Here is a 57671-nt window from a genome sequence, read left to right on the forward strand (position 1 = left end):
AGACGTCGTGGCACCCCGCCGACGAACGCATCACCGGCACCGTGCAGGGCACCGAGGCCACCCCGTACCTCAGCGAGATCGTCGTGCGAGCCGGCCGGGGCGACTACAGCCGACCGCTGCGCAGCACCTGCAGCTGCCCCATCGGCGGCGACTGCAAGCACATCGCGGCCGTGCTGCTGCAGAGCAACACCGCGGCCCTGCTGCAGCGACGCGGGGCGTCGAGCGGCGGGCTGCAGTCGGGTGCGCTGCCGTCGGGTGCGCTGCAGCCCGGCGGCCTGGCGGGGTCCGCCCTGGGCGAGATCACCTCGGCGTCGAGCGCAGGGTCGCCGACGCGTGCTGTCGACCCGGGCGACTGGCGATCGGTCGTGGGCTCCCTCGGTCGGTCGACCCGCGCCTCCTCGGCTCGGACGACCGGCATGGGGCTGCTGTTCGAGGTGCGCGACCGGGCTCCCGCCCCACGACCGGGCGGCCGACGCCCGCCGGGTGGCACGGGTCGATCGATGCCGCCCCGCCTCGGCGTGCGACCGGTCATGCTCAGTGCGACGGGCAACTGGGTCAGAGGCTCCCTGACCTGGACGTCGCTGCCGTACCAGCTCAACCGTCTCGCCGTCGACCCCGATCAGCACGCCTGGTTCGGTCAGTTCGCGGCCCTGCACCGATCGGTCGTCGCGACCTACGTGCCCGGCGCCGCCGACTGGCTGCACCTCGACGACTTCGCCAGCCCGCTGCTCTGGCCGCTGCTCGCCGAGGCCTCGCGGCTGGGGGTGGCCTTCGTCACCGGCAAGCGCGCGACCGATGTGACGATCGGCGAGCAGGCGCAGGTGACCGTCGACGCGACCCGCGCCGCCGACGGGTCCGTGCTGCTAACGGCTGGCGTCTCGATCGACGGCTCGACCGGTCGCGCGCCGATCGCAGGGGTCGTCGGCGACCACGGGGTGTGGACGGCCGAGACGTCGCGGGCACTGTCGGTGGTGCTGGCTCCGACGGCCACGCCGCTCGGCGCCGACGAGCGTCGGCTGCTGACCCTCACCCCCGAGATCCTCGTGCCGGCCGCCGAGACCGCCGAGTTCCTCGCCGACTTCTACCCCGCCCTCCGCCGCAGCGTCGACGTGGTCAGCTCCGACTCGTCCGTCGAGCTGCCCGAGATCGCACCGCCGAGCCTCCTGCTCACGGTCGGCTTCGAGAGGTCGCACACGCTGCGGCTCTCGTGGGGCTGGTCGATCGACGGCCGACGGCTGCCCCTCGACGCCCACGGTCCGGTGCCGGACCTCGACGAGCTCGCCGCGCCTCCTCGAGACACGGTTCTCACCGGGGTCGCGGCCGCCGAGTTCGCCGCCGAGGTGCTGCCGGCGCTCGAAGCCCGAGCCGACGTCGTCGTCGACCTCGTCGGCACGCGACCCGACTACCGCGAGCTCACCGACGAGCCGCATCTGACCGTGACGACGATCGAGACCGACAAGCGCGACTGGTTCGACCTCGGGGTGCTGGTCACCGTCGAGGGGCGCACGCTGCCCCTCGTGCCGCTCCTCACGGCGCTCGCCAAGCGGCAGCGCAAGATGCTGCTCGTCGACGGCTCGTACCTCTCGCTCGGCTCGCCCGTCTTCGACGAGCTGAAGCGTCTGCTCGACGAGGCGGCCTCGCTCGACGAGTGGGAGACCGGGCCGCGCATCAACCGGTACCAGGCGGGTCTCTGGGCCGAGATCGACGACCTCGCCGACGAGACGGTGCAGGCCGACCGGTGGCGCTCGGCCGTGGGCGGGCTCCTGGCGCTCGCCCAGCGGGGCGATGGCGATGGCGGTAACGACGGCGACGGGTCGGGGCTCGTCACGACTCCCCCGGCGGTGCCCGCGTCGATCGACGCGACCCTGCGCCCGTACCAGCGCGAGGGTTTCGAGTGGCTGGCGTTCCTCTACGAGCACGGGCTCGGCGGGGTGCTGGCCGACGACATGGGTCTCGGCAAGACCCTGCAGACCCTCACCCTGATGGCGCACGTGCGCGAGACGGAGGACCCTGCCGAGCGGCGGCCGTTCCTCGTCGTGGCGCCGACCTCGGTCGTGGCGAACTGGGTGCTCGAAGCGGCCCGGTTCGCCCCGGGTCTCGTCGTGCACGGGGTGACCGAGACGGAGCGGAAGAGCCGGGGCGCGCTCGCGACCGCCCTCGACGGAGGCGCGGGGCCGGTGCCCGACGTCGTCGTCACCTCGTACGCGCTGTTCCGACTCGACGCCGCGGCCTACCAGGCGCACGCCTGGGCGGCGCTCGTGCTCGACGAGGCCCAGTTCGTCAAGAACCGGGCGTCGCAGGCGCACCGCGTCGCCGTCGAGCTCGACACCCGGGTCGCGATCGCCATCACGGGCACCCCTCTCGAGAACAGCCTGATGGATCTCTGGTCGCTGTTCCGCATCGTCGCCCCGGGTCTGCTCTCGACGGCGAGCGCGTTCACCGAGAGCTACGTCAAGCCGATCGAGGCCGGCGGGCGACCCGAGCACCTCGACCGGCTGCGTCGGCGGATCCGCCCGCTCCTCCTCCGCCGCACGAAAGAGCTGGTGGCGGCCGACCTGCCGGCGAAGCAGGAGCAGGTGCTCCGCGTCGATCTGGCGCCCGCGCATCGCGAGCTCTACGACACCTTCCTGCAGCGCGAGCGCCTGAAGCTGCTCGACCTCATCGACGACCTCGACCGCAACCGCTTCATCGTGTTCCGATCGCTGACGCTGCTGCGCATGCTCTCACTCGACGCGGCGCTGCTCGACGAGGCCTACGCCGACATCCCGTCGGCGAAGCTCGACCAGCTGATCGACGAGCTCGACGACGTCGTGGCGGGCGGGCACCGCGCGCTCGTGTTCAGTCAGTTCACGTCGTTCCTCGGGCGGGTCGCCGCGCGGCTCGACGAGCGGGGCATCGCCCACGAGTACCTCGACGGGTCGACGCGGCGGCGGGCCGAGGTGATCCGGCGCTTCAAGACGGGCGACGCCCCCGCGTTCCTGATCAGCCTGAAGGCCGGCGGGTTCGGGCTGACCCTGACGGAGGCCGACTACGTGTTCATGCTCGACCCGTGGTGGAATCCCGCGGCCGAATCGCAGGCCGTCGACCGGACGCACCGCATCGGCCAGACGAAGAACGTCATGGTGTACCGGATGATCGCGAACGGCACCATCGAAGAGAAGGTGCTGGCGCTGCAGACGAAGAAGGCCCAGTTGTTCGACGCCGTCATGGACGACGACGCGGTCTTCAGCTCGGCGCTCACCGCCGACGACATCCGCGGTCTGCTCGACGTCTGAGCCGGCGCCGGGTCTGAAGGCCCGGCACCGGCCCTGAACCCGGGGGCGTTACGCGTCGAGCGGGATCGTCGTCGAGAACGAGCGCGTCGTCGGCGGCTCGACGAGCACCTCGGGCAGGCGGTTGGCACCCTCGGGCGTCGCGCGCCACGCGACGTACGCCTCGTGATCGGCGGCCGTCGCCCAGGTCTCGACGACGATTGCGCGCGTCGGGTCGTCGTCGTCCACGACGACCACGAGATCCTGGCAGCCCGGCCAGGCACGGGTCGCGACGAGCGTCTCCCGGACGATGTCGCGGGCGAGGTCGAGCTTGTCGGCGTCGAAGTGCACCTCGAGATGGACGGTCGTGGTCATGCGGTTCCTCCTGCGGTCGGAGGGTCGACGCTACGCGCGTCTCCCCCGTCTGCTCGCACCGCGCCTCCTCGGACGCGACGCGCCTCCCCGCTCGCGCCTCCGCAATCCACCCACGCGGCGCCTCCTCGGCTGCACCGAGCCTCCTCGGCTGCACCGCGCCTCCTCGGCTCCGGGGTCGACAGGCGGTGCGGAGCGGGGGCAGGATGTCGTGGACATCCGTGCTCCACCGACGCACCCGGAGGTCGCCATGACCACGTCGAGCAACACGAAGCCGCCGACCACCGACACCGGTGAGACGCCCACCGAGCTGAAACGGGCCATCGGCCCCAAGCTGCTGCTGCTGTTCATCGTGGGCGACATCCTCGGCACGGGCGTCTACGCGCTCACCGGGCAGGTCGCCGCGGAGGTGGGAGGCGCGGCCTGGCTGCCGTTCCTGATCGCGTTCGCCGTCGCCCTGGTGACCGCGTTCTCGTACCTCGAGCTCGTGACGAAGTACCCGCAGACGGCCGGGGCCGCCCTCTACGTGCACAAGGCGTTCGGCATCCACTTCGTCACGTTCATCGTGTGCTTCGTCGTGATGTGCTCGGGCATCACGAGCGCCTCGACCGCCGCGCGCGCTTTCGCGGCCAACCTCGCGGCGGGCATCGGCGTCGAGCTGTCGAACGGCGTCGTCATGGCGATCGCGATGGGGTTCATGCTGCTGGTGATGGCGATCAACTTCCGAGGCGTGAGCGAGAGCGTCAAGGCGAACGTCGTGCTCACGCTCGTCGAGCTGTCCGGTCTGCTGATGGTGATCATGATCGGCTTCTGGTTCATCGCAGGCGGCAACGCTGATTGGGGGCGGGTCGTGCTGTTCGAGACGCCGGGCGACAAGTCGCTGCTGCTGAGCATCAGCACGGCGACGTCGCTCGCGTTCTTCGCCATGGTCGGCTTCGAGGACAGCGTCAACATGGCCGAGGAGACCAAGGACCCGAGCCGGATCTTCCCGAGGGTCATGCTCACCGGGCTCGGCATCGCCGCCGTCATCTACGTGCTGGTCGCCATCTGCGCCGTCGCGGTCGTGCCGATCGGTGAGCTGGCCGACAACGAGACGCCGCTCGTCACCGTCGTCAACACGGCCGCCCCCGACTTCCCCATCGGTCAGCTGCTGCCCTTCATCTCGATGTTCGCCGTCGCCAACAGCGCCCTGATCAACATGATGATGGCCAGCCGCCTGCTCTACGGCATGAGCCGCCAGGGCGTGTTGCCCGGGTTCCTGTCGAAGGTGCACGCGAAGCGCCAGACCCCCTGGGCCGCGATCGTCTTCACCACGGCGCTCGCGCTCGGGCTGATCGGCTACGTGTCGCTGTCGCCCGAGTCGCCCATCGTGGCGGTGCTCGGCGGCACGACGTCGCTGCTGCTGCTGGCAGTGTTCGCGGTCGTCAACGTCACGGTGCTCGTGCTGCGCCGCGACCGCGTCACGCAGAAGCACTTCCGGGCGGGCACCGTGCTGCCGGTGGTGGGCGTCGTCGCGTGCCTGTGGCTCGTGCTGCCGGTGTCGTCGGGGCGCGGAGCCGAGCAGTACGAGATCGCCGGAGGGCTGCTCGCGATCGGGATCGTGCTCTGGGCCGTGACCTTCGTGTCGCGGCGCGGCAAGCCGGTGCCGAGCGAGGCGATCGCCGAGGCCGATCGCGCCGAGCCGCCCGCGTAGCCGGCCACGCGCATCCGTGTGACCCGAAGCGAGCCGCGGCAGCCCGCTACGGCACCCTTCGGGTCGCCTCGATGGCCGCAGACGAGGCGGGCGGGCGCGCGGGCGGGCGGGCGGGCGGGTCGGCTGGACACACGCGTACGCGACCTTCGGCGGGTTCCCGTCATCGGGGGCGGGTCAGCGCTGACCCGCCGCGAAGGACGGGAACCCGCCGAACCCGCCGTGAAACCGCGATCAGACGAGTCGCTTCTCGCCCGCCCGCAGCACGCGCAGCCACCGGAACCCGTAGCCCTCGAGCTCGATGCGGTGGTGGGCGTCGCCGGCCAGAGCCTCGGGGACGGACCGCTCGGCGAGCAGATCGACGAGGCGAGGCGCGGCGGCACCCGCGGCGTGGCCCGCGGCGGCACCAGCCGCCTCACCCACTGCGCCCGCCTCGCCCGCATCCGGGCCGAGCAGCCCGCTCAGGTCGAGATCGACCGAGCGGCCGTCAGGTGCGAAGTTGTGCACGGCGACGAGCGTCCCCGTGCTGCTGACGACCGCGTGGGCGAGCACGCAGTCGTGCCCCGAGTCGAGGAGGGTCAGTTCGCCCCAGCCGATCTCGGGCGACGCGCGATAGTGCCGCACGAGGCTCTGCACGAATCGCAGCATCGAGTCGGGCTCGTGCCGCTGGCGCGACACGTTCACGTGCTCGGGCGCCCAGCCCTCGACGGCCAGCGGCGCGACGAGGTCGTCGGCCTCGGCGCGCGAGAAGCCCCCGCCCGCCTCGTCGGTCCACTGCATCGGCGTGCGGACGGCCCCGCGACCGCTGACGGCCGGGTTCTCGCCCATGCCGATCTCCTCGCCGTAGAACAGCACAGGGGCACCGGGCGTCGAGAACATCAGGCTGTAGACCATGCGGATGCGCCGCGGGTCGCCGTCGAGCATCGGCGGCAGACGACGCACGATGCCGCGACCGTGGATCCGCTGCGACTCGAGCGGCGCGAAGGCCTCGAACACCTCGTCGCGCTCGTCGTCGCTCAGCTGGTCGAGGGTCAGCTCGTCGTGGTTGCGCACGAAGTTGCCCCACTGGTTGCCCCGCGCCAGCGTCGGACGGGTCGACAGCGCGGCGGCCAGCGGACGGGCGTCCTGCCGCGCCAGCGAGAGGTACAGCGCCTGGTTGGCGACGAAGTCGAACTGCATCGTCAGCTCGTCGCCGTCGTCCTCGCCGAAGAACGCGACCATCTCGTCGTACGGCAGGTTCACCTCGCCGAGCATCATGCCGCTGCCGCTCCGTCGGGCGACGTACCCGCGGAGCGCCTGCAGGAACCCGTGCTCGGCCCCGTCGTCGGTGTCGATCAGGTGCGGCACCGCGTCGACGCGGAACCCGTCGATCCCGAGCTGCAGCCAGAATCCGATCACCTTGGCGATCTCGTCGCGGACCTCCTGGCGGTCGGTCGCGAGGTCGGGCTGGTGCGAGTAGAACGAGTGCCGGTAGTACTGGCCGGCTTCGTCGTCGAACGACCAGACGCCGTCCTCGACGTCGGGGAACATGTTCGCCGGCTGGTCGGCGGGCACCTCGTCGCGCCAGGTGTAGAAGTCGCGGTACCGGCTGTCGCGGTCGCTGCGCGCCGCGCGGAACCACGGGTGCTGATCGCTCGTGTGGTTGACCACGAGGTCGACGATGACGCGCATCCCGCGGTCCTTCGCCGTCCGCACGACCTCGACGAAGTCGCCGAGGTGCCCGTAGCGCGGGTCGACGCCGAAGTAGTCGGAGATGTCGTACCCGTTGTCGCGCTGCGGCGACGGGTAGAACGGCGCCAGCCAGAGGCAGGTGACGCCCAGCTCGGCGAGGTGGTCGAGGCGGTGCGCCAGCCCCTCGAGGTCGCCGACGCCGTCGTCGTTCCAGTCGAGGTACGTCTCGACGTCGAGGTTGTAGAAGACGGCGGTCTTCCACCACAGGTCGCTCGTGTCGGTGACCCTCATCGGGTCGCGGTGTCGCGCGCGGCGCGACGGGGGCAGGCGCAGGAGGCGCGGGTCGGGCGGGTCATGTCGGCTCCGTCTCGGGTGGGTCGCTTCCGCCGACCGTACCGACGCCGCGCCTCCTCGGTCCTGTCGATCCCCTGAGCGCGCGCATCGCGGCCACCGCGCCGCGCGCTGCGCCCCGAGCCCCTCGCGCTGCGCCCCGCGCACCGCGCCCACCGCCCGTCGAAGTGACCCGATGGGCGCCGCCACAGGCCGCTACCGCACCATCCGGGTCACCTCGACGGTCACGGGATGAGGCGAGCCGCCCGGTACCGCTCGAACAGGTCGACGAACGCCTGCTCGGTGCGGCGGTAGCGCGAGAAGCCGGCGTCGCGCGCCTTGCCCATGTCGGCGACGACCTCGAGGTCGCGGCCGAGGTCGGCGTCGGTGTGCCACCACGAGGCGACGCGCGCCAGCTCGGGTTCGACGAGGTCGTGTTCGGCGACGAGCTCGCGCCAGTCCTGCTCGAGCCCGACCATCTGCTCCTCCAGCGGTCGCGGCGCGCCCTCGAACCCCTCGACGAGGGCGGGGTCGATGCCGAGGTGCGCGGCGAGGCGGGGCCACATCCAGCGCCAGCGGAAGACGTCGCCGTTCACGATGTTGAACGCCTCGTCGCCGCCCGCGGGGTCGGTCGCGGCCCAGATCATCTGCTCGGCGAGCACGCCCGCGTCGGTCATGTCGACGAGCGAGTTCCACTGCGTCTCGCTGCCCGGGAACGCGAACGGCAGGCCGAGGCGCTTCGTCAGCGCCGCCTGCACGGCGATGGTCAGCCCCATGTTCATGGCGTTGCCGACGGCGAACCCGATCACGGTGTGCGAGCGGTGCACCGACCAGGTGAAGCCCTGACGCTCGGCGGCGGCGAACAGCTCGTCCTCCTGCGCGTAGTAGAAGTTCGGGTAGTCGAGGCGCGGCTCGTCCTCGTGGAACGGCGTGTCGGGCATGACGCCCTTGCCGTACGCCTCGAACGGGCCGAGGTAGTGCTTCAGACCGGTCACGAGCGAGACGTGCTGCACGGGGGCGTGCTCGAGGGCGGCGAGCAGATCGCGGACCATGCCGCCGTTCACCTCGATGTTCTCGGCCTCCGTGTCGCGCTTCTGCCAGGCGGCGAAGAACACGTGCGTGGGCTGCACGTCGGCCAGGGCGGTCGCGAGGCTCTCGGCGCTCAGCAGATCGGCGGCGATGCCGGTGACCCCCGGAGCCGAGGAGGCGCGGCGCGACAGGGCGAGCACGTCCCATCCGTCGCGGGTCAGCTGCTCGACGAGCGCGGTGCCCGTGATGCCACTCGCGCCCACCACGAGTGCGGTGCCGGGGCGGGCGCCCGGTGCGGTGGCGTCGTGCCGGGGCTCGACGGACTCGACGGACTCGAGGGTGATGCTCTCGGGGGCGCCCGTCTCGGGGTCGCGGATGTCGCTCGTCGCGGGGTCGGCATGCGGGCGGTCGGTCTGCGGGGTGCGGTCGTCGCTCATCCGGGAGAGAAGCCGAGCGCGCCTCCTTCTATTCCCGGGCGTCCCCTCGTCCGTTCGCGCGGCGGACGACCGCGACCGCTCCCGGTGTCCACCGCGTACGGTCGAGCGATGGATCAGATCAGCGGCGACGACTCGACCGACCGGCCCCCTTCGACCCCCGAGCAGGAGGCCGCCGCCCTCGCTCTCGCGATCGTGTCGCAGGCCTCGGCCATCACGCAGGGCGACGAGGAGGCGCTGGACGCGAGCGAGGACAACCTCCGCGAGGTCGTCACCGGCCTCTCGGACGCTCCCCTCACCCCGCGCCAGGAGGACGTCGTCGCGACTCTCGGCGCCGCCGGCGGCAGTCTCGCCGCCGGGCTCTCGGAGGCGCTCGCGCACACGAAGGGCGTCGACACCGGCGTCGTGCTCGGCTCGGCCGCCGAGGCCGTGCTCGCGCAGACGCAGCCCGACGTGGAGAACGCGCCCGACGTGGAGAACGCGCCCGACGCGGAGAGCGCATCCGACGCTGAGACGGCACCCGACGACGGAGCGGGCGCCGGCGACGCGACCGCACCGGGCGCCGGTGACCGGTCCCCCGGCTCCGACGCGATCGCGGACCGCGACAACGCCGCGTTCGACGACGCCTTCGACGACCTGGTCGCCGGCACGGGTCGCGACGACGCCGGGCAGAGGGGTCAGGGCGCTCGGCGAGGCGACCGGCACGCCGACGGCCGCCGTCCTGACGACGACCACCGCGCCTCCTAGACTCGACGCAGCCCGCCGAGCAGGCCCCGCCGCGACCGCGCCAGCCGTGTCGAGCGGGGCCCGACCCGAGGGCCATCTCCCGTGACCCCGCACCACCCCGACGTGACCGATCGGAGCTCGACCGTGAGCGATCCCCAGCGACCCGGCCGACGCGATCGCCCTGCCCGCCCGCCCCGCCCGCCGGCGAAGCCCGCGCGGGTCAGGGCCCGCAACGTCAACCCGCAGGAGATGCGCGACGTCCGCGCCCGCCTCCGCGGCACGATCTACGAGGGCACGACGCCCGAGCACGGCATCGGCGGCGACCTCTACTCGCCGCGTCAGATCGTCGACTTCTGCCTCGACCTCGGCGACGTGATGCTCGCGTCAGGGGCCGACGTCCGCAGCACCGAGGTCGCGATCGTCGCGGTCAGCACGAAGTGGAACCTCGCCCCGCTCGAGCTCGACATCACCGGCACGGCGATCACCGTCCAGTACGCGCCCGTCGAGGGCCCGCCGCTGATCAAGACCCGGGTCGTCTACGCCGAGGGCTCGAACCTGCACCGGCTGTCGCTCGTCTACCAGATCGTCGACGACCTGCTGCACGACGACCGCGACATGACCACGGCCGTGGCCGGTCTCGTCGACGTGCTGCGCTCTCCCCCGCGCTGGCCGTCGTGGATCACCGATCTGGCGATGGGCATGCTCGGCGTCTCGGTCACGCTGCAGGCCGGCGGCACCTGGCAGGCGGCCGTCGGGGCGTTCGTCCTGATGATCGGGGTGATGGCGACCGGGCGGGGGCTCGCGGCCCGCGGCATCCCCCAGTTCTTCGTCGTCGGTCTGCAGGCGGGCGCCACGGCGGCCCTCGGCACCGTGGGGATCTCGCTCGATCTCCTGTCGGCCGGAGGCGCGGCGGCGATGGTCGCGGCGGTGGTCGTCCTGACGCTCCCGCACCCCACCATCGTCACCTGGGCGCAGGACGCCATCTCGGGGTTCCGGGCGATGGCCCTCGGCCGGGCCCTGGTGATCGGCCTGATCGTGGCGGGCATCGTCTGCGGCATCCCCGCCGGCATCGCCGTCACGGCCGGGTTCGTCGACTTCGAGGTCGATCCGACGAACATCACGCTGCAGGCGCTGCCCCTGTGGCTGTCGCTGTGCTCCAGCTTCGCGGCGGCGTCGGCGAACGCCGTGGCCCAGGGGTCGAGCGCGCGGATGATCCCGATCACGATCGGCGTCGCGCTCGTCGGCAACCTCTCGCTCTTCACCCTGCGACTGCTCGGAGTGCCCCTGATGGGTGCGACGTTCCTCGCGGCGATCCTGCTCGGCGCGCTGTCGACGGTGGCCGCGGCGCGACTCCGCACGGCCGCGACGGTCATCGCGGTGCCGGCGTTCTGCGGGTCCCTGCTGCCGTCGCTGGCGGTCGCGTCGGCGCTGCTCAACTTCATGTCGGGCACGGAGGGGGCCGAGGTCGACTTCGTCTTCTCCATGCTGACGACGCTCGCGATCGGCGCCGGACTCGTGCTCGGCAACCTGCTCGCCACCCCCGGCGCGCGTCGCTGGCTGCGCCGCCGCAAGAAGGTCTACGTGCAGTCGCTGCACAGCGACACGACGCCGATCAACATCGTCGTCGCGCACGACGCCGAGGCGCCCCGGGCCGATTGAGCAGGAGGCGCGGGCGGGCCGCGAAGGAGGCGCGGGTCGTCCGATCGGGGCTCCTCGCCATGTCAGCACGGCACAGGCCCCGAGACCGGCTACCGTTGCACTATGAGTGACACCACCGAACAAGCCCCGAGCGACGCCACGGAGCAAGCCGAAACACCCTCGACGTTCGCCGATCTGGGCTTGAGCGATCAGGTCCTCAAGGCCATCAAGGACATCGGGTACGAGACCCCCTCGGCCATCCAGTCCGCCACGATCCCCACCCTCCTCGCCGGTCGCGACGTCGTCGGCCTGGCGCAGACGGGCACCGGCAAGACGGCCGCCTTCGCGCTGCCGATCCTGTCGCGCCTCGACGTGAGCGCGAAGAAGCCGCAGGCGCTGGTCCTGTCGCCCACCCGCGAGCTCGCCCTCCAGGTCTGCGAGGCGTTCGAGCAGTTCGCCTCCGGCATGCGCGGCGTCCACGTGCTGCCCGTCTACGGAGGTCAGGCCTACGGCGTGCAGCTGAGCGCTCTGCGCCGCGGCGTCCACGTGGTCGTCGGCACGCCCGGTCGCATCATGGACCACCTCGCGAAGGGCACCCTCGACCTCTCCGAGCTCAAGTACCTCGTGCTCGACGAGGCCGACGAGATGCTCAAGATGGGCTTCGCCGAAGACGTCGAGACGATCCTCGCCGACACCCCCGACGACAAGCAGGTCGCGCTCTTCTCGGCCACCATGCCGCCGCAGATCCGTCGCATCTCGAAGCAGTACCTGAACGACGCCGAAGAGATCACCGTCAAGGCGAAGACCACGACGTCGGTCAACACGACGCAGCGCTACCTGATGGTGTCGTACCCGCAGAAGGTCGACGCCCTGACGCGCATCCTCGAGGTCGAGAACTTCGAGGGCATGATCATCTTCGTCCGCACCAAGAGCGAGACCGAGACCCTCGCCGAGAAGCTCCGTGCGCGCGGCTACTCGGCGGCGGCGATCAGCGGCGACGTGGCCCAGGCCCAGCGCGAGCGCACCGTCAACCAGCTGAAGAGCGGCAAGCTCGACATCCTGGTCGCGACCGACGTCGCGGCCCGTGGTCTCGACGTCGACCGCATCAGCCACGTCGTCAACTACGACATCCCGATCGACACCGAGTCGTACGTGCACCGCATCGGCCGCACCGGCCGTGCCGGTCGCAGCGGCGCGGCGATCAGCTTCGTCACCCCGCGTGAGCGCCGCCTGCTCGGCGCCATCGAGAAGGCGACGCGTCAGCCCCTCACGCAGATGCAGCTGCCGTCGGTCGACGACGTCAACAGCACGCGCCTCACGCGCTTCGACGACGCGATCACCGAGGCGCTGTCGCAGGAGGCCCGCATCTCGGCCTTCCGCGACATCATCGCGCACTACGTCGAGCACCACGACGTGCCCGAGGCCGATGTGGCCGCGGCCCTCGCGGTCGTGGCGCAGGGAGAGACGCCGCTGCTGCTCGACCCGAAAGACGAGCGTCCGCAGCGCGACGAGCGTCCGCTGCGCGAGCGCGACGACCGGGCTCCGCGGGCCGGTCAGGGCGACGACCGAGGCGAGCGTCGCGACCGCGGCCCCCGCACGTCGAAGCCGATGACCTCGTACCGCATCGAGGTCGGTCGTCGTCACCGTGTCGAGCCCCGTCAGATCGTCGGTGCGCTCGCCAACGAGGGCGGTCTCAGCCGAGACGACTTCGGCGCGATCGCGATCCGCCCCGACTTCTCGATCGTCGAGCTGGCCTCCGACGTCAGCAGCGACATGCTCGACCGACTCAGCGACACACGCATCAGCGGCAAGCTGATCGAGATCAAGCAGGACCGCCGTGGCGGCGGCGCCGCCGGTGGCGGTGCTCGTCGTGACGACCGTGGCGACCGCTCCTCCGGCTCGTACGGCGGGGATCGCCCGCCCCGCAAGCCCCGCTACTAGCGACACCCTCCGAAGGCGGGCCCGTTCGGGTCCGCCTTCGGCTTTTCCCCCGCCGAGGAGCCCCGCATGAATCCCGCCACCGGCACCGACGCCCTCTTCGGCGTCGTGCAGACCGCGCTGACGATCGGCTGCCTCATCCCGCTGCTGCTGGGCCTCGTGGCGTTGGTTCTGTTCTTGCGGACGCGAGCCACGAACTCGGCGGCGTCGGACGGCGGCGGCGACAGTGCGGCTGCGCGGCAGCGGGCGCACGATCTGGCCCGCGTGGCGCTGCTCGGTTCGGCCTTCGGAACGGCGCTGCTGCTCGTCGGGCAGCTCGTGGTCGGTCTCGGAACGTCGATCGGGTTGGTGAACGCGTTCGCCGGGCCACTGGTGCCCCTGAACATCGGGGCGCTGACGCTGACGGTGGTGTCCGCCGTGGCCCTCGCCGCGTCGCCCGCGCCCGGGCGCTAGCGCCCACCCGCCGGCGCCCCGGCTCCCGCTACCACTCCGCTCCCGCTCCCGCTTCCGCTTCCGCTCCGACGGTGGGCAGAAAACGCCCCACGCTCACCAGGGAAGGGCATCAACCGACCACCCTCGCGCGCCCCGCTTCAACGGTGGGCAGAAGACGCCCCTTACCCAGCGCCGAAGGGCACTAACCGCCCACCATCGCGGGCCCGCCGCCGGCACCGGCTTCGGCCCCGGCTCCGGCTCCGGCTTCAACGGTGGGCAGAAGACGCCCCCTACCCAGCGCCGAAGGGCACTTAGCGCCCACCCTTGCGAGCCCCGCTTCGACGGTGCGCAGAAGACGCCCCTCACTCACCGCCGAAGGGCAATAACCGCCCACCCTGGCGGGCCCCGCTCGAGTTCGGGTGCCCGGCGCCGCGGTCAGTCGACGAGTGCGCGCAGCTCGTCGGCCGTGATCGTCAGCATCGACCCGGCGGGGTTCACGACGATGCCCGCATGCCCCTGGTCGAGTGCGACGCGTGCCACGGCATCGAAGCGGGTCGCGTTCGAATCCGCGCTCGGGGCCCAGGCGCCCACCTCGGCCGGTGACGTCAGCAGCACCGAGAAGGTCTGACCCTCGTGCGATGTGACGGTCGCGACACCCATCGACGTGATCTCGCCGCTCTCGTCGCGATGCGCGACGGACGCGATGTACAGCGCCGGAGCCGCCCGGACGAGTTCGAGCATGGCCGGCCAGGCGATCCGTTTCTCGGCCATGGCCTGCTTGACGGCCCTGTTCTCGGCCGGGTTCTCGGTGAGCCCGCGCACGAGCTCGTCGGTGTAGCCGATCCACTGCGTCTCGGGCGATCCGGGGTCGAGCACGAGTCCGTCGTACTTCGACACGGCCATCGCGACGACGTCGGGTGCCGCCTCGACGAGCGACACGGGGTCGCTGGTCTTGCGGTAGAAGCCGAGCCTGTCGCCGCTGGTGAAGGCGAGGAGCACCTTCTTGCCGGCGTTGTCGACCTGGTGGGCGATCGAGATCGTGTCGCCCTTCTGCGGTCCGACCTTCGGGTCGGCCATCGTCGACGATCCGATGTCGAGCAGCAGGTCGCCCGCCGCGAGCTCCTTGACGACGGAGTACATCGTCTGGACGTTCTTGGCCTTGCTCCAGCCGGTCAGCGCCTCCTGCAGCGCGGTGTGCACGACGGGCGCGGCGGCACGCAGCGGGGGCACCGAGGTGCCGGCCGAGGCACCGGTCGGGACGGCCGACGGGTCCGCCCCGGTCGAGTTGGTCGGCGCAGCGCGCGTGATCCTCACGACGGGCGGCGCCTGCGCCGGGGCCACCTGCGGTGCGGAGTCGTCTGCGGTGTCGACCTTCACCCCGTCGGCGGGGTCGGACGTGGTCCGATCGGTCGTGGTGTCGTCGGCGGGTGTGTTTTTCTTGCGCGAGAAGAGCCCCATACGTCGAGCCTAGGGCGAAGCCGAGGAGGCGCGGCGCAGCACCCGGGCGCCAGGACGCACCGCACGGCTGGGGAGGGACGGCGCCGGTGGCCTCGGATCGCACCAGCTCAAGACGGTGACGATCCGATGTCGGGACGTGCTGTCCCGGGCCCGGGCCCAGGCTCGGGTGCAGACGCAGACCCAGGCGCGACGAGGTCGATGAACCGCGACAGCAGCCCCAACCCGGCGATCGACGTCGGCATCGACGCGGCCAGGGCCGGCGAGTGCACGAGGTACGCCGCCCACTGCGCGCGCGAGATGCCGACGTTGAGCCGGTTCGGCATGAGCAGGAAGTCGATTCCGCGCGGGATCTCGGCCGCCGACGACGCCGCCAGCGAGAGGATCGCCACGACGGCTTCACGCCCTTGGAAGAGGTCGACCGTGCCGACGGTGGTCTCGGCGAGCCCGGCCCGGTCGAGAGCGTCGCGTATCAGCGCCCCCTGCGCGTTGTACGGGGCGACGACGATGACGTCCGCAGCCTTCAGCAGTCGTGTCGAGTCGCCGTCCGTCCAGGTGCGCCCCACCATGTCGGTGGCGATCGCGACGACGCGCTCGGCCTCCTCGGCGGACGAGGTCGTGTTGCCCTGATGGGCGACCGGCTCGACGTGCAGACCGGGCGCGATGCCCTCGAGCCGCCGCTCGGGCGCCCTCGACTCGAGGGCGCCGTCGTACGACAGCCGTGAGACCGGGGCCGTGAGCGCCGGGTGCATGCGGTAGGTGCGCGACAGGAAGTATCCGAGCTCGGCCGGGAGCACGTCGTGTCCGTCGGCGAGCCAGCCGAGCGCGGACTGGTCGACGGGTTCGGGGTGCGAGCCCTGGCTGACCTGCGGCAGCTGCTGCGGGTCGCCGAGCAGCAGCAGACGCTGGGCCGCCAGCGACGACGCGATCGTGGGGGCCAGCGAGAACTGCCCGGCCTCGTCGACGACCAGGAGGTCGAGCGAGCCTCGCGCGATGTGATCGGCGTTGGCGAAGGTCCAGGCGGTGCCGCCGACGACGCCCCCGGTCTCACCCGGCCCGGACAGGAACGCGGCGAGACCCGCGCCGTTCGCGACGGGCGTCCACGCCGAGGCCTCGAGGGCCTCCGGGCTGGTGCCCTTCTTCGGCACCTTGACGACCCGCTCGGGGTCGACGCCCTTGCCGACGACGGCCGCCAGGAAGTTCTCGACCACGGCGTGCGACTGCCCCACGACGCCGACCCGCCAGCCGTGCTCGCGGACGAGGCGGGCGACGACGGTCGAGCCCACGTAGGTCTTTCCGGTGCCCGGAGGGCCCTGCACGGCCAGATACGACCGGTCGAGGTCGAGCAGGGTCCCCATCACGGCCCCGACCGTGTCGTCGCCCGCGACGGGTCGGACGCCGCCGCGGGGCGGCACGCGGCGCAGCAGATCGAGCGCGGCGTCGGGCACGAACCCCGGGAGGTCGTCGAGCACCCGGCGCCCCCACTCCGAGATGGCCTCCGGTTGCGGGGCCGCCCGAGGAGGTGCGGCGGGGGTCAGCGCCACCGGGAACGACCCGTGGGGCTCGGCACCCGTGGGGACGGTCTCGGTGACGAGCAGCACGACGTCGTCGGCGCCCGGGTCGGCGTCGACGACCGTCGCCCGGGCGGCCCAGCCTCGGGAGCCCGGGCCCGCCCGATTCGCCGAGGGAGGCAGAGGCGCGTCGTAGACGGCCATGGGCGTGGACCCCAGAGGCGACCGACTGCCCGGGGCGAGCGACCCGACGAGGCGGAGGTCTCTCGAGAGGGTCCGCTTGCGCGGCGGCTTCCCCCAGTCGCGGACGACCTCGGCGTGCTCGACGACGAACACGTCGCGGGTGTCTGCCCACTCGTCGAGCGGTTCGCGCAGACGATCGAAGTGCTCTTGCCAGAAGGTCTTGGCCTCGCGGCGGTGGTAGTCGATGGCCGCGGCCGCCAGGGCGAGGGCGGTCTGATCGGGCGTGCGGTCGAGGGGATCGACGTCGGCCAGCTGCGCCGTGAGCTCGACGAAGACGGGGTCCGGCTCGGCCCGGACTCGCTCGTCGTCGACGAGCGCCACGGTGTCGTCGCTGACGGTGTCGGCGGGGAGCATCGTCAGCAGCCAGTCGCGCAGACGGAGCGTCGATCGGCAGTCGTACTCGTTGTAGTCGGCGACCTGGTCGAGGCGCGTCTGACCGGTGGGGTCTCCGGCACGGAGGGCGGCCGCCGCCTCGACGTACGCGCCGATGCTGTCGACGGCCGAGACCACCCCGTCGCCGTCGCGGTGCTCGGCGCCCATGTAGAGCGGCTCGAGCTTCTTGATCGAGTAGCTGCGCGACCCCACGAGCAGCGCCTTCCGGACAATCGGGTACAGGTCGACCAGCACCCCCGCCCTCAGCAGATCGTCGACGTCGTCTTCTCCGACGCCGTGCCGGGCGGCGAGCGACAGCAGGTGACTGCGCTCGTACGACGCGTAGTGGTAGATGTGCATGCCCGGGTGGGCCGCCCGCCGCTCGCGGACGAACGCGAGGAAGTCGATCAGAGCACGGCGCTCTTGTCGGAGGTCGTGCGCCCAGAACGCCGTGAAGCGCGACCGGTCGTCGACCAGCCCGAACAGGTAGTCGAGCCCCCACACCGACGAGTCGCCCTCGGTGTAGAGCGGGTCGCCCTCGAAGTCGAAGAAGATGTCGCCGGGGTCAGGTGCGGGGATGGCCGCCAGCGCACCCGGGTCGATCAGGCGGACCTCGGGGAGGGGCGCCCCGGCGCTGTCGATCTGGAGCCGGGCCTGACCGCGGAGGCGCGCGAGGGCGGCACCGCCCACGCCGGCGACGGGCCCGGTGCTCGCAGCCAGGTCGTCGATGCTCGCGATGCCCGCCGCGAGCAACGCCGACCGCTGACCGAGACTGAGCCCGGCGACGAGCACGAGGTCTCGGTGCTCGTCGACCTGCACCGAACACTGTCCGCAGCGGCCGCAGGCGACGACCCCGGGGGCGCCCCAGGCCAGCGGGGCGTCGGCGTGCAGCCGCCGGTCGACGACCGACCTCAGCCGGTCGCGCTGCGCGCGGTACACCGGTGCGATGTCGGCGAGAGCGTGACTGGAGGTCGTGCCGTCGCCGAGCACGAGGTGCACCTGCGGCCCGACGGGCAGACCGAGCGCGGCGATCTGCTCGGCGTAGGCGGCCAGCTGCAGGAGGGCGGGGATCTTGGCGTGTCGGGCGAGCTTGGTGTCGTAGACCTCGTACGCGCCGTCGTCGGTGCGGAGCAGGAAGTCGGAGAAGCCGATGAACGAGCCGTCGAAGAACGTCGCCTGATAGAGCACCGGCACGCCGTCGCGCATGGCCTGCTCGGCGGCCGCCGCTGCTGCCGGGTACCCCGCGCGCTCGGGGCGCTCGAACTCGACGACCCGGTGCGTCTCGCGCAGCCGTTCGAGGAACCGGATCTCGTGGTCGTCGCCCAGACGGGCAGTGCGGTCGAGCATGGCGTCGGCCACCTCGGGCACCGCCGGGATGCGCCCGAGCCTGGCGTCGAGGCGTCGGAGGAACGCCCACTCGCACGCGGCCCACGTGCTGAGGTCGGACGGGCTCGTGACCACGGTGTCGTCGTCGAGGTAGATGGCGTCGCCTTTCGATTCACGGTCCGCACGGTCGTCGGCCCGTGCTGCACACGCTAACGCCGACCCCCGACATCGATCGTCGACCCGCGCCTCCCCGGCCCGCGCCTCCTCGACTCCCCGGCCCCGCGCCTCCTCGGCCCGGGCGCACGCCTCCGAAGGGGGACCGGCGCGCGCTACCCCTCGCTCGAGAGCACCCAGCCGAGCCAACCGGCGAGCGTCGCCGCGGCCGACACGCTCGACGACCGCTCGACGTCGGGGTTGTAGTTGGTGTTCGTGTTGACGTCGTACGGCACGACGCGGCCGTCGGCGGTCTCGATGAACTCGATCCCCGCGACCTCGATGCCGTGCTGGTCCAGGAAGGCCTCGAGCCGCTGCACGAGAGGGTGCGACGCGGTCACCGACGATCGGACGGCGAAGGGTGCGAACGTGGCGGGGTCGGCGCCGTCGGGCACGACGCACGCGTCGGCGGGGCACAGCTCGAAGCTGCCCGCCGAGGTGTCGACCCGCACGGCGTAGACGAAGCGCCCGCCGACGAACTCGACGCGGGTGTTGAAGGGCTCCTCGGCCTCCAGGAACTCCTGCAGCAGCGTGATCCCGTCGACCGGCACCTCGAAGTCGGGGCCGTCGACGTAGGCGTCGAACGACTCGAGGTCGTCGAAGCGACGCACCCCGAGACCCTTGCCGCCCTGGTTGTGCTTGGTGATGAACGGCAGCTTCTGCTCGCGCGCCCGGGCCTTGAGGTCGGCGGTGCCGAACACGGCGGTGGTGGCCGGAACGTCGAAACCGGCCTGCCCGAGCGCCAGGTACTGCGCGACCTTGCTCACCTCGAGCTCGACGACGCCGCTGCCGTTGATCGTGCGGCGTCCGTGGCGCTCGGCCCAGCGGAGCGTCGCCCGGGCCACCTCCTTGGCCGTCGCCCGGCCCCGCGTGTGGGCGGACCCGCTGAGGCGCGACCAGAACACCCCGGCAGGAGGCTCGGCGGACAGATCGAACGAGCTCCCGTCGAGCAGGTGCTCGCGATGCGGCACCCCCGCCGCGTCGAGGGCGGCGACGAGCGGAGGGAGCCACTCGGCGTTGTCGTGCAGGATGTGGACGACGGGCGTCGGGTCGGCGACGTCTGCGGAAGCGGTCATCCCCCGAGACTGCACCACGCGCCTCCGGCGATCCTGCAGATGTCGGCGCGTGACGATGGGCACACGCACCCGTCCGGCGAGCCGCCCGAAGCGAGCTGCTCGCCAGGAGCGGTTCGACACGGACGACCCGACGCGGGGCTACTCCGCCCAGGCCGCGCGCACCACCTCGCAGAGGCGCTGATCGTCGGTCTCGAGCGCGGAGCAGTCGGCCACGGCCTCCTCGCCGACCGTCTCGACGGCGAGGTCGACCGGCTCCCGGACGTCGCGACGGAACGCCACGACGGTGCCGCGCGGCGCCGCCTGCACCGCGGCGACCACGTCGTCGAGCGACCCCTCGGTCACGGCGTCGCCCAGCACGACGTCCACCCTCGCCTCCGTGCTCGCGACGGACACGCCCTCGATCCCGGGTGAGGCCGTCACCGCGTCCGCGACGGAGACGAGCACCTCGAGGGTCGCGGGGTCGCTCGAGAACGCGAGGCCGCGGGGGTCCGACCGGTCAGGCGAGACGCGGACGACATCCAGACGCGACAGGTCCGCCGACCCGCCGATGGCCCGCAGGGCGGGCACGACCTGATCGGGCCGCACCGTCCGCACCTCGACGGACCGGGCGCTGATGGCCGAGTAGGTCACCGCGTCGGAGTCGACGGCGTCCACGACCGACTCTGCGTCGGAAAGGTCGCCGTCCACCTCGCGCGACTCGTCGGGCGACGAGACGGTGGCGATGGTCGTGCCCGAGACGCCGGACGTCGCCGCGAGGGCGCTCGCGATCCGCTCGGCACGGCCGGAGGCCTCGGCCACCTCGTCCGGTGGCTGCTGCCCTGTGACGGTCGGCTGCTTCAGGTCGACCCTGATGCCCTCCGGCAGGACGAGGACCCGCCCCGCACCGAGGTCGTCGTCCCCCACCGCGGCGAGCAGATCCGCCTGCTCGGCGGCGTCGAGGACGACGTCGGACGTCGCGGGGTCGTCGAGCGCCGAGGGGAACCCGCTGACGTTCTCGGTGATGAACCGGCGCGAGTCCTGGCTCCAGGCGGACACGTCGACCTCGGCCAGCTGCGGTTCCGCATCCTGGAGAGAGCGCGCCCGCTGCCACGCCGTGAGGACGTCCGACGACGCCGAGGGGATCACCGTGATCCCGAACCCCCGCCGCGGCGCTTCCGAGTCGCTCGTCGTCGCACCGAACTCGTGCGTGCCGAGGGACGCCTCGGCGAAGACCGAGTCGTCGGCGACCCGGCGGGCGAGGTCGAGCTGGGCCGCCGTGTCGGCCTCGTCGGCCAGCACCTCGAAGGTGACGGCGCCCCGGCGCACGTCGACGTACTGCCACTCGTCGCCGACCTCGCGGGCCACGAACGGCCTGATCCGCTCGGCCACGGCGGCGAGGTCGTCGTCGCCGAGATCGCTCTCGACCACGACCGTGGCCTGGGCCGTGGCACTGCCCAGGGGGTAGTCGATGCCGCCGGTCTCGATCTCGACGATGCCGTCGACGCCCGCCATCGACGACTCGAAGCGCTGGCCCAGTTCGGCGGAGTCGGCGCACCCGGCCCCGGCGAGGACGACCGCCGCGACGACGGACCCCGCGACGCATCGTCTCAGACCGCTCCGCATCCGCTCAGTCTGGCCCCGGACCACCGTCGGCGCTTCCGTCGCAGGGCGGAACGCGCCAGTTGGTATCCTCGTCCGACGACTGCCGGAGGTCCGCTTGGTGAACGAATCGTCAGGGCCCGACGACGCCCTGAGCCGTGACGACGTGCGCGTCGCGCACGAGGACGACCCCACGTGGGCCCTGCTCCGCAGCTACAACAGCCGCTGGATGCTCCCGCTCTTCTCCCGTCACCTCGAGCACGCCGAGGGGCCCGTCTCGGCCGATTGGTTCCACCAGCAGGTCGCGCAGGCCCTCGAGCTGAACGCGCTCGACCAGACCGCACCCGACCAGACCGCGCCCGTCCGGGCCGGAGCCGAGGAGGCGCGGGTCGACGACCCCGGGCCGGCGACCGTCCCCGAGACCCGCACCACCCCGGCCGACTACTGCCGGACCTGGGTCGACAGCCGGTGGCTGATCCGCACCCGCGCCTCCTCGGCGGACGATGGCGGGGCACGCCACGGCGACGCCCGCGACGGCGGCCCGAGCAGCACGACGACCGGCACCTCCCCCGCGGCCGACGGTTGGGGCGCGCTCGGCGCCGCGCACCCGAGCGGCGCGGCGGTGGGGTCGGCCCCGACGCGCGCCTCGAGCCCGCCCCCGCGCGGCGAGGCTCGCGCGCAGTACCGGCTCTCGCCCCACGCGCTCAAGGCGCTGCGGATCGTGCGCGAGCTGGTCGAGCAGGACAACGCGGTGAGCGAGGCGAGACTCGGCAGCATCGCCCACGCCGTCGGTCAGCTCGCCGGTCTCGCCGACCCGAGCCGCGAGGCGCAGACCGCTCGGATCGACGAGCAGATCGCCGAGCTGCAGCGTCGCCGCGATCGCATCGAGCAGCACGGCACCGAGCCGGTCAGCCCCGACGTCCTCAAGCGGCAGGTGCGCGAGGTGGTGCGGCTGACGGCGTCGCTGCCCGAGGACTTCCGGCAGCTGAGCAGCATGGTCGAGCAGCGGCACCGCGAGGTCGCGCGCCGGGCGACGGTCGAGCACGTCGGCAAGGGCGCGCTCGTCGAGCAGTACCTCCGTGAGAACGATCTGCTCGAGCAGACCCCCGAGGGCCGGGCCTACCGCGGTTTCGCGCAGATGCTGTCGTCGCGGGAGATCGACGTGATGCGCGCCGACATCGAGCTCATCCTCGATCACCCCGCCGCGGCCGAGCATCTGACCGATCGGCAGCGGACGCAGCTCGAGTCGCTGATCTCGTCGCTGCTCGCGGAAGAGCAGTCGGTGCAAGAGACCTACGGGCGCTGGACGTCGTCGCTCCGCCGGTTCCTCAGCCGCTCGTCGACCGAGCGTCACCAGCGCCTCCTCACCCTCGCCGAACGTGCGCTGCACGCCGGCGGCGTCTGGGCCGAGCGACGACCGGGCCCGGCCGTGCTGCCCGTCGACGTGCTCGGACTCGGCGCGCTCGACGTCGTCGACATCAGTCAGGCGCAGCTGCACAGCGACCGGGGCCGCCCGACCGTCGACGTGCAGGTGACCGAGGGCGACGCCACGCTGCCCGCCGCCGACCGCGCCGCGCTCCGCATCAGCTCGGGCACGAGCACCGCGGCCGTCGCGGCCACCCTCGACCGCCTGCTCGACGAGCACGACACCGTCACGAGCGCCGAGCTGTACGAGGCCACCGACCCCGAGTTCCGCCGGCTCGGCCTCGTGCTGAGCATGCTCGACCTCGCCATCGACCGCGGCGTGGTCGACGAGACCACCGAGACCGTCACCCTGACCGCCGACGAACCGGCCGGCCCAGGGGGCGGCAGCGCCGGAGACACGAGCCCAGGAGGCGCGGGTCGAGGAGGCGCGGGTCGTCGCGTCGTCCTCCCCCGGCTCGTCTTCCGCCGACAGCCCGCACCGGGCGACGACGCCCCCGCCCCCGGCGACGACGCCTCCGCCCCGACCCCGCAGCCCGAGAGAGACACCGTATGACCCCCGACCCGATCGACGACGTCAGCACCGAGGCAGTCGGCACCGTTCTCGACAGCACCGTCCTCGACAGCATCGATCCGGACGGCGCCGACCCGGACGGCACGACGGATGCGGCCGGCGCTGCTACCGACCCGTCGAGCGGGCTCCGCGACGAGCTGCCGCTGGCCGGTCGCAAGGCGCTGGTCACGCTGCTGACCCACCGCTTCATGTCGCGGGCCCGGCAGGGCGAGGCGTGGGCCGCGCTGCTCGCGTACGAGCCCGAGATCCGGGCCCGGCTCGACGAGATGTTCCTCGTGCTGGTCGTCGACCACGAGTACGAGGTCGCGTTCAAGCGGCAGAGCGGCCAGGACGACGTGCCCATCCTGCTGCGACGCGAGAAGCCGCTGTCGCGCGACGCGTCGCTGCTGATGGTCTTCCTGCGGCGCGAGCACGCGTTCAGCGACGCGCACGACGAATCGGTCGTGGTGTCGCGCGATCAGGTCGCGGAGTTCCTCGGCCGGTACCACGACGACACCGCGCACGACGAGATCCGCTCGATGCGCCGCGTCGACGCGGCCCTCGCCGCCATGGTGTCGCGCGACCTCCTCGAACCGGAGCCCGACGACCCCGCCCTCTTCGTCGTCGCCCCCGCGATCGTGCCGCTGATCACGGCCGAGCAGCTGGCTCACCTCGAGCGCGTGTTCCTCGAGGCGGCGGGGGCCGATGCGCCCGCCGACGCGAGCGCGCTCGACGCCGTGGAGGAGGCGGGAGCCGACGACGACGGACCGGTCGACGACGACTCGGAGCCAGACGGCGACGGCGACGACGACTCCGACCTCGACGCGGACGCCGAGGCCGACCCCGATCAGGCCGCCGAGCCCCGACCCGACCCGACCGCCGTCGCCCTCGATCTCCCCCTCGACCCGGAAGCAGACCAGGCATGATCCCCGCCGACGCGACCACCGCCTCCTCGGCTCCCGACGCCGCCGACGCTCCCGGCACCGCCGGCATCGCCGCCGCGACGGGCACGGCGGACGACGCCGACGCACCCGACCTCGGCATGTTCCACTCGGGTCAGTACCGCATCGAGCAGGTGCAGCTGCTGAACTGGGGCAGCTACTCGGGGCTGCACCGCATGCCGGTGGGGCGCGGCGGCATCGCGATCCTCGGGCCGACCGGGCGCGGCAAGTCGACGGTGCTCGACGCGATGGCCGCGGTGATCATGCCGAACCCGCAGGAGTTCAACCGGGCCGCGCGCGACGACAGCCGCCAGCGCTCCGAGCGCACCGTCTACAGCTACGCGCGCGGCAAGACCGACGAGGTCCGCGACGCGGCGTCCGATCGCACGACGACGCGGTTCCTCCGTCCGCTGGGCGAGGCGTTCGCGAGCGGCGCCGCCATCACGTACGCGACCGAGCTCGGGCAGACCGTCACGGCGGTGCGTCTCGCCTGGATCGGCACCGACACCTCCAGCCAGGACGACGTGACGCAGGCCAGCGTCTACCTGCTCGTCCGCGGGCCCTTCGATCTGAGCCGGCTGACCGAGGTCAAGCGCGATGCGAGCAGCTCGAGTCCGCTGACGAAGGGCTCCCTCGCGCGCCTCCTCGACCCCGTCCGCGATCTCGTCACGTACTCGCAGCCCGAGTTCCGCGTGCAGCTGTGCGGCGAGCTCGGGATCGGCGGCAGCGACGAGTCGCAGCTGAAGGCGCTGACGCTGCTGCGCCGTGCGCAGGCGTCGAAGGGCGTCTTCTCGATCGACGAGCTGTTCAAGTCGTTCGTGCTCACGCAGCCCAAGGCGCTCTCGCGCTGGGAGACCACGCTCGGCACGTACCGCGAGGCCTCGGCGCTCTACGACGTGTTCGAGACGACGCGCAAGAAGCTCGGAGTGCTCGAGCCGGTGCCCGCGCTGGCGGACCGCTACGAGATCGCCGGCCACGACGCGACCGAGAAGCGCCGCCTGATCGACGAGAGCCACGGCCCGAGCCGACTGCGCGTCTGGCTGGCCGAGAAGGTCGGCAGCTGGGTCAGCGGTGAGGTCGACCGGGTCACGACCGAGAAGCGCGCCCTGTCCGAGGCGAGGAGGCGCGCGGCCGACGACGACACCGCCGCGTTCCGTGCCCGTGAGCAGGCTCTGGCCCGCATCGGCGATCTCGGCGGCGACCCCTCCCAGTCGCTCCGACAGCTCGTGGCGACCGCCGAGCGCGACCTCGCCGTCGTCCAGCGCGAGCGGCGGCGCTTCGCGACGGCCCTCGACGGCACGGGCGAGTCCGTGCCCACCTCCGAGAAGCAGCTCGTCGCGCTGCGGCAGCGCGCCGAGCGACTCGCCGACGAGGACGCTGCCGCCCGCGCCGCCGCCGACGATGTGCGCGGCGAGCTCGCCGCCCGCATCGGCGAGACCAAGCGCGCACTGTCGGCCCGCGAGGCGCAGCGCCGCTCGTTCGAGCTGCGCGGCAGCAACGTGCCCGACGATGCGGCCGAACGCCGACTGCGCATCGCCGAGGGCACCGGGATCCCCGTCGCGGGTCTGCCCTACGCCGGCGAGCTGTTCGAGGTCGCCGCCGCGCACACCGACTGGACGGTCGCGATCGAGCGGGTCGTCGGCGACCTGGCCACGCACCTCCTGGTCGACCGCGCGCAGTTCGACGCCGTGCGCCGCTTCGTCAACGACCACGACATGCGGGGCCGCATCACGCTGGTGCCCGCGGCGACCGGCGTCGAGCCCGAGCACGACGCCGTGCCGCGCACCGTGCCCGCGATGCTGCAGTTCGACGAGGGCAGCCCGTTCTTCGGCTGGCTGTTCGACGAGATCGTCGCCGAGCGCAGCGTGCTCTGCGTCGAGGGGCCCGACGACCTCGACGGCGCACTGCCCGCCGGGGCGCGGGGCGCCGTGACGCGTGCCGGTCTCCGCACGGGCTCGCGAGGCCGCGTCGTGAAGGACGACCGCCGTTCGCGCTCGTGGATCGGCCTCGACAACGGCTCCCGCGTCGCCGAGCTCGCCGACGAGATCGCGTCGCTCGAACGCGACCTCACCGTCGCGCGCGCCGCGTGGGACACCGCCGAGGCCGAGTCGTCGGCGCGACGCCGGGTGCTCGACGCCGTCGCGCGGTCGACCGAGTTCTCGTGGGCGGACATCGACACCGCGCCGGCGCAGGCGCGACTCGACGACCTGCAGGGTCAGCTCGACCGGCTCGCCGACGAGCGGCCCGAGCTCGCCACGCTGCAGGCCGACGCGCGCCGTCACGACGACGAGCGCTCGGCGGCGACGCGTCGTCTGGCCGAGCTCGACCACGAGCTCGCGCGACTCGAGGCGGAGCACTCGACCCTCGTCGACATCGAGGACGCCTTCAGCGACGCCCTGACCGGGGCCGACCCGCTGACCGACCACGAGCGCGCCCTGCTCGCACCGCTGCCGTTCGCCGCGCCGCGCGAGGTGGCCGACGTCGAGCGGTCGCACCGCGAGGCGCTGTCGCTGCTGCGCGGGCAGATCGACGGCCACGACCGCGAACGCACTCAGGCCGAGAACACCCTCGTGCTGATCTTCGAGCGGTACCTCGAGCTCGACCGCACGGCCGGGATCGACGCCTCGATCGACAGCCTGGACGCGGTCAGGGCGATCCACCGCACGCTCGTCGACGACGCCCTGCCGAACGCCAAGGAGGACTGGCTCGCCAAGGCCGGCGCCGACATGGGCGACAGCCTGCGCGCGCTGCTCGTGCAGATCGAGGAGGACGGCCACGTCATCCGTCGCGGCGTGCGGCCCATCTCGCAGGCGCTCCGGGCGATCGAGTTCCGTCAGGGGTCGACGCTCGACATCGAGCCGAAGCCCGTGTCGAACAGCGACCTCGTCGAGTTCAAGCGGACGCTGCGCACGCACATCGGCGATCGGGCGGGTGCTCCCCGCGACGCGGCCGAGATCGAGCGGCGGTTCGTCACCCTCCGACGCGACCTCGCGCACCTCGAGGAGCGCTCGAAGATCGGCGACGCCTGGCGCCGCCGCGTGCTCGACGCGCGCGAGCACTACCAGTTCCGCGCCATCGAGACCCGGGTCGACGGTACGCAGATCGTGCACGAGGGCGTGGCCGGCAAGTCGGGCGGCGAGGGGCAGGAGCTGATCGCGTTCGTGCTCGGCGCGGCCCTCCGCTTCCGGCTCGGCGACGGCACCGACCGGGTGCCGACCTACGCGCCGATCGTGCTCGACGAGGGGTTCGTCAAGGCCGACGACGAGTACACCGGGCGGTCGCTCGCGGCGCTGACGTCGCTCGGGTTCCAGCTCGTCGTGGGTGCGCCCCGCGACAAGGTGAACGCGTTCGAGCAGCACGTCGAGAGCGTGGCGTACATCTCGAGCGACCCCGCGCATCCCGAGCTGTCGCGCATCTACCCGCTGACGATCCGCCAGGCGATGGAGGTCGAACGCCACGGCCTCGACCCCGCCGCGCTCGCCTGACCTCGGCGCCGCCGTCCGGCGGCGCCGAGCCGTGCCTGCACCCCTCCCGTGCAGCGGCTGGGAACTCGCCCGGAGGCCGTCCCGGCACCCGGCTTCGGCCTACCGTCCACGTCAGCCGGGACTCTCCGGCGAGAGACCGAAGGGGACAACATGTCCGTTGGAGACAAGGCAAAAGATTTCGTCCAGAAGGCAGCCGGTCACGTCGAGGAGGCCGTCGGCAAGAAGACCGACGACGCCGAGCTCACCGCGCAGGGCCAGAAGGACAAGGCGATGAGCGAAGACCGTCTGCAGACCGAGAAGGCCAAGGACGGCGACCTCAAGTAGGCAGCCCCACCGCATCACGCACCGCGAGGTGGACGAGACGCCGCGATCACGCCGGCTCTCTTCCGCCTCGCGGTTCGTCGTTCAGGCGCAGCGGGCGCCGGTCTCGTGCTCGACGAACACCCACATCCACTCCAGCGCGAGCTCCGAGGTCAGCCCCGGCGCCTTCTGAGCGAGCTGCGTCGCCACACCGTCGCTGTAGGCCGCGAGCTTGAGCGCCAGCTCCGACGCGTCGCCGACCGCGAGCGACGGGAACACCCCGCCGGCCCCACGACGCAGCGTGCGCGTCAGGCAGGCCTCCCACACGCGGATCCGCTCGACGTATTCCTCGGCCACCGCGGGCTTGCGGGCGACCGCCGTCCAGTAGTCCGACCACAGACGCCAGTGCTCGTCGCTCGCGTCGGTCGCGGCGAACAGGGGCTCGATCAGCATCCGCACCCCGGCGACGGGGTCGGGCTCGGCGTCGACCGCCTCGATGATCGACGAGTAGAACCGCGCCGTCTCGAGCACGACGACCTCGTTGAGGATCTGCGCGACGCTCTCGAAGTGATAGGTGACGGTGCCGACAGACACCCCCGCCTCCCCCGCGATGTCGCGCAGCCGGGTCGCACCGAGCCCCTCGCGGAGGATCACACCGCGCGCCGCTTCGACGATTTGCGCCCGTCGCTCGGCGGGCTTGCGACGCGCCCCGCCGCCGACGGCGCCCGCTGCCGCGACACCCTCCGCCGACATCACGCGGACGTCCGCGGCACGACGTCCTCGAACCGCCGGTCGGCGACGAGCACCGCTTCCGTCGACGGCCCGCCGTCGCGCGCCCACGCCCGCACCGTGTTGACGATCACGAAGTCGTCGTGGGTGGCCGAGACGTGCGACGTCGTCTCGAGCCAGGCCCGCCAGTCGGGCTTCTCGAGTCCGATCGCCCAGCGCGACTCCGCCGAGGCCGACATCGGGTCGCCGTCGACGATGCGATAGGTCTCGCGGCTGTCTTCGGTGAAGACGAGCCCGTCGGGGTACTCGCGTCCGCCGCCGTAGCCGGGGTCGACGTCGAGCACCCACTCGCCGGTGCCGACGTCGTGCGTCACGCTGCGCTGCGGCAGATCCGACGCGGGCGGCAGGGCCCGCACGGCGAGCGGCGTCGCGCGGGTCGGCTCGTCGAAGCGCACCCCGTCGTCGCCCGCCCGCGTCCACACCGGCAGCGTCACGGCGCTGCGCTGGGGGTCGATGGTGAGCGTGGCCTCGTCGGAGTGCGGCCAGATCCACGGCCAGTAGGCCGACGACACGGCGATCCGGAGGCGGTGGCCGGCCGGGAAGGAGTGCCCGGTCGAGACCAGCGGGACGCGCACGGTCTGCTCGACCCGCACCTCCATCGGGTCGTCGCGGTGCCGGCCGTTCCGCTTGTTAAGGTTGAGGACTCCGCGGGTGACGAGCGTCGAGCTGCCGTCGGGCGCGACGTCGCAGAGGCGCACGATGACGTTCGCGTCGGGCCGGTCGCTCATGATCGCGAGGTCGACGACGACGCTGCCGAGCACGTCCAGCGGCGCACCGGCCCCGCCGGCCCCGTCCGCAGACGCCCCCACGTCGAGGTCGAAGCACACCGACCGGCCGTCCTCCGCGCGCTGGTCGGGCGGCAGGTCGGTGGCGTTGCCGAACGGGAAGAACCGCCCGGCGTCGAGCCCGGTGCTCTGCGGCGAGCGCACGACGACGGGTCCGTGCTCGCCGCCGGTCAGGAGCTCGAGCGGCTCGACGCGGGCCCGGGTGGCGATGGACGGCCAGCCTTCGGCGCCGACCCAGCGTCCGGTCCGCTCGGCGTAGTACGTCGCGGGCGGCTCGGAGTCGTTGATCCAGGCGCGCAGGGCCGGCTCGTCGTCGACGCCGTTCGGCTCGTCGAGCAACCAGCGGTCCCACCAGCGCAGGGTCTCCTGCAAGAATCCGATGCCCGGGCCGGGGGCGAGCCCGCGGTCGGGGTACTGGTGCGACCAGGGCCCGATGATGCCCTTGACCGGTGCGTCGAGCTCGGAGACGAGGCGCAGCACGGCGTCGCGGTACGGGTCGGCCCAGCCGCCGACGGCGAGGACGGCCGCCGTGATCGACGAGTAGTCCTCGCAGACGCTGCCGTGCCGCCAGTAGTCGTCGCGCTCCTGGTGCGAGAGCCAGACCGGGGTCATGGGGCGGTTGTGCTCGAGGCGCTCGCGCCAGCGGGCGACCCAGTCGGCTCCGACGACCTCGGGGCGCGGCGGGCGGGAGTTGAACGCGAACATGGTGCCGCCCCATGCGGCCATGTCGATGCCGAGCACGGCGCCGCCCATGTAGTGCACGTCGTTGTCGTAGCGGTCGTCGGTCGAGCAGACGGTGACGATCGCCTTGAGCGCGGCCGGGGCGCGGCCGGCGAGCTGCAGGGCGTTGAACCCGCCCCACGAGATGCCGAATGCGCCGACCGCCCCCGTCGACCAGGGCTGCGCGGCGAGCCACTCGATCAGGGCGATGCCGTCGGCGAGCTCCTGCTCGGAGTACTCGTCGTCGAACAGCCCGTCGCTCGAGCCCGTGCCGCGGATGTCGACGCGCACCGACGCGTACCCACGGGCGGCGTACCAGGGGTGCCGTTCGCTGTCGCGCGGAGCCGTCCAGTCGTCGAGCCGGTACGGCAGGTACTCGAGCAGCACGGGCACCGGGTGCTCGACGCGCGGGGCCCAGATGCGCGCGTGCAGTCGCGTCCCGTCGGGCAGCGGCACCCACTCGTCGCGCACGTCGATCTCGTGCAGGAGGCGCGGGTCGCCGAGGAGGCGCTGGTCGCCGCTCACAGACCGGTCCCGTCGGACGGCCGCCCGCCCTCGCGGGTCTGCTCGCGGCGGCTCGCGCTGCGCTCGAGGTGAGCCTCCGTCGCGAGGCCGGCCTGCGCCTCCTCGTCCAGGGCCCTGTCGTACGAGCTGCGCTCGTGCGAGGCGCGCTCGTGCGAGGCCCGCTCGTGCGAGGTCTCGTCGCGCAGGCGGTCGTCGTTCGGGTGGGTGATGCTCACTGTGCCTCCCAGTTCTTGACGTGGTGCCCGCCGCCGTGGTCGGTCCAGCCGTCGGCGTCGCGCCAGAGGGCGCGGCCGTCGCCGACCCCGGGCAGCTCGGTGGTGCCGGGGTCGAGGGTGGCGTCGAGCAGGGTGCGGGTGTAGGGGTGGTTGGGGCCGCCGAAGACGCGGTCGGCCGGGCCGACCTCGACGATGCGTCCGCCGGTCATCACGGCGACGCGGTCGGCGACCCCGCGCACGACGGCGAGGTCGTGGCTGATGAAGAGGCAGCTGAGCCCCTTCTCGTCGCGGAGTCGCGTCAGCAGCTCGAGCACGCCGGCCTGCACGCGCACGTCGAGGGCGGTCGTGATCTCGTCGGCGATGATCAGCTCGGGGCCCGCGGCGAGCGCCCGGGCGATGCCGACGCGCTGACGCTGGCCGCCCGAGAGCTGGGCCGGCAGGCGGGTGGCGAAGTCGGGCGTGAGACCGACCTCGACGAGCAGCTCGGCGACGCGGTCGGGCGAGCTGCTGCCGGTGAACAGCTTGAGCGGGCGGGCGATCGCGGCGCCGACGGTGCGGCGGGGGTTCAGCGAGGTGTCGGCGTTCTGGAAGATCAGCTGCACGGCGCGTCGCAGATCGGCGCTCCGTCGGCCGACGGGCTGGGTGAGGTCGCCCTCCAGGCCGGCTGCTCCGCGGAAGGCGAAGGCGCCCGACTCGGCGGGGATCAGCCCGGCCATCGCGGTGGCGAGCGTCGACTTGCCGCTGCCGGACTCCCCCACGACGGCGAGCGTCTCGCGGCGGCCGATCTCGAGCGACACCCCGTCGACCGCGGCGGGCAGACCGCGCCCGTACCGCACGACGAGGTCGCGCGCGGCGACGACGGGCTCGGTGCTGCCGACACGAGGCGCAGCCTGCGCACCGGGATCGCCGGCGGACTCCTCGCCCCGCGCGACGGCGAGCACCTGCGCGGCCCGCACGTGGGCGGCGTGCGCGATGCCCGACAGCGTCCCGCGGAGCGACCGGGCGTCTCGTCCCGATTCGCCCGCCCGGTCACCGTCGCCGAGGTGCACGCGCGGGATGCTCGCGAGCAGCTCGCGCGTGTACTCGTGCTGCGGGTCGGCGAACAGCTCGGCCGTGGGCCGGTGCTCGACGATCACGCCGTCGCGCATGACGGCGATCTCGTCGGCCATGCTCGACACGACGCCGAGGTCGTGGCTGACGAGCAGGATCGCCATGTCGAGCTCGACCGCCAGATCGCGGATCAGCTCGAGCACGGCCGACTGCGTCACGACGTCGAGCGCGGTGGTCGGCTCGTCGAGCACGAGCAGCTGCGGCCGCGCGGCGACGGCCATCGCGATGGCGATGCGCTGCTGCTGCCCGCCCGAGAGCTGATGGGGGTAGCGGCGCACGATCGTCTCGGGGTCGGGCAGGCGCACGTGCCGCACGAGCTCGAGCACGCGGTCGTGCCCGCCGGGCAGCCCGTGGCTCTCGAGCGCCTCGCGCAGCTGCCGCCCGACGCGCATCGACGGGGTGAGGGCCTGACCGGCGTTCTGGGCGACGAGGGCCGCGGTGCCGCCCCGGAGCGCGCGTCGCGCCCGCTCGTCGAGAGCGAAGACGTCGTCGCCGGCCACGCGGACGCTGCCGCCGACGATCCGCGACCCCCGCCGGAGGTGCGCCAGCAGAGTGCGGGCGACGGTCGACTTCCCGCTGCCGCTCTCTCCGACGAGTCCGAGAGCGCGACCGGCGGCGATCTCGAAGCCGACGCCGCGCACGACGGGCACCTCGCGGCGCCCCGCGGCGTACGAGATCGAGAGGTCGTCGACGACCACGACGGGGGCGGAGGCGGTGTCGGCGACGGGCGCCGCGCCTCCCGGGTTCGGGCTGGTGATGGTCATGAGGTGGCGCCCTTCTGCGCGCGGTCGACGCCGAGCGTCTTGCTCAGTCCGTCGGCGCTGAGGTTGAGGCCGATCACGAGGGTGGCGAGGGCGACGACGGGGGCGAGCGTCCCCATCGGCACGACGGTGAGGGCGGTGCGGTTCTCCTGCACCATCAGCCCCCAGTCGGGAGTCGGCGGGTTGGCGCCGAACCCCAGGAACGACAGGGTCGAGATGAGCAGCACGATCCACGACGCGCGCATCGCGAACTCGACCAGCACGACGTCGAGCACGTTCGGCAGGATCTCGCGGAACACGATGCTCAGCGACCCCTCGCCGCGCGCCCGGGCGGCGGTGACGTAGTCCTGGGTGATGACGGTGCGGGCGGCGCCGCGCACGACGCGGGTCACGGCCGGCGCGTACACGACGGTGACGGCGAGCACGATGACCCAGAGCCCCGAGTCGAGCACGGTCACGACGACCAGCAGCGCGAGGATCGACGGCACGCTGAGCAGCGCGTCGACGATGCGCATGACGACCTCGTCGAACCAGTTGTCGGCGTACGCCGTGATGCAGCCGAGCACCGTGCCGATGCTCACCGCGATCGTCGTCGCCAGGAACGTCACGAGCAGCGCGTACTGCCCGCCGTGCAGGGTGCGCGAGAGGATGTCGCGGCCGTACTGGTCGGTGCCGAGCCAGTGCGACCAGCTCGAACCGGCGAGAGCCGCGGTCGAGTCGGTCGCGACGGGGTCGTGCCCGGCGATCAGCGGGGCGAGCAGGGCCAGCGCGATGTGCAGCGCGATGAGCCCCAGACCGATGCCGAGAGCCGAGGAGGCGCTGATGCTGCTGCTGAGACCGGTCGCGAGACCGCGCAGTCGCGCCCCGACCGTCTTCGGGGCGTCGGGTCGACCGGTCGAGGCGACCCGCGCCTCCTCGGTTCCGTTCGTCGTCGTCGTGCTCATGAGCGGGCCTTCCGTCGGGTGCGGAGTCGGGGGTCGAGCGCGAGGGCGATGAGATCGGCCGCGAGGTTGCAGACGACGTAGACCAGGGCGCTGACGACCGCGATCGCCTGGATCGTGGGCAGATCGCGGTTGAACACCGACTCGAGCATGAGCTTGCCCATGCCCGGGTAGTTGAAGACGTTCTCGACGACGACCACGCCGCCGAGCAGCCAGGCGACGTTCAGCGCGACGACGTTCAGGGTCGGCAGCAGCGCGCTCGGCACGGCGTGACGCCAGACGACCTGACGCGTCGAGAGGCCCTTCAGCTCGGCGGTGGTGACGAACTCGGACGCCATGACGTCGATCGTCGACGACCGCGCGGTCCGCACGATGTACGCGGCCATCGCGAGGGTCAGCACGATCGCGGGCAGCCAGACGCTCGGCAGCAGCTCGACGACGGTGGCGCTGTCGCCGCGCAGCACGACCGCGGGGAAGATCGGGATCGCCACGGCGAAGAGCAGCACGAGGATGGTCGCGACCATGAACTCGGGCACGCTCATCACGATCAGGCTGATCAGCGAGATCGCGTGATCGCTCGGACGGCCGCGACGCACCCCGGCGACGACGCCGAGGGTGAGCGAGATCGTGACGCCGACGAGCATCGCGGGCACGGCGATCAGCATGCTGTTGCGGAACGCGATCAGCAGATCGGGGCCGACCGGCGCGCCGCTGACGAGCGAGACGCCGAAGTCGCCGTGACTCGCGCCGAGCAGCCACTCGCCGTAGCGGGCCCAGACGTTCTGGTCGAGGCCGAGCGTGTCGCGCAGGGCGGCGACGGCCTCGGGGGTGGCGTCCTGGCCGAGCAGCTGCTGCGCGACGTCGCCGGGCAGCGCCTGCACGGCGAAGAACACGAGGAACGAGGCGAGCAGCACCGTGAGCAGCGCGGTGCCGACGCGACGCAGCACGAGCAGCAGGGTGCTGAGGGCCGGGCTGCCGGTACGTGACGGGCGCGGGGTCGTGGGCGCGCCTCCTCGGCTCGTGAGATCGGCCTCGACGGCGGATCCGGTCGGGGTGTCGGTGGGGCTCATGCGCGCAGTCCGATCTGGAGGTAGTCGAACTCGAAGCCGTACTCGCGGTAGTTGACGACGTCGCGACCGATGCCGACGAGGCGGTCGCCGAACATCGGCGTCATGTCGGCGCTGTCCTCGACGATCAGGCGCTGGGCGTCCTGGTAGAGGGTGGCGCGACGGCTGTCGTCCATCTCGGCGCGGGCGTCGTCGAGCAGGGCGTCGAAGGTCGGGTTCGACCAGGCGCTCTCGTTGTACGACGAGCCGGTGCGGAAGATCTGGTTCAGCAGCTGGTCGATCGGGCGGCCGGTGAACCAGTAGCTGACCATCAGCGGCTTCTGCATCCAGATCTGCGTGTAGTACGAGTCGGCGCTGGCGTTCTTGACGACGAGGTCGATGCCCGCCTGCTTCACCTGGTCGCGGTAGGCGACGGCCATCGGCGTGAAGACCGACTCGTAGCTCGAGGTGTGGATGTCGGTGCGGAAGCCCTCGCGGCCGGCCTTCTTCAGCAGGGCGCGGGCCTTCTCGGGGTCGTACTCGCGCTGCTCGTCGAGCCAGACGGCCTGGGTGGGAGGCACGGGGTTGTCCCAGCCCGCGGTGCCGGTCCCCTGCAGGGCCGTGTCGACGATCGCCTGCGGGTCGTAGGCGAGCTTCATCGCCTGGCGCACCAGCGGATCGCTGAACTCGGCGCTCGTGAACAGCATCGGGATCGTGTACCACTGCGCGTTCGCCGAGCGGGCGACCGTGGCGGTGCTCGACGCGCTGACGACCTGCGCGGTCGCGAAGTCGAGGTTCGTCTGCGAGATGAGGTCGATCTGACCGGCGAGCAGCGCGTTGACGCGGGCCGTCGTGTCCTGGATCGAGTAGAAGTCGATGCCGTCGAGGGCCGGGCGGCCGGCGAAGTGGTCGTCGTACGCCTCGATGCTGCCGGTGCCCGCGGGCTCGAACCCGCTGAGGCGGAACGGGCCCGTGCCGATGCCGGTGGTGCCGATCGTGGGGCCGTTGGCCGGGTCGGCGCTGCCCTCGGGGATGATGTAGCACTGGTACGCCGTCAGCAGCGAGGGGAACTCGGCGTTCGGCGTGAGCAGCTCGATGCGGAGGGTGAGCGGGTCGGGGGCGCTCATGCTGCCGGGGCCGATCATGGCGGCGAGCACCTCGCCCTGCGGCGACGCGGTCTCGGGGTCGAGGATGTGCTCGATCGAGTAGATCGCGTCGGCGGCGGTGAAGCGGCGGCCGTCGTGGAACCGCACGCCGCTGCGCAGGCGGAACGTCCAGGTGACGCCGTCGGGTGTGGCCGACCACTCCTCGGCGAGGTCGGGCACGGTGACGCCCTGCTCGTCGAGCTTGACGAGGCGGTTGTAGAGGGCGCCGAGGTACTCGTAGGCCGAGAGGGAGCTCGCGGAGTCGAGGGTCTCGGCGGCGGAGGCCGCGGGGCGCGCGATGCGGAGGCGACCGCCGCGCTGCGCGGTGCCGGTGGCGGCGGCCTCGGGGATGGTCGGGTCGCTGCGGGCGGGGGCGCAGCCGGCGAGGGTGAAGAGGCCGGCGAGGCTCGCGAGCCCGGCGGCGCCGGCGAGGACGGTGCGGCGGCTCGGACCTCGGGATTCTGCGCCCGGGCGCGGGTGTTCGGGGACGATCGGTGTCATACGGGTATGGCCTTCCGGTTTATCGTTCGGGTGAACGATAAGGCAGTCGCGGCGTATCCACGATTCGAGGGCCGAGGCTTAACGCACTCGTTACGTCGCGGCGCCGTGCGGTCGGCCCTGCGTCGAAGTGACCTGAAGCGGGCCTTGCGGCGCCCCCGGGCCCCCTTTAGCGTCACCTCGACGCGGGGCGCGCGGCCCCTCGCGGCGTCGCGCGGCGGGGCGTGCGTCGAGGTGACGCAAACGGCCGCCTGCGGAGGCCGCAGGCGCCCTTTCGCGTCACCTCGACGCGCCGCACCGGCCCCTAGGGTGGAGCGATGAACGACGTCGAGCTCGCCGAGCACCTCGTCCGCCGAGCGGCGGACCTCGCCATCCGGATGCGCGACGAGGGCGTCGCGTCCGAGCGCAAGACCTCGAACGCCGACCTGGTCAGCGCGGCGGATCGCGCCGCCGAGGAGCTGATCGGCGAGACCCTGGCGCGCGAGCGGCCCGACGACGGGCTGATCGGCGAGGAGGGCGCGGCGTCCGAGTCGCGCTACGGTCGCGCCTGGGTCGCGGACCCGATCGACGGCACGTTCAACTTCCTGTCCGGTCTGGCGTCGTGGTGCAGCGCGGTCGCCCTCGAGGTCGACGGCGTGCTCGCGGTCGGCGCCGTGCACCGCCCTGCGCTCGACGAGACCTGGGTGGCCGACGTCGACGGAACGCGCCTGAACGGTCGACGTGTCGCACCGATGGTCGATCGACCCCTCGCGGAGTGCGGCGTGGCCACGTTCGTGAAGTCGGGGGATCTCGGTGACGAGAGGTCCGTGGCGGTGATGGCGCGCCTCCTCGGCTCGTCGGCGACCGTGCGGGTCAGCGGTTCGGGCACCTGCGATCTGGCCGACGTGGCAGCCGGGCGGATCGGGCTGTGGGTGCAGGCCGACTGCGACGACTGGGACTGGCTGCCCGGGCGCGCCCTCGTCGAGGGAGCGGCTGGCAGCACCGAGATCGTCGAGCATCTCGGTCGCCGCTGGCACCTCGCCGGTTCGGCCCGGGCCGTCGCCGAGGCCGTCGAGGCTGTGCTCTCCGCGGAGCTCGCGACCGGCTGACGCCCCTGATCGGCGGCCCCGAGGAGGCGCGGCTCGCGTCACCTCGCGGGCGGCCCTGCATCGAAGTGACGCGTCGAGGGGCCTTCGCGGTCCGGAGGGCCCCTTTCGCGTCACCTCGACGCGGGGCTTGCGGCCCCTTGCGGCGTCGCGCGGCGGGCCGTGCGTCGAGGTGACGCAAAGGGCGGCCTCCGGGGGCCGGAGGCGCCTTTTCGCGTCACCTCGATGCGCCGCACCGGCCCCGAGGAGGCGCGGCTCGGCTGGTCGCGCGGGGCGGGCGCTACTCCTCGCGGACGACCGCCACGCCCCCGGCGGGCACGACGCCGCGCCTCTCCCACGCGGTCCCGGTCAGCAGGTCGACCCCGGTCGCCTCGACCCAGCCCTCGACGACGCCGTGATTGATCGCGAACAGCCACGACGACTCCCCCGCGGCGCGCCGGACGACCTCGACACCGGCCGAGGCGACGGCCGCCGGCCGCACCCCGCTCTCGTCGAGCAGCCGCTCGAGCAGCTCCCCCAGCCCCTCGGGCTCGAGGTCCGAGGCGAGGTACCAGGCCGCTCCCGCTCCCACGGGTCGGCGGGACACCGCGAGCCCGCCGTCGACTCCGTCGGCGACGACGCCCGAGTCCGCGGCCACCCGGTACGACGCGACGACCTCGGTCCCCGCGTCGACCGGCGAGACGACCTCGGCCCAGCGCCGAGCGCGCCAGCCGGTCGAGAGCTCGATTGTCTGCTCGTCGGTCAACGGCGAGAACTCCTCGCCCCGCACGCCGAGGAGCTCACGGAAGGCACCCGGGTAGCCGCCCGTCCGCACCGTGTTGCTCACGTCGACGATGCCCGAGAACCAGGTGACGAGCACGGTGCCGCCCGCCTCGGCGAAGCGTCGCACCGCGTCGGCGTCGGCGTCCGACACGAGGAACAGCCCCGGCACGACGACCAGGTCGTAGGCCTCGAGCGGATGCCAGGCCGGCACGACGTCGACCGTCACGCCGCGCTCGAACAGTGCGGTGTGGATCGCCCGCGCCGTCGCCGCGTAATCGGGCCGGTTGATCGGCTTCAGACCGCTCTTCAGCGCCCACCCGGCCTCGTCGTCGTGCAGCAGCGCGACCCTGACGCCGACGACGACGCTCCCCCGCACCTCGCGCAGCGCCTCGAGATGCCGCCCCAGGCGCGTGATCTCGGCGAACCGACGCGACGACGGACCGGCGTGCGGCAGCATCGCGGAGTGGAACTGCTCGGTGCCCGACCTCGACGCCCGCCACTGGAAGAACATCACGCTGTCCGACCCGCGCCCCAGGTGCGCGATCGCGTGCCGGATCATCTCGCCCGGCGCCTTCGGCTGGTTGATCGGGTGCCAGCTCGCCGCCCCCGCCGCGTGCTCCATGAGCATCCACGGGCCGCCGCCCGAGATCCCGCGCATGCGGTCCCCGCTGAAGGCGAGCTCCTCGTGCCGCAGCGGATCGGGGCCGTAGGTGTAGTGGTCGTTCGCGGCGATGTCGACCTCGGGCGCCGAGCGCGCGTAGTCGACGACGTCGGGCCCCAGCCCGACCATGAAGTTCGTCGTCACCGGCAGCTCGGGCGTCAGGCGCTTCAGCACCGCCTTCTCGGCCCGGTAGCACTCGAGCAGCGCGTCGGACGAGAACCGCTCGTAGTCGAGCAGCTGCCCGGGGTTGTGGGCCGTGACGCCGCTCGGCGTCGTGACCTCGTCGAACGACGAGTAGCTGTTGCCCCAGAACGCCATGCCCCAGGCGGTGTTGAGCGCGTCGACCGACCCGTGGCGCGCCTCCACCCAGCGGCGGAACGCCTCGTTCGACACCGGGCAGTGGCAGCGGGCGTTGCCGCCGCCGAGCTCGTTGCCGACGTGCCACATCCGCACGGCGGGGTGCCCGGCGACGTGCTCGGCGAGCGCCTCGACGATGCGCAGCGCGAAGCGGCGGAACGTCGGCGACGACGGGCAGAAGCCGAGGCGGCCGCCGGGGGCCAGCGGGTGGCCGAGCTCGTCGTGCGGCAGGATCTCGGGGTGCAGCCGGTGCAGCCACATGGGCACGGCGGCCGTCGGGGTGGCGAGGTCGACCGCGATGCCGTTCTCATGCAGCAGGTCGAGCATCCGGTCGATCCAGGTGAAGTCGAACACGCCCTCGCGGGGCTCGTGCACCACCCACGAGAAGACACCGAGCGTGACGAGGGTGACCCCCGCCTCGCGCATCAGCCGCATGTCGTCGAGCACGACCTCCCACGGCCACTGCTCGGGGCTGTAGTCGCCGCCGAACGAGAGCCCGTCCGTCGGCCAGGCGAGGCGCGCCGCAGCACCGCGCCCGCCCCCGGCCCCCGCGCCGGCCCCCGCGCCGGCTCCAGCCCCGGCACCGGCACCGCCCCCGCGCCCGTCAGACCCGCGCACGCGCCCCGCCCTTCTCGCGCGCCGTCTCCCACGCGCCCGTGTAGTGGTCGAAGCACACCGAGTTGTCGAGGGAGGCGCGGTCGGGGGCGGCCTCGTCCGAGACGATCTTGCCGACGCGCTCGGGGTCGGGCGCCGCGAGTGCGAGCAGCTTCGTGTAGTCGTGGTGAGGGTCGAGGATGACGGCGTCGGCGGGCCCGCGCTCGACGACGCGACCGCGGTAGAGCACGAGGATCTCGTCGGAGAAGTGCCGGGCGGTCGCCAGGTCGTGGGTGATGTACAGCACCGCGAGGTTGTCCTCCCGCTGCAGTCGGCCCATCAGGTTCAGCACGCCGAGGCGGATCGACACGTCGAGCATCGAGACGGGCTCGTCGGCGATCAGCACCTGCGCGCCCGGCGCGAGGGCCCGCGCGATGGCGACGCGCTGTCGCTGCCCGCCCGACAGCTCGTGCGGTCTCCGGGCCGCGATGTCCGCGGCCGGTCTCAGATTCACGCGCTCGAGCATCTCGAGCACCCGCTCGTGCGTCTGCGCGGCACCCCGGGTGCGCCGGTGGATCTTGAGCGGCCGGGCGACGTGGTGCTCGATCGAGTGGAACGGGTTCAGCGAGGCGAACGGGTCCTGGAAGACCATCTGCACGTGCCGTCGGTACAGCGACCCCATGACGGGCGTGCCGTCGTCGAGCTGCACGTCGATGGTGCCCGAGGTGGGCTTCTCGAGCTTCGCGAGCATCCGGGCGATGGTCGACTTGCCCGAGCCCGACTCGCCGACGAGCGCGACGGTGCGACCCGGCAGCAGGTCGAACGAGACGTGGTCGACGGCCCGGAAGGCCTTCCGCGACAGCCCTGAGCCGACCGCGAAGTCCTTGGTCAGGTCGGTGATCTGGATGCTCGTCATCGGGGCCCCTCCTCGAGGTCGTCCGGCGTGGGCAGCACGACGGAGCGGGTGTCGGTGTCGACGGGCGAGCCCTCGTCGACGCCGGTGCGGATGAACGCCCCGCGCGACCCGCTGAGGCTCGGGAACGAGCTGAGCAGCCGGCGCGTGTACGGGTGCTGCGCGTCGGTGTAGATCCGCTGCGCCGTCGACAGCTCGACGATCTCGCCCTGCAGCATCACGGCGATCCGGTCGCTGATCTCGAGCAGCAGCGGCAGGTCGTGCGTGATGAAGATCACGGCGAAGTCGAGCTCGTCGCGCAGGCGGACGATCTCGCGCAGGATGTCGCGCTGCACGACCACGTCGAGCGCCGTGGTGGGCTCGTCCATGATCATGATCTGCGGCTCGAGCAGCATCGCCATGGCGATCATGACGCGCTGCCGCATGCCGCCCGACAGCTCGTGCGGGTACGACGACAGGCGCACGGGGTCGACCCCGACGCGGGTCAGCACCTCGGCCGCCCGCTCGCGGCGCTCCTTCTTCGACATGCCGCGACGATGCGTGATCAGGACGTCCTCCAGCTGGGTCCGCACCGTCGTCACGGGGTTCAGGGCGTTCATCGCGCCCTGGAACACCATCGACAGCTTCGACCAGCGGAACGCCCGCAGCTCCTCCGACTCGAGGGCGAGCAGGTCGACGTCGGTGCCGTCGCGGTCGTGGAAGGTCACCGACCCCGTCGCGATGCGCGCCGGCGGCCGGTGCAGCCGGTTGATCGCGTAGGCGAGGGTCGTCTTGCCGCAGCCCGACTCGCCCGCGAGCCCGAGGATCTCCCCCGGTCCGAGGGTGAGGCTGGCCGACTTCACGGCGGTGACCGGGTTCTCGACCTCGTAGACGACGGTGAGGTCGTCGATGGTGAGCACGGCGTCGCGGCGGGTGCGCGTGCGCGACGCGACCGGCGCCTCCTGGGTGGGGGTCATCGTGCTGCCTTCCGGGCCCGACGCGCCTGCTTGCGGTGCAGTCGGACGTTCTTGAGCTTGGGGTTGATGATCTCGTCGATCGAGAAGTTGATCAGCGAGAGGCCGGTGCCGAACAGGGCGATGATCAGACCGGGAGGGCCGAACCACCACCAGGCGCCGAGCGGCAGAGCGAAACCGTTCTGGGCGTAGAACAGCATCGTGCCGAGGGTCGACGAGTTCGACGCCCCGAGCCCGAGGAACGACAGCCCCGCCTCGCCGAGGATCGCGGCGATCACCGCGAAGACGAACTGCGATGCGAGCACCGGCAGCAGGTTCGGCAGGATCTCCACCGTGATGACCCGCCACGGCCGCTCGCCCGCCACCCGCGACGCGGCCACGTAGTCGCGCGACCGGATCGACAGGGTCTGCGCCCGCAGCACGCGGGACGACGCGGCCCAGCCGGTGATGGCGAGCACGACGCCGATCGTCCACAGCCCGCGCTGCTCCTGCGGTACGAAGCCCGAGATCACGATGACGAGCGGCAGACCGGGGATCACCAGGAACACGTTCGAGAACAGCGAGAACGCCTCGTCGGTGAACCCGCCGATGTACGCGCCGAGGATCCCGAAGAACGCCGACAGCGCCGTCGCGAGCACGCCCACGATCAGCCCGATCTGCAGCGAGCCCCTGGTCGCCCAGGCCAGCTGTGCGAAGACGTCCTGCCCGGTCTGGGTGGTGCCGAGGAGGTGCTGGGCCGACGGTCCCGTCAGTCCGATGTCGCGGATGGCCGCCGGGTCGCCGACGAAGAACGGGCCCACGACGCCGAACAGCACGATCACGCCGATCAGGGCGAGGCCGGTGGCGAGCCACGGCGTCATGGTCGGCAGCATGAGCCGCCAGGGCGAGCGGGGCGGCTTGCCGCTGTCGGCGGACGCCGACGCGAGCTCGGCGGTCGGATCCGCGACCGCGGCCTCCGTGAGGGGCGCGACGTTCGTCATGAGTCATCTCCGAGATCGGCCTGCAGGAGGCGCGGTGTCTGTGTCCGGGAGCGGCCCACCCCGGTGGGTCGCGCCTCCTGGGCTCCGGTCCGTGCGCCGCGCATCAGCTGCGGGCCCGGGTGCGGGGGTCGATGATCCCGTAGAACAGGTCGACCACGAGGTTGGCGCCGAGCACGGCCAGCGTGATGAACAGGAAGATGCCCTGCATCAGCGCGTAGTCGTTGTTCGTCACGGCCGAGAGGAGCTTTCCGCCGATGCCCGGGTACGAGAACACCTGCTCGGTGACGATCGACCCCGAGACGACGAAGCCGAGCGAGATCGCGAACCCGGCGACGCTCGGCAGCACCGCGTTGCGGGCCGCGTAGCCGCGCAGGATGCGCCCCTGGCTGAGTCCCTTGGCCTGCGCCGTGAGGATGTAGTCCTCCGAGAGGGTCGACACCATCATGTTCCGCATGCCGAGCAGCCAGCCGCCGAGCGACGCGATGACGATCGTGAGAGCCGGCAGGAAGCCGTACTCGATCGCTGACGAGATGAACGCCCAGTCCCAGCCCGGGTCGAGGACGACGTCGTAGCCGCCCTGCGAGGGGAACAGCCGCATCGACGTGGCGAGCACGTAGACGAGGATGAGCGCGAGCCAGAAGTACGGCACGGCCGCGAGCAGCGTCGTCGCCGGCACGAGCGAGTCGAGCCAGGTGCCCGGCTTCCAGCCGACGAAGGCGCCGAGGAGGACGCCGAGGGCGGCGCCGATCACGGTGGCGATGCCGACGAGCATGATCGTCCACGGCAGGGACCCCGCGATGACCTCGCTGACCGGTGCCGGGAAGTAGCTCACCGAGACCCCGAGGTCGCCGCGGAGGATGTTGATCAGGTAGTTCCAGTACTGCACGGGCAGCGGCTCGGACGAGTCGCCGCCGAGGAGGAGCGTGTAGGCCTCCCGGGTGTCCGCCGTCACCACGCCGCCACGCTGCTGCAGCTTGGCCAGCAGGATGTCGACGGGGTTGCCCGGCAGCAGGCGCGGGATCATGAAGTTCAGGGTCAACGCCGCCCACAGCGCGATGGCGTAGAAGCCCAGCTTCCTGACGAAGTAGTTCACGAACCCTCACCCGGCCTCGACGTCGTCTCGGGGGCCGCCGTCTCCTCCTCGGTCACGACGATCGCCTACTCGCCCGTGGGCTTCAGGTTCTTGAAGACCTGAGCGTTGTCGGGCGAGGCCCAGATCGCGGGGAACGCGTACAGGTCGTCCATCGTGGGCCAGCCGCTGAACTTCGACGAGTGGAACTCGCTCGTCGTGCCGCCGGTCATGACGGGGATGTAGGGCATGTCCTCGACGATCGCCGCCTGGATGACGTCGAACTGCGCCTGACGGGCCGCGGTGTCGGCCGGGTCGACGGCCTTCAGCTCGGCGAGCGCGGCGTCGACGGCGGGGTCGCTGAAGCGCGCCATGTTCGTCGGGGCGGCCTCGCCGACCTCGGCCGTGTAGGCCGTGTTGAAGTACTGGTCGTAGAGGTAGAACGGGTCGGACGCGGGGCCCTGGCCGAGCGAGTCGATCGCGAGCTGGTAGTTGCCCTTGCTCTTCTTGTCGGTCCACTCGTTCCACGACGACTGCGAGGCGGTGAGCTCGATGCCGGCGGCCTTCAGCTGCTGACCCATGGTGTCGATGGCGGTGATGTAGTCGGTCCAGCCGGTGACGACCTCGACCGTGAGCTTCAGCGGCTCGCCGTCCTTCGCGTACACGCCGTCTCCGCCCTTGGTGTAGCCGGCCTCCTCGAGCAGCTCGCCGCTCTTGTCGAGGTCGGGGGCCGAGGGTGCGACGGGCTCGGCGACGTCGGCCGAGATGAGGTCCTCCTGCGTCGAGGTGAGCGCGAACGTCGGCGAGATCTCGCTGGCGGTGTTCTGGAACGCGAGCGAGTTCACCTGGTCGCGGTTCAGCGCGTAGTAGATGGCCTGACGGACGGCCGGGTCGGTCTGCGGGCCCTCGCAGCCGAGCTCGACGCTCGAGCAGGTGAGCAGGGCGACCTGGTTCTGCGGGATGGTGACGGCGTCGTAGCCGGGGTAGTTCTCGGAGACGTTCTCCATGTCGGGCACGGGGCCGGTCTGCCAGTCGATGGTGCCGGCGGCGAGCGCGTCGGCGCCGGCCGTGTTGCCCGACAGCGACAGGTAGCGGACCTTCTTCACCTCGGGCTCGCCGCCCCAGTACTCGGGGTTCGAGGCGAGCGTGAACGCCTGCGCCTTGAAGTCGTCGAGCGTGAACGCGCCGGTGCCGACGGGCTCGGCCATGACGTCGGTGGTGGGGTCGATGCCCGACCAGAGGTGCTCGGGCACGATCGGCGTGCGGCCGAGCAGGGTGGGGCCGGCGACGAACGCGGGCTTGCTCCAGGTGAAGACGACGTGGGTGTCGTCGGTCGCCGTGACGGTGCCGTCGAAGCCGCTGGTGTTCAGCGACGGGGTGTCGAGCAGCATCTGGAAGGTGAAGGCGACGTCGTCGGCGGTGAAGGGCTCGCCGTCGCTCCAGGTGGCGTCGTCGCGGAGGGTGACGGCCAGCTCGGTGCCGGCCTCGTTCCAGGCGTACTCGGTGCCGAGCAGGGGCTCGTAGGCCTCGGTGTTGACGTTCGTGACGAAGAACAGCGACTCGTAGATCGCGCCGATGCCGCCGATGCTCGAGGGCGAGTACGGGTTGAAGTTGATCTGGTAGTCGCCGGCCTGACCGGTGTAGACGACCAGGGTGTCGGAGGGGGTGGAGCTCGAGTTGGAGCCGCCGGCGGAGCAGCCGGTGAGGACGAGCGCGAGGGAGGCGGCGGCCGCGGCCCCCAGGACCCATCGGGGGCGGACGGGCCGGTGGCCGGTCGAAGCACGGAGGAACATCGTCGATCCTTTCGCTGCACCGCCGCGGGCTGCCCGGGGCGGTGCTGACATCGTTGTCACAGGGCGTCGTCGCCCCGATGGCCCATTGTTACCCCACTAAATAAAGCTCGTCAAGTTTCTCGTGCGTCCTGTGCTTCGGCGGGTTCCCGTCATCGGCGGCGGGTCAGCGCTGACCCGCCACGGATGACGGGAACCCGCCGCACCCCCGCGCGGAACTCCTCCGCGCGAAACCCCTCCGGGCACGCCGGAGGGCCGCGCGGCACGCGCCGCGCGGCCCTTCGCTCGCCTCAGAGCGCCGCGACCCCCATGAGCGCCCCGGCATGCCGCACGACGTCGTCGGCCGCGAAGCGCTCCGGCTCGACCCCGCCGGCCCCCGACACCCGGAACACCGCGCTCTCCCCCGCGAGCAGCGTCACCAGGCCCCGGTCGACCGCGGCCCGGGGTGCGGCCCGGTCGACGAGCAGCGTGACGTCGCGGGCGTACGCCGACGCCGTCACGGTGACGAGCACGTCGCCGTCCGACTCCTCCGAGCGCACGGCCGACGCCGTGACCGCCCCCGGATCCAGTCGCTGCCCCACGACCTCGGCGGCGTTCCAGACGGCGCGCCCGGCCCCGAACCCGTCGAGGTCGACGACGAGCACCTCGGTGGCCGGGTCGAGGCCGGCGACCAGTTCGGCCGGCAGCAGCGTCGTCGACGCGCCCCGCGCATCCACGGCCACCGGCACGTCGACGGCCACCCGCCCAGCACCAGCGCCAGTACCCGCACCGGCACCGGCACCAGCACCCGAGTCGCGCTCGAGCGGCACCACCCGCACGCGCGCCACCCCCAGCCACTCGGCGGCCGTGTCGTTCAGCAGCACCAGCGACAGGCCGGAGGCGCGGGGCTGGATCGTCGCCAGCCGCGGTTCGTAGGCGGCCCGCAGCGCGAACCAGAGCGGCTTGCGGTGCTCGTCGAAGTCGACGGCGGCCCACGAGACGACGGGCCAGTCGTCGTTCAGCTGCCAGACGATGGTGCCGGTGTTGAGCGGCGCCAGCGACCGGAAGTGCTCGACGCCGAACCGGATGGCCGCCGCCTGGTTCAGCTGCGTCGCCCAGTGCCACTCGTCGATGGTGGTCGGCGTCGACAGGTGCCCCCGCAGCCCGCGTTCGAGCTTGAGGTTGCCGTCTTCGGCCTTCTGGTGCACCAGCATCTCGTGGCCGTAGGGCTCCATCGGCTCGTCGTGCACGACCGCGGCGAGCGTCGACCAGGCGGGCGGCCCCTGGAACCCGAACTCCGAGACGAAGCGAGCCGGGTACTCGGCGTAGGCGGTGTAGTCGCGGTCGTTCCAGACGTCCCAGATGTGCATGGTGCCGTGCCGGTGGTCGTTCGGGTGCAGGTAGTCGCCGAACGAGTACGGGCTGCCGGGCGAGTACGGGCGGGTGCCGTCGAGCTCGGCGACGAGGCGCGGCAGCAGGGTGCGGTAGTACCCGTCGCCCCAGGTGCGCCCGGCCAGCGCGGCACGCCAGCCCCATTCGACGAAGCCCCAGATGTTCTCGTTGTTGCCGTTCCAGATCGCCAGCGACGCGTGGCGGCTCAGCCGCGTGATCGCCTCGCGCGCCTCCGCCTCGACCTCGCCCGCCAGCCAGTCCTCCTCGGCGTATGCGGCGCAGGCGAACAGGAAGTCCTGCCAGACGAGCACCCCGGCCTCGTCGCAGGCGTCGTAGAAGTCGTGCGACTCGTAGATGCCGCCGCCCCACACGCGCAGCAGGTTCATGTTCGCGTCGACGGCGTCGGCGACCCGGCGACGGTACCGGGCGGCGTCCATCTCGGTGAGGAACGCGTGGTCGGGGATCCAGTTCGCCCCGCGGATCTGCACGACCTCGCCGTTGACCGACACCGTGAACGGCGTGCCGTGGGCGTCGGGTGCGGTGTCGAGGGTCACCGTGCGGAAGCCGACCCGCGCCTCCCACGGCTCGTCGGGCGAGGTGCTCAGCGTGACGCTGACGGGGTAGAGCGGCTGGGCGCCGTGACCGCGCGGCCACCAGAGCTCGGCGTCGGGCACGACCAGTCGAAGCCGCGCCGAGGCCTCCCCCGCCGTCACGGCCGAGGAGGCGCGGTGCCCGTCGACCACGACGGTCACCTCGGTCGACCCCCCGCCCGCACCCTCGCCGCCCGCCCACTCGAGCTCGACGTGCGCGTCGAGCACGCCGCCCTCGTCGGTGACGTCGACGAGCGGCCTGACCGACGCGATCCGCACCCCCGACCAGCTGTCGAGGCCGATCGGCTTCCAGATGCCGCTGGTCGCGACGTCGACGCCCCAATCCCAGCCGAAGTTGCTGGCGGACTTCCGCAGCATGTTGAAAGGGTGGTGGTTGACGTGCGGGAGGGCGCCGTGCCGCTCGACCCGCGCCTCCACCTCGGTGACGGGGGCGGCGAACGTGATGGTGAGGCGGTTCGCCCCGGCGACCAGCGCCTCCTTCACGTCGAAGCGGTAGCTGCGGTGCTGGTTCTCGGTCTCGGCGACGAGCACCCCGTTGAGCTCGACGCGGGCGACGGTGTCGAGGCCCTCGGCGACGAGATCGTGGCGGTCGGAGCCGTCGTCGCTCCAGTCGAAGACCGTCGAGTAGCGCCAGACGGTGCTGCCGATCCACTGCTGGGCGGCCTCGGCGTCGCCGTCGAACGGGTCGGTGATGAGACCGGCGGCGAGCAGGTCGGTGTGGGCGCAGCCAGGGACGGTCGCGGGGATCGTCGCCCCGACGAGCCGGGCGGCCGCGGCGTCGGGGACGGGACCGGAGACGGCCTCGAGGGTCCAGCCGTCGTGGAGGGGTGAGAAGACCATGGGTGCCCTTGCTAGGAGAGATTCGGACGTCGGTGTCGCGCGCTCGCACTTTGTCAATCGACTTTATTAAGCCGTGCAGAGCCTACGATATCGCCAGGAGGTACGACATGGTCAACCCGCGTCCGCTGTTGGCGGTGCCCACGAGCCGAGCGCTCGCGTTCGACCTGATCCGCTCGCAGGGGCCGATCAGTCGAGTCGAGCTCGCCGAGTCCACCGGCCTCACTCAGGCGACCATGTCGAACGTGGTGCGCCAGCTGCTGCTCGACGGACTCGTCGTCGAGTCGGGGCGTCGCGAGTCGACCGGCGGCAAGCCCCGTGTGCTGCTGACCATCGACCCACGAGCACGGTATGCCCTCGGGGTGCAGCTCGGGGCGGACTTCGTGACGGTGGTGTTGACGGATCTCGGCGGCGCCCTCGTGGGGAGGAGCCGCGTCGCCGGCGTCTGGGGGCAGTCGCCCGAGTCGGCCGTCGCGTGGATCGCCTCGACGGTCTCGGCCTTCCTGGAATCGATCGGCGTCGAGGCCGACCGGGTGACCGGTCTCGGCCTCGTGACGCCCGGGCCGATCGATCTGACGACGGGCAGCATCCTCGGGGCGCCGCCGTTCGAGGAGTGGGCGGGTTTCCCGCTGCGCGAGGCGACGGCCGAGGCGACGGGTTTCGCGGTGATCCTCGACAACGACGCGACGGCTGCGGCGATCGGCGAGTTCTGGGGCGGTGCCGTCGGCGACAGCGCCGCGCACTGCACCGTGTACTTCGGGGCGGGGATCGGCGCCGGGATCGTGCTCGACGGGGCGATCTACCGGGGGGCGAGCTCGAACGCCGGCGAGCTCGGGCAGATGCGGTACCGGGGGCCGGGGCCGGTGGCGCACCGGGTGTCGGCGGAGCAGCTCGCCGGGCCGGTGAGCGTGGCGCTCGGGGCGCGGGCGGCGGTGGCGGCGGGGCGGGCGACGAGTCTGGTGCTGACCGACAACGAGGATCCCTTCGCCGACTTCACGCTGGTCGCCGAGGCGGCGGTCGAGGGCGATGCGCTGGCGGTCGAGCTGATCACCGAGTCGGCGGACCACCTGGCGAACGCGGTCGTGTCGATGGCGAACCTGCTCGATCTCGACTCGGTGGTGCTCGCCGGGCCGTCGCTGACGACCGCGGGGCCGCTCTATCTCGAGGTGGTGCGGCAGCGGATCGCCGACGACTTCTTCGCCAAGGGGCGACACCGGGTGAGGGTCGAGCTGTCGGCCTACGTCGCCGATGCGGCTGCTGTAGGAGGCGCGGCGCTGGTCCTGCAGAGAGAGGTCGGGGCGCGTCGTGGGCCGGGTGGTGCGGGCGCGGGTGCTGGTGCTGGTGCTGCGGGTGCTGCGCCGGTGTCGCCGGTCTGACCCGCGCCTCCTCGGTGCTCCGGGGGAATTCCGCTCCAGTGGTCAGAAGATGTCCTTCATCGGCGCGAGAAGGACCACTTCCGACCACCGAAGCCCCACGCCAGTCTCAGGGTGGGCAGAAGACGCCCTTCGTCGGCACGCGAAGAGCATCTTCTGACCAACGACGTCGCGCGCGGGTTCAGTCCGACGCCAGCGCCGACGCCGAGACCGCGGTCGCAGCCTGGTCCGCCCGCCACGCCCCGACGAGCGTGCCGAGCAGCAGGCAGACGATGCTCACGATGATCCACAGCGCTTCGACGCCTTCGCGCAACGGCACCGCCACGGGGACGAACGCGGCTCCCACGGCGAGCGCGCAGCCGATCGCGACGGGCACGAGGGCGGCGCGGTGCCCGGCGCGCCAGGTCTCGGGCGACTCCATCACGTGGCGGAACCGGATGCCGGCGAGCTGGTTCACGCCGAGGCGTCCACGGGCGGCGGCGAGCGTGGTGCCGAAGACGACGGCGCACCCGGCGAGGACGATGAACGGCACGACGAGGGGCATCCCTCCACGCTAGGTCACGGTCGGCGCGCCCGCATCCGTCGAGTGTCGTCCACGGGGTGACCCTGGTGACCCGCGCCTCCTCGGTGGGCACCCCCACAAGGAGGCGCGGCGCCGGTCTCACCTGCGCCCCTAGTGTGGAGGAATGATCAAGTCCGAGAAGACCCTGCTCGTGTACGCCATCGTCGGGCTGGTGTTCGGCGCCGTGCTGCTCGTCTTCGGGCAGCCGATGGGCTGGCTGCTGCTGGTCGGCGGTCTCGGACAGTTCGGCTTCATCTTCTACCTGAAGCGCAAGCGGCAGGAGGCCGAGGCGGCGAACGTCGCGCCCGCCTCCTCCATCGCACCCGCGGCTCCGGTCGCGCAGACCGCGGCAGCCGACGCCGGGACGGACGCCACGGACTCCCCCGACGCCTCGACCCCGCGCTGACCGGAGTCGCATTCGAGCTATTACGCATGCAGACGTAAGAGCGAATCCGCGAAGCCCCACCTGTCGCCGGCCACCGCACCCGCCCCTCCTGCTCGCTCGGAGGTCGGCCGTGTTCCGTCCCTGAGGACGACCTCACTGCACCCTGCGGACGACGCCCCCGCCGCCGGTTCTGCCTAGCGTCGAACCATGGCCCTCACCCACGCTCTCGCAGCCGCCGCCAGCACGCCCGCCCGGGCCGAGCCGCAGCGCCGCCGCTCGACGCTGCTGTCGCTGCTCCCCTGGACGACGGCCTGGGGAGGCGCGGCCGCGTTCTGCCTCATCCCCATCGGCTTCGTCCTGTTCTCGGTGGTCGTGGAGCAGTCGGCAGAGGGGCTCGCCGCCCTCGCGATGGTCTTCCCCGTGATGCTCGGCGGGGCGGTGGCCCTCTGGTTCTACGGCCTCGTCGCCGGCATGCTCGCCGGCCTCCCCGACTGGCTGCTGCGCCGCCGCCCCCGCCTGCGGCCGCTCGGCGCAGCACTCGCCGTCGTCATCCTCACCGTGCTGGTCGCGGCACCCTGGGTCGTCGCGAACGTCCGGTTCCTCGACCTGCCGCTGATGGCGCCGACGACCCTGACGTCGACCGCGATCATCGCCGGAGCGACCGCACTGGCCACGCTGGTGGTCGTCCTGCTGCACGGCAGGCGCCAGCGCCGCCTCGAGCGCGACTCGACTGGTCAGAAGATGTCCTTGCAGCAGCCCTGAAGAGCAGTTTCTGACCACTCGAGAGCGGCACCACCGCGAACACCGATCCCGCCACCGCGCAGCGATCACCCCGAGGTCCGCACCTGCCGCACGTACCGGTACACCGTCGGCTCCGACACGCGCAGCGCCACGGCCACCTGCGCTACGGCCCCCTTCAGCAGGAACACCCCCGCCCGCTCGATCTCGCGCACGGTCGCGATCTTCTCCTCGGGCGTCATGCGCTGCGGGTCGACTCCCCGTGCCGCCACGATGCGCGCGACCCCGTCGAGCGCGAGCTCGTCGACGTTCATGCTCAGCCGCTCGGCGACCAGGGCGGGCGATTGACCGGCGTCGCCCGCGCCTCCTCGGCTGGCGCCCTTGACCAGCCCGGTGGTCGCCGTGATCGCCTCGAGCAGATCGCGCGCCCGGGTCAGCGGCTCGTCGTCGATGTTGACGCAGAGCATGCCGACGACCTCACCGTCGACGTCGCGGATGAAGAACGTCGACGAGCGGAACGTGCCGCCCGTCCGCGACTCGGCCAGGTAGTTGGCGAGGAAGTCGCGGTCGTCGTGCTCGTGGTTCTGCAGCACCTTGAGCACGAGGTCGGTCGCCGGCCCGCCGACGCTGCGCCCGCTGACGTGACCGTTCGTCAGCGCGACGATCGACCGGCTGAGGTCGCTCGTGTCGTGCAGCACGACCTCGGTGCGCGGTCCGAGCAGCTCGGCCAGGAACCCCATCAGCGGCAGGTAGGGCCCGAACTCGGCCCGGAGCTCGCGGCTGCGGTCGACCTCGGTCGCCCTCGCACCGTCGTGACTAGTCATGCCCCCAGGCTACCGACGCACGACTGAATCCTCGCACTGTGATAATTTCTTCTCACGCAGCCGGTGACCCGGCCAGCTCGCGATGACCGACGACGTTCACGAAAGGCTCGACCATGACACGACCCCGCACCCGCTCCGCCCTCTGGGGCACCGTCGCGACCGGTGCCGTGCTCGCGCTGAGCCTCACAGCCTGCGGCGGACCGAGCGCCCCGCAACCCGGCGACGCCGGCGACGGCAGCGGCAGCAGCGGCAGCGGCAGCGCCTCGTCCACCATCCCCGACACGAGCGCCCTGCTCGACGCCGTCGAGGTCGACGACGCCCTCGCCTCGCAGGTCCCCTCCGACATCGCCGACGCGGGCACCCTGAACGTCGGCTCGAACGTGCAGTCGGCCCCGAACAACTTCTTCGCCGAAGACGGTTCGACGGTGATCGGCTCCGACCACGACCTGATCACCGCGGTCGGCAAGAAGCTCGGTCTCGAGGTCGAGTACCAGAACCAGGACTTCGGCTCGCTGATCACCAGCCTGCAGTCGGGTCGCGTCGACGTGACCATCGCGGCGATGAACGACACGGCCGAGCGGCAGGAGGCGATCGACTTCGTCGACTACCTCACCTCGGGCATCACGCTGATGGTGCAGAAGGGCAACCCGGCCGAGATCACCGGCCCCGACACACTGTGCGGCAAGTCGATCGCCGTCGTCACCGGCACGAGCCAGCAGGAGTTCGCCGAGGCGACCAGCACGCAGTGCGAGTCCGACGGCGACGAGCCCCTCGAGATCACCGTGACCGACAGCGACAGCCAGAACCAGACCCAGCTGCGCACCGGTCGCATCGACGCGATCGTCAACGACCTGCCGAGCGCGGTCTACATCTCGAAGACCGCGCAGGGCGGCGAGGCCTTCGAGGTCGTGCCCGGCGACGTGATCGACGGCGCCCCCTACGGCATCGGCGTCAACAAGGACGACCCCGAGCTGCGCGACGCCATCGCGGCCGCGCTCGACTCGCTGATCGACGACGGCACCTACGGCGAGGTCCTCGACGCCTGGGGCATCACCTCGGGCAGCGTGACCGAGGCCGTCGTCAACGGCGGCGAGTAGATGGCGACCACACGACCTCCGGGCGGTGACGGGTCCGACGCGACCCGCACCTCCTCGGCTCGGCCCACCCCCGGGAGCGCAGGAGGCGCGGGTCGCGTCGGAACCCTCACCCGCGAGCTGCTCCCCCAGGTCCGTCTGAAGCACTGGGGCCGTTGGATCAGCGCCGTCGTCATCGCGGTGCTGCTGCTGGCGCTCGTCTACGGGGCGTCGCAGGGCGACATCTCGTACCGCGACATCCCGTACTACCTGGTGTCGCCGATCATCCTGCAGGGTCTGGTCGGCACGATCGTGCTGGCCGTGGTCGCGCAGGTGAGCGCGATCGTGATCGGCGTGATCATCGCCCTGATGCGCATCTCGAAGAACCCGGTGGCGCAGGCGTTCGCGGCCGGCTACACCTGGCTGTTCCGCGGGCTGCCGGTGCTGCTGCAGATCCTGCTCTGGTACAACCTGGCGCTGATCTTCCCGCGGCTGCAGCTCGGCGTGCCGTTCACCGACGTGGTGTTCGTCGACGTCAGCACGAACGACATCATGACGACGTTCGTCGCGGCGTTCCTCGGTCTCGCCCTCAACGAGAGCGCCTACATGGCCGAGATCGTGCGGGCCGGGCTGAAGAGCGTCGACCGCGGTCAGATCGAGGCCGCGCAGTCGATCGGTCAGACGCCGATGCAGCGCATGGCCCGCATCGTGCTGCCGCAGGCGATGCGCATCATCATCCCGCCGACGGGCAACGACTTCATCAACATGCTGAAGGGCACGGCGATGGCGTCGGTCATCGGCTACCTCGAGCTGATCAAGGCGGCGAACAACATCGCTTCGTTCAACCTGCAGGTGATGGAGACCCTGATCGCCGCGGCCATCTGGTACATGGTGATCGTCAGCGTCGCGAGCGTCGGGCAGTTCTATCTCGAGCGCGGCTTCGACCGGCAGGATCGCCGCCCCGGCGGCCCGCCGAACGCCCGCGCGCTGCGTCGCAAGATCGCTGCCGACCTCGGCCGCGCACCCCTCGTGAGGAGCACCCCGTGACCGCGACAGAGAGCACACCCGCCGGAGGCGCGGGTCCCGCAGGAGGCGCGGGTCCCGTCGACGACGCCGCCCCCGTCCTCGAGGCGATCGGGATCGGCAAGTCGTACGGCAGCAACGAGGTGCTGCGCGACGTGTCGATGACGGTGCGGAGCGGCGAGGTGGTCTGCATCATCGGGCCGTCGGGCGCCGGCAAGTCGACGTTCCTCCGTACGCTGAACCGGCTCGAGGAACCCGACGCGGGCGAGGTCTGGGTCGGAGGCGAGCCGATGGGCTTCGAGCTGCGCGGCGGCGTGCTGCACGAGCTGAGCGAGCGGCGGCTGTCGGCGCAGCGGGCGCGCACCGCGATGGTCTTCCAGCACTTCAATCTCTTCCCGCACCTCACCGTGCTCGGCAACATCATCGAGGGCCCGGTGCGGGTGCAGAGGCGGAATGCGAAGGAGGCGCGGGCCGAGGCCGTCGAGATCCTCCAGCGGGTGGGCCTCGGCGACAAGGTCGACGCCTACCCCGGTCAGCTCTCGGGAGGGCAGCGTCAGCGGGTCGCGATCGCGCGGGCCGTGGCGATGAAGCCGCTGTTCCTGCTGTTCGACGAGCCGACGTCGGCGCTCGACCCCGAGCTGGTCGGCGAGGTGCTGAAGGTGATGGGCGACCTCGCGCGCGACGGCATGACGATGCTCGTCGTGACGCACGAGATCCAGTTCGCGCGGGAGGTCGCCGACCGGGTGGTCTTCATGGCCGACGGCGGGATCGTCGAGCAGGGGCCGGTCGAGCAGGTGCTCGGTGCGCCGCGGGAGGCGCGGACGAAGCAGTTCCTGCAGCGGGTGCTCGCGTGACGGCTGGTGCGGGCGCCGGAGTGACGGCTGCTGCCGACGTGACTGCTGGCGTCGGCGCGAGCTCGGCGCTCGATGCGTATCTCGCGTCGTTCGCCGAGCCCGTCGGGTACCTCAACTTCGGCAGCTACGGTCCGCCGTCGCGAGACGTGGTCGAGACGATCACGCGTCTGGCGACGGCGGCGAGCGCCGGGGTGCCGTCGTCGGGTCTGCATGCGGAGGACGAACGGGCGTTGGCGGCGGTGGCGCGTCTTTCCGGGTTCGACCGGAGCGGGGTGGCGTTGGCGAGCAGCACCTCCCTGGGGCTGATGCAGATCGCGTTCGGTCTGCCGCGGGGCGAGGTCGTGGTGAGCAGTGCGGAGTTCCCGTCGAATCTGTACGCGTGGTGGCGTTCGGAGGAGGCGGGGCTCACGACGGTCCGTCCGCTGCCCGCCGTCCCGGGGCAGCCACTCGCGCCTGTGACGCCCGAGCGGGTCGCCGATGCGATCGGACCCGACACCGTGGCCGTGGCGGTGAGTGCGGTCGACTTCCGCACCGGCACCGTGGCCGACCTCGCCGGGCTCCGTGAGGCGGTCGGCGACCGCCTCCTGGTCGTCGATGGCATCCAGGGCTTCGGTGTGCTCGACGCCGACTGGACCCTGGCCGACGCGCTCGTGGTCGGCGGTCAGAAGTGGCTGCGGGCGGGGTGGGGAACGGGGTTCGTGGCACTGTCGTCGCGGGCTCTCTCGCGCCTCCGTCCGGTTCTGGGTGGTTGGACGGGTGTCGAGGGCGCCTCGCGCTACGACGGCGTGCCGCACGAGCCGTTGCCCGGAGCGCAGCGTCTGTCGGTGACGAACGGTTCGCCGTTCGCGTCGGGTGCGCTGGCGACGGCGTTGGAGCAGGTGGAGTCGGTCGGCGTCGACGCGATCGCGTCGCGGATCGCCGACACGGCGGGTGAGCTGATCGCGCGGCTGGGCGCTGCCGACGTGCCGGTGCTGTCGCCGACGGCTCGTTCGGAGCGTGCCGGCATCGTCGTGGCGGGTGTCCCCGCCGGCTCGGCCCAGTCGGTCGGCGCCCGTCTCGAGGCCGCCGGAGTGACGGCGACGCTGCACGGCGACGACCGCGTGCGCCTCAGCGTGCACGCGACGACCACGCCGACGGCGCTCGACGCGGTCGTCTCGGTCTTGGGAGCCCCGGCGTAGCCTCGCGGCGCCGGACTGGAGGAAGTCGGCCGGCAGCCTCGAGGCGTGTCAGGTCACGGGATGTGGACGGCGGCGACCCGGCCCCGGGCACGAATGCGGGCGCTACGGGTCATCGCGTACGAACTCTTGATCGCTCCGTGATCGACTGGTCAGAAGATGTCCCTGGCCGACGCGCGAAGGACATCTTCTGACCACTCGATCCTCTCGCAGCCCCCACCACAGTGAAGCGCGACTACCCGATCGGACTAGGGACGGAGGTGTCGGAGACGGGGACGAGCCCGCTCGTACGCCGATGCGCCATCTCCGTCCAGAACAGGAAAGCGCATCACCGGAGGAGCTCCCAGATAGGGCGCTGCCAGATCTCGGAGTGCATCGTGATAGGCCCGTTGCTTCTGTCGCCCGCCCTCTCCGAAGCCGACCGCTGCTTTCGAGGCGCGGTACCTGTCCGCCCGCGATGCCAACTCGTCACACAGAGCCAGGTAGGCGTCCCGAGCGAATCCGAGCGGCGCAGAAGCCGGGTAGAGCTCGAGTGCTCGACGTCGGTGGGACGTGAAGTGCTGGAACTCGTCGATTTCGATGAACGTGCCCGTGGGTTCGTGGAAGAAATCACCCGGCAACGAAGTGAGTCTCTTTGCGGCCTGCTCCTCAGCGTGGCCGCCGAGGGCGTCGAAGATCCTCGCTAGTTGCACACGGCTGAGGCTTCGTCAGGCAACCCGAGATGACCCCGCTGATTCAGCCACGGGACGCGAGCCCTTGACAGCACGATTCCGTCGTCCTCGGCGGCGGCAGCGAAGGCACGTTCAGCTGTTCCAACAGGCATGACCTGACGATATCCACATGTGACAACAGCTGACGCTCCAGCGAGCGTCGGGCGAGGGACCTAGTCGAAGAAGTCGGCGTCGAGTTCTACGGCGGTGTAAGTCTTTTGAACTTGCACGCCGACGCGGTACTTGATCATGAGGTCGATTAGACGGGGCCCGTCGATCAGCACCACCCGTGACGGCACCTTGCTCGTGTAGTTGATCGCCGCCGGGGTGAAGGCCGACGTCGTCAGGAACACCCCACGGGTGGCCCCGAATACGTGCAGCGCCCCGACGAAAGCCTGGATCGTTTCACCGCTGATGTTGTTCCCGGCCTTGTATCTCTTAGCTTGGATG

At 72.1% G+C, this 57671-nt stretch carries 42 protein-coding genes (2 of these 42 only partly in view); 18 read left to right on the forward strand and 24 right to left on the reverse strand.

Features of this window, described 5'->3' with window-relative positions; all coding sequences use genetic code 11:
* Positions 1 to 3275, forward strand: the 3' portion of a protein-coding gene (locus tag SOM11_RS04385; protein ID WP_320477283.1) for a DEAD/DEAH box helicase. It extends 175 nt beyond the left edge of the window; only the last 3275 of its 3450 coding nucleotides appear in the window; its start codon lies beyond the left edge, outside the window; the stop codon is at positions 3273 to 3275.
* A 48-nt stretch (positions 3276 to 3323) separates the two neighbouring features.
* On the opposite strand, the gene SOM11_RS04390 is transcribed toward SOM11_RS04385, so the two are convergent.
* Entirely contained in the window at positions 3324 to 3626 is a 303-nt protein-coding gene (locus tag SOM11_RS04390) for a putative quinol monooxygenase (RefSeq protein ID WP_192060508.1), read from the reverse strand.
* A 247-nt stretch (positions 3627 to 3873) separates the two neighbouring features.
* Between SOM11_RS04390 and SOM11_RS04395 the strand changes: the two genes are divergently transcribed.
* Entirely contained in the window at positions 3874 to 5316 is a 1443-nt protein-coding gene (locus tag SOM11_RS04395) for an APC family permease (protein WP_320477352.1), read from the forward strand.
* A 231-nt stretch (positions 5317 to 5547) separates the two neighbouring features.
* Here the strand turns inward: SOM11_RS04395 and SOM11_RS04400 are convergent, their stop codons facing one another.
* Both SOM11_RS04400 and SOM11_RS04405 read right to left on the reverse strand, forming a co-directional pair.
* Complete coding sequence (locus tag SOM11_RS04400) at positions 5548 to 7275, reverse strand: alpha-amylase family protein (RefSeq protein WP_320477284.1); 1728 nt, start codon at positions 7273 to 7275, stop codon at positions 5548 to 5550.
* A gap of 284 nt (positions 7276 to 7559) precedes the next feature.
* Entirely contained in the window at positions 7560 to 8780 is a 1221-nt protein-coding gene (locus SOM11_RS04405) for an SDR family oxidoreductase (protein ID WP_320477285.1), read from the reverse strand.
* Between the two features lie 108 nt (positions 8781 to 8888).
* Between SOM11_RS04405 and SOM11_RS04410 the strand changes: the two genes are divergently transcribed.
* From SOM11_RS04410 to SOM11_RS04425, 4 genes are all read left to right on the forward strand, one after another.
* The gene (locus SOM11_RS04410; RefSeq protein ID WP_320477286.1) at positions 8889 to 9524 is read left to right on the forward strand and encodes a hypothetical protein; all 636 of its coding nucleotides are present in this window, start codon (positions 8889 to 8891) and stop codon (positions 9522 to 9524) included.
* A 123-nt stretch (positions 9525 to 9647) separates the two neighbouring features.
* Complete coding sequence (locus SOM11_RS04415) at positions 9648 to 11162, forward strand: threonine/serine ThrE exporter family protein (RefSeq protein ID WP_243215490.1); 1515 nt, start codon at positions 9648 to 9650, stop codon at positions 11160 to 11162.
* A 102-nt stretch (positions 11163 to 11264) separates the two neighbouring features.
* Positions 11265 to 13082 carry a DEAD/DEAH box helicase gene (locus SOM11_RS04420; protein WP_320477287.1) on the forward strand — a complete coding sequence of 606 codons (1818 nt, stop codon included), beginning with the start codon at positions 11265 to 11267 and terminating at the stop codon, positions 13080 to 13082.
* Positions 13083 to 13148: 66 nt separating this feature from the next.
* Positions 13149 to 13532 carry a hypothetical protein gene (locus tag SOM11_RS04425; protein ID WP_320477288.1) on the forward strand — a complete coding sequence of 128 codons (384 nt, stop codon included), beginning with the start codon at positions 13149 to 13151 and terminating at the stop codon, positions 13530 to 13532.
* A 414-nt stretch (positions 13533 to 13946) separates the two neighbouring features.
* Here the strand turns inward: SOM11_RS04425 and SOM11_RS04430 are convergent, their stop codons facing one another.
* The 4 genes from SOM11_RS04430 to SOM11_RS04445 all read right to left on the reverse strand — a co-directional run bounded on the left by SOM11_RS04430 (position 13947) and on the right by SOM11_RS04445 (position 21309).
* Complete coding sequence (locus SOM11_RS04430) at positions 13947 to 14969, reverse strand: SseB family protein (RefSeq protein ID WP_320477289.1); 1023 nt, start codon at positions 14967 to 14969, stop codon at positions 13947 to 13949.
* Between the two features lie 107 nt (positions 14970 to 15076).
* Positions 15077 to 18553, reverse strand: a complete 3477-nt coding sequence (locus tag SOM11_RS04435; RefSeq protein WP_320477290.1) for a TM0106 family RecB-like putative nuclease — start codon at positions 18551 to 18553, stop codon at positions 15077 to 15079.
* A 194-nt stretch (positions 18554 to 18747) separates the two neighbouring features.
* Positions 18748 to 19707, reverse strand: a complete 960-nt coding sequence (locus SOM11_RS04440; protein ID WP_320477291.1) for an alpha-L-glutamate ligase — start codon at positions 19705 to 19707, stop codon at positions 18748 to 18750.
* Positions 19708 to 19845: 138 nt separating this feature from the next.
* Complete coding sequence (locus SOM11_RS04445; protein ID WP_320477292.1) at positions 19846 to 21309, reverse strand: hypothetical protein; 1464 nt, start codon at positions 21307 to 21309, stop codon at positions 19846 to 19848.
* Between the two features lie 97 nt (positions 21310 to 21406).
* Between SOM11_RS04445 and SOM11_RS04450 the strand changes: the two genes are divergently transcribed.
* From SOM11_RS04450 to SOM11_RS04465, 4 genes are all read left to right on the forward strand, one after another.
* Positions 21407 to 23263: a DUF3375 family protein gene (locus tag SOM11_RS04450; protein WP_320477293.1), complete on the forward strand. Its 1857-nt coding sequence runs from the start codon at positions 21407 to 21409 to the stop codon at positions 23261 to 23263.
* Positions 23260 to 24186 (forward strand): DUF4194 domain-containing protein, encoded by a 927-nt coding sequence (locus SOM11_RS04455; RefSeq protein WP_320477294.1) that lies wholly within the window; start codon positions 23260 to 23262, stop codon positions 24184 to 24186. The genes SOM11_RS04450 and SOM11_RS04455 overlap by 4 nt, the downstream gene beginning before the upstream one ends.
* Positions 24183 to 27686, forward strand: coding sequence for an ATP-binding protein (locus SOM11_RS04460; RefSeq protein ID WP_320477295.1), 3504 nt, complete (start codon positions 24183 to 24185; stop codon positions 27684 to 27686). Before SOM11_RS04455 ends, SOM11_RS04460 begins: the two co-directional genes overlap by 4 nt.
* 150 nt (positions 27687 to 27836) lie before the next feature.
* Entirely contained in the window at positions 27837 to 28010 is a 174-nt protein-coding gene (locus SOM11_RS04465; protein WP_156463343.1) for a CsbD family protein, read from the forward strand.
* Between the two features lie 81 nt (positions 28011 to 28091).
* Here SOM11_RS04465 and SOM11_RS04470 read toward each other — a convergent pair whose 3' ends face one another.
* From SOM11_RS04470 to SOM11_RS04500, 7 genes are read right to left on the reverse strand one after another with little or no spacing between them, the layout of a single operon-like run.
* A complete protein-coding gene (locus SOM11_RS04470; RefSeq protein ID WP_320477353.1) occupies positions 28092 to 28739 on the reverse strand; it encodes a TetR/AcrR family transcriptional regulator in 648 nt (215 codons plus the stop codon).
* Entirely contained in the window at positions 28739 to 30805 is a 2067-nt protein-coding gene (locus SOM11_RS04475; protein WP_320477296.1) for a CocE/NonD family hydrolase, read from the reverse strand. Before SOM11_RS04475 ends, SOM11_RS04470 begins: the two co-directional genes overlap by 1 nt.
* Complete coding sequence (locus tag SOM11_RS04480) at positions 30802 to 31020, reverse strand: hypothetical protein (RefSeq protein WP_320477297.1); 219 nt, start codon at positions 31018 to 31020, stop codon at positions 30802 to 30804. The genes SOM11_RS04475 and SOM11_RS04480 overlap by 4 nt, the downstream gene beginning before the upstream one ends.
* Positions 31017 to 32894, reverse strand: coding sequence for an ABC transporter ATP-binding protein (locus tag SOM11_RS04485; RefSeq protein WP_320477298.1), 1878 nt, complete (start codon positions 32892 to 32894; stop codon positions 31017 to 31019). Before SOM11_RS04485 ends, SOM11_RS04480 begins: the two co-directional genes overlap by 4 nt.
* Positions 32891 to 33835 (reverse strand): ABC transporter permease, encoded by a 945-nt coding sequence (locus SOM11_RS04490; protein ID WP_320477299.1) that lies wholly within the window; start codon positions 33833 to 33835, stop codon positions 32891 to 32893. Before SOM11_RS04490 ends, SOM11_RS04485 begins: the two co-directional genes overlap by 4 nt.
* Positions 33832 to 34902 carry an ABC transporter permease gene (locus SOM11_RS04495; protein WP_320477300.1) on the reverse strand — a complete coding sequence of 357 codons (1071 nt, stop codon included), beginning with the start codon at positions 34900 to 34902 and terminating at the stop codon, positions 33832 to 33834. Before SOM11_RS04495 ends, SOM11_RS04490 begins: the two co-directional genes overlap by 4 nt.
* Positions 34899 to 36524 carry an ABC transporter substrate-binding protein gene (locus SOM11_RS04500; RefSeq protein WP_192060527.1) on the reverse strand — a complete coding sequence of 542 codons (1626 nt, stop codon included), beginning with the start codon at positions 36522 to 36524 and terminating at the stop codon, positions 34899 to 34901. The genes SOM11_RS04495 and SOM11_RS04500 overlap by 4 nt, the downstream gene beginning before the upstream one ends.
* A 314-nt stretch (positions 36525 to 36838) precedes the next feature.
* Between SOM11_RS04500 and SOM11_RS04505 the strand changes: the two genes are divergently transcribed.
* Positions 36839 to 37609, forward strand: coding sequence for an inositol monophosphatase family protein (locus tag SOM11_RS04505; RefSeq protein WP_320477301.1), 771 nt, complete (start codon positions 36839 to 36841; stop codon positions 37607 to 37609).
* A 277-nt stretch (positions 37610 to 37886) separates the two neighbouring features.
* On the opposite strand, the gene SOM11_RS04510 is transcribed toward SOM11_RS04505, so the two are convergent.
* The 7 genes from SOM11_RS04510 to SOM11_RS04540 form a co-directional block, all read right to left on the reverse strand.
* A complete protein-coding gene (locus SOM11_RS04510; RefSeq protein WP_320477302.1) occupies positions 37887 to 40004 on the reverse strand; it encodes a beta-galactosidase in 2118 nt (705 codons plus the stop codon).
* Positions 39991 to 40896 carry an ABC transporter ATP-binding protein gene (locus SOM11_RS04515; RefSeq protein WP_320477303.1) on the reverse strand — a complete coding sequence of 302 codons (906 nt, stop codon included), beginning with the start codon at positions 40894 to 40896 and terminating at the stop codon, positions 39991 to 39993. Before SOM11_RS04515 ends, SOM11_RS04510 begins: the two co-directional genes overlap by 14 nt.
* On the reverse strand, positions 40893 to 41849 hold the full coding sequence (locus SOM11_RS04520; RefSeq protein WP_320477304.1) for an ABC transporter ATP-binding protein: 957 nt from the start codon (positions 41847 to 41849) through the stop codon (positions 40893 to 40895). Before SOM11_RS04520 ends, SOM11_RS04515 begins: the two co-directional genes overlap by 4 nt.
* Positions 41846 to 42826, reverse strand: coding sequence for an ABC transporter permease (locus tag SOM11_RS04525; RefSeq protein WP_192060531.1), 981 nt, complete (start codon positions 42824 to 42826; stop codon positions 41846 to 41848). Before SOM11_RS04525 ends, SOM11_RS04520 begins: the two co-directional genes overlap by 4 nt.
* Positions 42827 to 42929: 103 nt before the next feature.
* A complete protein-coding gene (locus tag SOM11_RS04530; RefSeq protein ID WP_192060532.1) occupies positions 42930 to 43919 on the reverse strand; it encodes an ABC transporter permease in 990 nt (329 codons plus the stop codon).
* Between the two features lie 65 nt (positions 43920 to 43984).
* A complete protein-coding gene (locus tag SOM11_RS04535; protein ID WP_320477305.1) occupies positions 43985 to 45688 on the reverse strand; it encodes an ABC transporter substrate-binding protein in 1704 nt (567 codons plus the stop codon).
* A gap of 287 nt (positions 45689 to 45975) precedes the next feature.
* The gene (locus SOM11_RS04540) at positions 45976 to 48507 is read right to left on the reverse strand and encodes a glycoside hydrolase family 2 protein (protein ID WP_320477306.1); all 2532 of its coding nucleotides are present in this window, start codon (positions 48505 to 48507) and stop codon (positions 45976 to 45978) included.
* Between the two features lie 107 nt (positions 48508 to 48614).
* Here SOM11_RS04540 and SOM11_RS04545 point away from each other — a divergent pair, with 107 nt between their 5' ends.
* Entirely contained in the window at positions 48615 to 49880 is a 1266-nt protein-coding gene (locus SOM11_RS04545) for an ROK family transcriptional regulator (protein WP_320477307.1), read from the forward strand.
* A gap of 178 nt (positions 49881 to 50058) precedes the next feature.
* Here the strand turns inward: SOM11_RS04545 and SOM11_RS04550 are convergent, their stop codons facing one another.
* Positions 50059 to 50421: an SdpI family protein gene (locus SOM11_RS04550; RefSeq protein WP_320477308.1), complete on the reverse strand. Its 363-nt coding sequence runs from the start codon at positions 50419 to 50421 to the stop codon at positions 50059 to 50061.
* Between the two features lie 142 nt (positions 50422 to 50563).
* Here SOM11_RS04550 and SOM11_RS04555 point away from each other — a divergent pair, with 142 nt between their 5' ends.
* The gene (locus SOM11_RS04555) at positions 50564 to 50845 is read left to right on the forward strand and encodes a hypothetical protein (RefSeq protein ID WP_320477309.1); all 282 of its coding nucleotides are present in this window, start codon (positions 50564 to 50566) and stop codon (positions 50843 to 50845) included.
* 186 nt (positions 50846 to 51031) lie between these two features.
* Entirely contained in the window at positions 51032 to 51586 is a 555-nt protein-coding gene (locus SOM11_RS04560; protein WP_320477310.1) for a hypothetical protein, read from the forward strand.
* A gap of 65 nt (positions 51587 to 51651) precedes the next feature.
* Here the strand turns inward: SOM11_RS04560 and SOM11_RS04565 are convergent, their stop codons facing one another.
* Positions 51652 to 52386, reverse strand: coding sequence for a helix-turn-helix transcriptional regulator (locus SOM11_RS04565; RefSeq protein WP_320477311.1), 735 nt, complete (start codon positions 52384 to 52386; stop codon positions 51652 to 51654).
* Positions 52387 to 52499: 113 nt separating this feature from the next.
* Between SOM11_RS04565 and SOM11_RS04570 the strand changes: the two genes are divergently transcribed.
* The 4 genes from SOM11_RS04570 (at position 52500) to SOM11_RS04585 (ending at position 56514) form a co-directional block, all read left to right on the forward strand.
* Positions 52500 to 53483, forward strand: a complete 984-nt coding sequence (locus tag SOM11_RS04570) for an ABC transporter substrate-binding protein (RefSeq protein WP_320477312.1) — start codon at positions 52500 to 52502, stop codon at positions 53481 to 53483.
* Positions 53484 to 54506 carry an amino acid ABC transporter permease gene (locus SOM11_RS04575; protein WP_320477313.1) on the forward strand — a complete coding sequence of 341 codons (1023 nt, stop codon included), beginning with the start codon at positions 53484 to 53486 and terminating at the stop codon, positions 54504 to 54506.
* 86 nt (positions 54507 to 54592) lie between these two features.
* Complete coding sequence (locus SOM11_RS04580; protein ID WP_320477354.1) at positions 54593 to 55336, forward strand: amino acid ABC transporter ATP-binding protein; 744 nt, start codon at positions 54593 to 54595, stop codon at positions 55334 to 55336.
* 38 nt (positions 55337 to 55374) lie between these two features.
* On the forward strand, positions 55375 to 56514 hold the full coding sequence (locus SOM11_RS04585; RefSeq protein WP_320477314.1) for an aminotransferase class V-fold PLP-dependent enzyme: 1140 nt from the start codon (positions 55375 to 55377) through the stop codon (positions 56512 to 56514).
* Positions 56515 to 57394: 880 nt separating this feature from the next.
* Here the strand turns inward: SOM11_RS04585 and SOM11_RS04590 are convergent.
* Positions 57395 to 57671, reverse strand: the final stretch of a protein-coding gene (locus SOM11_RS04590; protein ID WP_320477315.1) for a restriction endonuclease. Its footprint extends 665 nt past the window's final position; 277 of the gene's 942 nt are visible here — the last part of the coding sequence; its start codon lies beyond the right edge, outside the window; it ends in the stop codon at positions 57395 to 57397.

Origin of the sequence: Frigoribacterium sp. CFBP9029 (genome assembly GCF_034045305.1) — a bacterium.
Classification (GTDB): domain Bacteria; phylum Actinomycetota; class Actinomycetes; order Actinomycetales; family Microbacteriaceae; genus Frigoribacterium.

Coding starts and splice junctions, on each gene's coding strand:
- SOM11_RS04565 (WP_320477311.1), bottom strand. CDS start 52,386: ATGACTAGTCACGACGGTGCGAGGGCGACCGAGGTCGACCGCAGCCGC.
- SOM11_RS04575 (WP_320477313.1), top strand. CDS start 53,484: ATGGCGACCACACGACCTCCGGGCGGTGACGGGTCCGACGCGACCCGC.
- SOM11_RS04440 (WP_320477291.1), bottom strand. CDS start 19,707: ATGACCGCTTCCGCAGACGTCGCCGACCCGACGCCCGTCGTCCACATC.
- SOM11_RS04520 (WP_320477304.1), bottom strand. CDS start 41,849: ATGACCCCCACCCAGGAGGCGCCGGTCGCGTCGCGCACGCGCACCCGC.
- SOM11_RS04555 (WP_320477309.1), top strand. CDS start 50,564: ATGATCAAGTCCGAGAAGACCCTGCTCGTGTACGCCATCGTCGGGCTG.
- SOM11_RS04455 (WP_320477294.1), top strand. CDS start 23,260: ATGACCCCCGACCCGATCGACGACGTCAGCACCGAGGCAGTCGGCACC.
- SOM11_RS04390 (WP_192060508.1), bottom strand. CDS start 3,626: ATGACCACGACCGTCCATCTCGAGGTGCACTTCGACGCCGACAAGCTC.
- SOM11_RS04535 (WP_320477305.1), bottom strand. CDS start 45,688: ATGTTCCTCCGTGCTTCGACCGGCCACCGGCCCGTCCGCCCCCGATGG.
- SOM11_RS04485 (WP_320477298.1), bottom strand. CDS start 32,894: ATGACCATCACCAGCCCGAACCCGGGAGGCGCGGCGCCCGTCGCCGAC.
- SOM11_RS04560 (WP_320477310.1), top strand. CDS start 51,032: ATGGCCCTCACCCACGCTCTCGCAGCCGCCGCCAGCACGCCCGCCCGG.
- SOM11_RS04410 (WP_320477286.1), top strand. CDS start 8,889: ATGGATCAGATCAGCGGCGACGACTCGACCGACCGGCCCCCTTCGACC.
- SOM11_RS04405 (WP_320477285.1), bottom strand. CDS start 8,780: ATGAGCGACGACCGCACCCCGCAGACCGACCGCCCGCATGCCGACCCC.
- SOM11_RS04420 (WP_320477287.1), top strand. CDS start 11,265: ATGAGTGACACCACCGAACAAGCCCCGAGCGACGCCACGGAGCAAGCC.
- SOM11_RS04395 (WP_320477352.1), top strand. CDS start 3,874: ATGACCACGTCGAGCAACACGAAGCCGCCGACCACCGACACCGGTGAG.
- SOM11_RS04460 (WP_320477295.1), top strand. CDS start 24,183: ATGATCCCCGCCGACGCGACCACCGCCTCCTCGGCTCCCGACGCCGCC.
- SOM11_RS04495 (WP_320477300.1), bottom strand. CDS start 34,902: ATGAGCCCCACCGACACCCCGACCGGATCCGCCGTCGAGGCCGATCTC.
- SOM11_RS04400 (WP_320477284.1), bottom strand. CDS start 7,275: ATGAGGGTCACCGACACGAGCGACCTGTGGTGGAAGACCGCCGTCTTC.
- SOM11_RS04500 (WP_192060527.1), bottom strand. CDS start 36,524: ATGACACCGATCGTCCCCGAACACCCGCGCCCGGGCGCAGAATCCCGA.
- SOM11_RS04470 (WP_320477353.1), bottom strand. CDS start 28,739: ATGTCGGCGGAGGGTGTCGCGGCAGCGGGCGCCGTCGGCGGCGGGGCG.
- SOM11_RS04445 (WP_320477292.1), bottom strand. CDS start 21,309: ATGCGGAGCGGTCTGAGACGATGCGTCGCGGGGTCCGTCGTCGCGGCG.
- SOM11_RS04465 (WP_156463343.1), top strand. CDS start 27,837: ATGTCCGTTGGAGACAAGGCAAAAGATTTCGTCCAGAAGGCAGCCGGT.
- SOM11_RS04570 (WP_320477312.1), top strand. CDS start 52,500: ATGACACGACCCCGCACCCGCTCCGCCCTCTGGGGCACCGTCGCGACC.
- SOM11_RS04425 (WP_320477288.1), top strand. CDS start 13,149: ATGAATCCCGCCACCGGCACCGACGCCCTCTTCGGCGTCGTGCAGACC.
- SOM11_RS04490 (WP_320477299.1), bottom strand. CDS start 33,835: ATGAGCACGACGACGACGAACGGAACCGAGGAGGCGCGGGTCGCCTCG.
- SOM11_RS04525 (WP_192060531.1), bottom strand. CDS start 42,826: ATGACGAACGTCGCGCCCCTCACGGAGGCCGCGGTCGCGGATCCGACC.
- SOM11_RS04545 (WP_320477307.1), top strand. CDS start 48,615: ATGGTCAACCCGCGTCCGCTGTTGGCGGTGCCCACGAGCCGAGCGCTC.
- SOM11_RS04550 (WP_320477308.1), bottom strand. CDS start 50,421: ATGCCCCTCGTCGTGCCGTTCATCGTCCTCGCCGGGTGCGCCGTCGTC.
- SOM11_RS04540 (WP_320477306.1), bottom strand. CDS start 48,507: ATGGTCTTCTCACCCCTCCACGACGGCTGGACCCTCGAGGCCGTCTCC.
- SOM11_RS04505 (WP_320477301.1), top strand. CDS start 36,839: ATGAACGACGTCGAGCTCGCCGAGCACCTCGTCCGCCGAGCGGCGGAC.
- SOM11_RS04515 (WP_320477303.1), bottom strand. CDS start 40,896: ATGACGAGCATCCAGATCACCGACCTGACCAAGGACTTCGCGGTCGGC.
- SOM11_RS04430 (WP_320477289.1), bottom strand. CDS start 14,969: ATGGGGCTCTTCTCGCGCAAGAAAAACACACCCGCCGACGACACCACG.